The 57671-nt window shown below is 65.5% G+C and carries 49 protein-coding genes and 2 pseudogenes (1 of these 51 running past the window's edge); 29 read left to right on the forward strand and 22 right to left on the reverse strand.

Going from position 1 to position 57671, the window contains the following annotated elements:
- The 3 genes from AC5Y2L_RS09985 to eccB form a co-directional block, all read right to left on the reverse strand.
- The coding region (locus AC5Y2L_RS09985; protein WP_499935768.1) for a PPE domain-containing protein at positions 1-138 on the reverse strand (138 nt) is incomplete at its 3' end.
- Between the two features lie 555 nt (positions 139-693).
- Entirely contained in the window at positions 694-4860 is a 4167-nt protein-coding gene (gene eccCa / locus AC5Y2L_RS09990; protein WP_499935477.1) for a type VII secretion protein EccCa, read from the reverse strand.
- The gene (eccB, locus tag AC5Y2L_RS09995) at positions 4857-6371 is read right to left on the reverse strand and encodes a type VII secretion protein EccB (RefSeq protein ID WP_499935478.1); all 1515 of its coding nucleotides are present in this window, start codon (positions 6369-6371) and stop codon (positions 4857-4859) included. Before eccB ends, eccCa begins: the two co-directional genes overlap by 4 nt.
- Positions 6372-6727: 356 nt before the next feature.
- On the opposite strand from eccB, the gene malQ reads away from it, so the two are divergent.
- The 3 genes from malQ to AC5Y2L_RS10010 all read left to right on the forward strand — a co-directional run bounded on the left by malQ (position 6728) and on the right by AC5Y2L_RS10010 (position 11356).
- A complete protein-coding gene (gene malQ / locus AC5Y2L_RS10000) occupies positions 6728-8902 on the forward strand; it encodes a 4-alpha-glucanotransferase (RefSeq protein WP_499935479.1) in 2175 nt (724 codons plus the stop codon).
- Positions 8903-9231: 329 nt separating this feature from the next.
- Positions 9232-10977 carry a molybdopterin-dependent oxidoreductase gene (locus AC5Y2L_RS10005; protein ID WP_499935770.1) on the forward strand — a complete coding sequence of 582 codons (1746 nt, stop codon included), beginning with the start codon at positions 9232-9234 and terminating at the stop codon, positions 10975-10977.
- Positions 10978-11041: 64 nt separating this feature from the next.
- Positions 11042-11356: a LapA family protein gene (locus tag AC5Y2L_RS10010; protein WP_499935480.1), complete on the forward strand. Its 315-nt coding sequence runs from the start codon at positions 11042-11044 to the stop codon at positions 11354-11356.
- Here the strand turns inward: AC5Y2L_RS10010 and AC5Y2L_RS10015 are convergent.
- From AC5Y2L_RS10015 to AC5Y2L_RS10025, 3 genes are all read right to left on the reverse strand, one after another.
- Positions 11331-11696, reverse strand: a complete 366-nt coding sequence (locus tag AC5Y2L_RS10015) for a hypothetical protein (protein ID WP_499935481.1) — start codon at positions 11694-11696, stop codon at positions 11331-11333. The genes AC5Y2L_RS10010 and AC5Y2L_RS10015 overlap by 26 nt on opposite strands.
- Positions 11697-11729: 33 nt before the next feature.
- Positions 11730-12158: a type II toxin-antitoxin system Rv0910 family toxin gene (locus AC5Y2L_RS10020; RefSeq protein WP_499935482.1), complete on the reverse strand. Its 429-nt coding sequence runs from the start codon at positions 12156-12158 to the stop codon at positions 11730-11732.
- A 98-nt stretch (positions 12159-12256) separates the two neighbouring features.
- Complete coding sequence (locus AC5Y2L_RS10025; RefSeq protein WP_499935484.1) at positions 12257-12820, reverse strand: hypothetical protein; 564 nt, start codon at positions 12818-12820, stop codon at positions 12257-12259.
- A gap of 233 nt (positions 12821-13053) precedes the next feature.
- Here AC5Y2L_RS10025 and AC5Y2L_RS10030 point away from each other — a divergent pair, with 233 nt between their 5' ends.
- Complete coding sequence (locus AC5Y2L_RS10030) at positions 13054-14937, forward strand: DUF4407 domain-containing protein (protein ID WP_499935485.1); 1884 nt, start codon at positions 13054-13056, stop codon at positions 14935-14937.
- 39 nt (positions 14938-14976) lie between these two features.
- On the opposite strand, the gene AC5Y2L_RS10035 is transcribed toward AC5Y2L_RS10030, so the two are convergent.
- Positions 14977-16200, reverse strand: coding sequence for a cytochrome P450 (locus tag AC5Y2L_RS10035; protein WP_499935486.1), 1224 nt, complete (start codon positions 16198-16200; stop codon positions 14977-14979).
- Between the two features lie 184 nt (positions 16201-16384).
- On the opposite strand from AC5Y2L_RS10035, the gene AC5Y2L_RS10040 reads away from it, so the two are divergent.
- The gene (locus AC5Y2L_RS10040; protein WP_499935488.1) at positions 16385-16933 is read left to right on the forward strand and encodes a TetR/AcrR family transcriptional regulator; all 549 of its coding nucleotides are present in this window, start codon (positions 16385-16387) and stop codon (positions 16931-16933) included.
- Positions 16934-17000: 67 nt separating this feature from the next.
- On the opposite strand, the gene AC5Y2L_RS10045 is transcribed toward AC5Y2L_RS10040, so the two are convergent.
- Both AC5Y2L_RS10045 and AC5Y2L_RS10050 read right to left on the reverse strand, forming a co-directional pair.
- Positions 17001-17291: an ANTAR domain-containing protein gene (locus AC5Y2L_RS10045; RefSeq protein ID WP_499935489.1), complete on the reverse strand. Its 291-nt coding sequence runs from the start codon at positions 17289-17291 to the stop codon at positions 17001-17003.
- Between the two features lie 188 nt (positions 17292-17479).
- Positions 17480-18694: a M28 family metallopeptidase gene (locus tag AC5Y2L_RS10050; protein ID WP_499935491.1), complete on the reverse strand. Its 1215-nt coding sequence runs from the start codon at positions 18692-18694 to the stop codon at positions 17480-17482.
- A gap of 331 nt (positions 18695-19025) precedes the next feature.
- Between AC5Y2L_RS10050 and AC5Y2L_RS10055 the strand changes: the two genes are divergently transcribed.
- The 8 genes from AC5Y2L_RS10055 to AC5Y2L_RS10090 all read left to right on the forward strand — a co-directional run bounded on the left by AC5Y2L_RS10055 (position 19026) and on the right by AC5Y2L_RS10090 (position 27653).
- Positions 19026-19889, forward strand: coding sequence for a mycofactocin-coupled SDR family oxidoreductase (locus tag AC5Y2L_RS10055; RefSeq protein WP_499935492.1), 864 nt, complete (start codon positions 19026-19028; stop codon positions 19887-19889).
- A 94-nt stretch (positions 19890-19983) separates the two neighbouring features.
- Complete coding sequence (locus AC5Y2L_RS10060; protein WP_499935772.1) at positions 19984-20922, forward strand: thiamine pyrophosphate-dependent dehydrogenase E1 component subunit alpha; 939 nt, start codon at positions 19984-19986, stop codon at positions 20920-20922.
- A gap of 10 nt (positions 20923-20932) precedes the next feature.
- The gene (locus AC5Y2L_RS10065; RefSeq protein ID WP_499935493.1) at positions 20933-21931 is read left to right on the forward strand and encodes an alpha-ketoacid dehydrogenase subunit beta; all 999 of its coding nucleotides are present in this window, start codon (positions 20933-20935) and stop codon (positions 21929-21931) included.
- Entirely contained in the window at positions 21924-22160 is a 237-nt protein-coding gene (locus AC5Y2L_RS10070; RefSeq protein WP_499935494.1) for a lipoyl domain-containing protein, read from the forward strand. Before AC5Y2L_RS10065 ends, AC5Y2L_RS10070 begins: the two co-directional genes overlap by 8 nt.
- A gap of 19 nt (positions 22161-22179) precedes the next feature.
- Complete coding sequence (locus AC5Y2L_RS10075; RefSeq protein ID WP_499935496.1) at positions 22180-23052, forward strand: enoyl-CoA hydratase-related protein; 873 nt, start codon at positions 22180-22182, stop codon at positions 23050-23052.
- A 19-nt stretch (positions 23053-23071) separates the two neighbouring features.
- The gene (locus tag AC5Y2L_RS10080) at positions 23072-24607 is read left to right on the forward strand and encodes an acyl-CoA synthetase (RefSeq protein WP_499935497.1); all 1536 of its coding nucleotides are present in this window, start codon (positions 23072-23074) and stop codon (positions 24605-24607) included.
- Entirely contained in the window at positions 24604-25992 is a 1389-nt protein-coding gene (locus AC5Y2L_RS10085) for an aromatic ring-hydroxylating oxygenase subunit alpha (protein WP_499935498.1), read from the forward strand. The genes AC5Y2L_RS10080 and AC5Y2L_RS10085 overlap by 4 nt, the downstream gene beginning before the upstream one ends.
- Positions 25989-27653, forward strand: coding sequence for an FAD-binding protein (locus tag AC5Y2L_RS10090; RefSeq protein ID WP_499935500.1), 1665 nt, complete (start codon positions 25989-25991; stop codon positions 27651-27653). Before AC5Y2L_RS10085 ends, AC5Y2L_RS10090 begins: the two co-directional genes overlap by 4 nt.
- Before the next feature lie 29 nt (positions 27654-27682).
- Here AC5Y2L_RS10090 and AC5Y2L_RS10095 read toward each other — a convergent pair whose 3' ends face one another.
- Entirely contained in the window at positions 27683-28525 is an 843-nt protein-coding gene (locus AC5Y2L_RS10095) for an enoyl-CoA hydratase-related protein (RefSeq protein ID WP_499935501.1), read from the reverse strand.
- 173 nt (positions 28526-28698) lie between these two features.
- Here AC5Y2L_RS10095 and AC5Y2L_RS10100 point away from each other — a divergent pair, with 173 nt between their 5' ends.
- From AC5Y2L_RS10100 to AC5Y2L_RS10115, 4 genes are all read left to right on the forward strand, one after another.
- On the forward strand, positions 28699-29541 hold the full coding sequence (locus AC5Y2L_RS10100) for an SH3-like domain-containing protein (protein WP_499935503.1): 843 nt from the start codon (positions 28699-28701) through the stop codon (positions 29539-29541).
- Entirely contained in the window at positions 29538-30236 is a 699-nt protein-coding gene (gene scnC / locus AC5Y2L_RS10105) for a thiocyanate hydrolase subunit gamma (RefSeq protein ID WP_499935505.1), read from the forward strand. The genes AC5Y2L_RS10100 and scnC overlap by 4 nt, the downstream gene beginning before the upstream one ends.
- On the forward strand, positions 30236-30598 hold the full coding sequence (locus AC5Y2L_RS10110; RefSeq protein ID WP_499935507.1) for a thiocyanate hydrolase: 363 nt from the start codon (positions 30236-30238) through the stop codon (positions 30596-30598). The genes scnC and AC5Y2L_RS10110 overlap by 1 nt, the downstream gene beginning before the upstream one ends.
- A 293-nt stretch (positions 30599-30891) precedes the next feature.
- The gene (locus AC5Y2L_RS10115; protein ID WP_499935509.1) at positions 30892-32238 is read left to right on the forward strand and encodes a DEAD/DEAH box helicase; all 1347 of its coding nucleotides are present in this window, start codon (positions 30892-30894) and stop codon (positions 32236-32238) included.
- A 19-nt stretch (positions 32239-32257) separates the two neighbouring features.
- Here the strand turns inward: AC5Y2L_RS10115 and AC5Y2L_RS10120 are convergent, their stop codons facing one another.
- The 3 genes and pseudogenes from AC5Y2L_RS10120 to AC5Y2L_RS10130 form a co-directional block, all read right to left on the reverse strand.
- Positions 32258-32803 carry a class I SAM-dependent methyltransferase gene (locus AC5Y2L_RS10120; protein ID WP_499935511.1) on the reverse strand — a complete coding sequence of 182 codons (546 nt, stop codon included), beginning with the start codon at positions 32801-32803 and terminating at the stop codon, positions 32258-32260.
- 10 nt (positions 32804-32813) lie between these two features.
- Complete coding sequence (locus AC5Y2L_RS10125; RefSeq protein ID WP_499935513.1) at positions 32814-33908, reverse strand: NAD-dependent epimerase/dehydratase family protein; 1095 nt, start codon at positions 33906-33908, stop codon at positions 32814-32816.
- A 270-nt stretch (positions 33909-34178) separates the two neighbouring features.
- A pseudogene (locus AC5Y2L_RS10130) lies at positions 34179-34535 on the reverse strand (adenylate/guanylate cyclase domain-containing protein); the annotation flags it as partial.
- 153 nt (positions 34536-34688) lie between these two features.
- Here AC5Y2L_RS10130 and AC5Y2L_RS10135 point away from each other — a divergent pair.
- From AC5Y2L_RS10135 to AC5Y2L_RS10160, 6 genes are all read left to right on the forward strand, one after another.
- A complete protein-coding gene (locus AC5Y2L_RS10135) occupies positions 34689-35909 on the forward strand; it encodes a cytochrome P450 (protein ID WP_499935516.1) in 1221 nt (406 codons plus the stop codon).
- A 139-nt stretch (positions 35910-36048) separates the two neighbouring features.
- A complete protein-coding gene (locus AC5Y2L_RS10140; RefSeq protein ID WP_499935774.1) occupies positions 36049-36495 on the forward strand; it encodes a hypothetical protein in 447 nt (148 codons plus the stop codon).
- A gap of 71 nt (positions 36496-36566) precedes the next feature.
- Positions 36567-37748 carry a cytochrome P450 gene (locus tag AC5Y2L_RS10145; RefSeq protein WP_499935518.1) on the forward strand — a complete coding sequence of 394 codons (1182 nt, stop codon included), beginning with the start codon at positions 36567-36569 and terminating at the stop codon, positions 37746-37748.
- Positions 37745-37939 carry a ferredoxin gene (locus tag AC5Y2L_RS10150; protein WP_499935520.1) on the forward strand — a complete coding sequence of 65 codons (195 nt, stop codon included), beginning with the start codon at positions 37745-37747 and terminating at the stop codon, positions 37937-37939. Before AC5Y2L_RS10145 ends, AC5Y2L_RS10150 begins: the two co-directional genes overlap by 4 nt.
- A 148-nt stretch (positions 37940-38087) precedes the next feature.
- Positions 38088-38876, forward strand: a complete 789-nt coding sequence (locus AC5Y2L_RS10155; protein WP_499935522.1) for a heavy metal-binding domain-containing protein — start codon at positions 38088-38090, stop codon at positions 38874-38876.
- The gene (locus tag AC5Y2L_RS10160) at positions 38876-39259 is read left to right on the forward strand and encodes a DUF5073 family protein (RefSeq protein WP_499935524.1); all 384 of its coding nucleotides are present in this window, start codon (positions 38876-38878) and stop codon (positions 39257-39259) included. The genes AC5Y2L_RS10155 and AC5Y2L_RS10160 overlap by 1 nt, the downstream gene beginning before the upstream one ends.
- Here the strand turns inward: AC5Y2L_RS10160 and AC5Y2L_RS10165 are convergent.
- Positions 39247-40653 carry a WS/DGAT/MGAT family O-acyltransferase gene (locus AC5Y2L_RS10165; protein ID WP_499935526.1) on the reverse strand — a complete coding sequence of 469 codons (1407 nt, stop codon included), beginning with the start codon at positions 40651-40653 and terminating at the stop codon, positions 39247-39249. The two genes, AC5Y2L_RS10160 and AC5Y2L_RS10165, sit on opposite strands and share 13 nt — an antisense overlap.
- A gap of 474 nt (positions 40654-41127) precedes the next feature.
- Here AC5Y2L_RS10165 and AC5Y2L_RS10170 point away from each other — a divergent pair, with 474 nt between their 5' ends.
- Both AC5Y2L_RS10170 and AC5Y2L_RS10175 read left to right on the forward strand, forming a co-directional pair.
- Positions 41128-41826, forward strand: a complete 699-nt coding sequence (locus AC5Y2L_RS10170) for an ABC transporter ATP-binding protein (protein WP_499935776.1) — start codon at positions 41128-41130, stop codon at positions 41824-41826.
- Positions 41823-44327: an ABC transporter permease gene (locus AC5Y2L_RS10175; RefSeq protein WP_499935778.1), complete on the forward strand. Its 2505-nt coding sequence runs from the start codon at positions 41823-41825 to the stop codon at positions 44325-44327. The genes AC5Y2L_RS10170 and AC5Y2L_RS10175 overlap by 4 nt, the downstream gene beginning before the upstream one ends.
- Before the next feature lie 6 nt (positions 44328-44333).
- Here the strand turns inward: AC5Y2L_RS10175 and AC5Y2L_RS10180 are convergent, their stop codons facing one another.
- Positions 44334-44897 (reverse strand): DUF4389 domain-containing protein, encoded by a 564-nt coding sequence (locus AC5Y2L_RS10180; protein ID WP_499935780.1) that lies wholly within the window; start codon positions 44895-44897, stop codon positions 44334-44336.
- A 23-nt stretch (positions 44898-44920) separates the two neighbouring features.
- Positions 44921-46117: an FAD-dependent oxidoreductase gene (locus AC5Y2L_RS10185; protein WP_499935781.1), complete on the reverse strand. Its 1197-nt coding sequence runs from the start codon at positions 46115-46117 to the stop codon at positions 44921-44923.
- A 261-nt stretch (positions 46118-46378) separates the two neighbouring features.
- Here AC5Y2L_RS10185 and AC5Y2L_RS10190 point away from each other — a divergent pair, with 261 nt between their 5' ends.
- Complete coding sequence (locus tag AC5Y2L_RS10190; RefSeq protein WP_499935528.1) at positions 46379-46966, forward strand: hypothetical protein; 588 nt, start codon at positions 46379-46381, stop codon at positions 46964-46966.
- Positions 46967-46978: 12 nt separating this feature from the next.
- On the opposite strand, the gene AC5Y2L_RS10195 is transcribed toward AC5Y2L_RS10190, so the two are convergent.
- A complete protein-coding gene (locus tag AC5Y2L_RS10195) occupies positions 46979-48100 on the reverse strand; it encodes a sulfite oxidase (protein ID WP_499935530.1) in 1122 nt (373 codons plus the stop codon).
- A 127-nt stretch (positions 48101-48227) separates the two neighbouring features.
- On the opposite strand from AC5Y2L_RS10195, the gene AC5Y2L_RS10200 reads away from it, so the two are divergent.
- From AC5Y2L_RS10200 to AC5Y2L_RS10210, 3 genes are all read left to right on the forward strand, one after another.
- Positions 48228-49373 (forward strand): serine hydrolase domain-containing protein, encoded by a 1146-nt coding sequence (locus tag AC5Y2L_RS10200; RefSeq protein ID WP_499935532.1) that lies wholly within the window; start codon positions 48228-48230, stop codon positions 49371-49373.
- An 86-nt stretch (positions 49374-49459) separates the two neighbouring features.
- The gene (locus AC5Y2L_RS10205) at positions 49460-50629 is read left to right on the forward strand and encodes a M24 family metallopeptidase (protein ID WP_499935783.1); all 1170 of its coding nucleotides are present in this window, start codon (positions 49460-49462) and stop codon (positions 50627-50629) included.
- 5 nt (positions 50630-50634) lie between these two features.
- Positions 50635-51765 carry a M24 family metallopeptidase gene (locus AC5Y2L_RS10210; RefSeq protein WP_499935534.1) on the forward strand — a complete coding sequence of 377 codons (1131 nt, stop codon included), beginning with the start codon at positions 50635-50637 and terminating at the stop codon, positions 51763-51765.
- 10 nt (positions 51766-51775) lie between these two features.
- On the opposite strand, the pseudogene AC5Y2L_RS10215 reads toward AC5Y2L_RS10210, so the two are convergent.
- The 5 genes and pseudogenes from AC5Y2L_RS10215 to AC5Y2L_RS10235 form a co-directional block, all read right to left on the reverse strand.
- A pseudogene (locus tag AC5Y2L_RS10215) lies at positions 51776-53140 on the reverse strand (HNH endonuclease signature motif containing protein).
- A 153-nt stretch (positions 53141-53293) separates the two neighbouring features.
- On the reverse strand, positions 53294-54058 hold the full coding sequence (locus AC5Y2L_RS10220) for an SDR family NAD(P)-dependent oxidoreductase (RefSeq protein ID WP_499935536.1): 765 nt from the start codon (positions 54056-54058) through the stop codon (positions 53294-53296).
- Positions 54055-56388, reverse strand: coding sequence for a CaiB/BaiF CoA transferase family protein (locus AC5Y2L_RS10225; RefSeq protein ID WP_499935538.1), 2334 nt, complete (start codon positions 56386-56388; stop codon positions 54055-54057). Before AC5Y2L_RS10225 ends, AC5Y2L_RS10220 begins: the two co-directional genes overlap by 4 nt.
- A 7-nt stretch (positions 56389-56395) precedes the next feature.
- Positions 56396-57367, reverse strand: coding sequence for an enoyl-CoA hydratase/isomerase family protein (locus AC5Y2L_RS10230; RefSeq protein ID WP_499935540.1), 972 nt, complete (start codon positions 57365-57367; stop codon positions 56396-56398).
- 10 nt (positions 57368-57377) lie between these two features.
- A protein-coding gene (locus AC5Y2L_RS10235; protein WP_499935542.1) for a mycofactocin-coupled SDR family oxidoreductase crosses the window boundary here: on the reverse strand, positions 57378-57671 show its final stretch. Its footprint extends 543 nt past the window's final position; 294 of the gene's 837 nt are visible here — the last part of the coding sequence; the start codon falls outside the window, past its right edge — the gene reads right to left on this strand; the stop codon is at positions 57378-57380.

Here is a 57671-nt window from a genome sequence, read left to right on the forward strand (position 1 = left end):
ATAACCGCGGGCGGCGGTATCCCACTCTGCGGCCAGCCCGTCCCACCCGGCCGCGGCCGCCAGCATCGGCCCCGCCCCCGGACCGGCATACATCCGACCCGAATTGACCTCCGGCGGCAATAACCCGAAGTCGAACAACACCCCTCCTCAACCGGTCAAGATCACGTGGCTGCCGCTGTCGCCGCGTATGGCGCCGTCGGCTTGCTGGCGACGCGGTCACAAATGGCGGTCGACAATTCGGCGGCAACTGGAATTTTGGCGACAGCGCCACCAGCATTTCGGTATCTCACGAACGAAATGCGCATTCTGCCTCGACAACTCGCATCCACAACATCGCCGGTTGCGAGATTAGATGGCCGCAGCGCGCCACGCCGCGCGCAACGCCAACAATTCATTCGCGGCTAATTAAGGGCCAACCGCTGTTCATCCATCGGCCACTCCCGATTTACGAAGCCGGGCGTCCGGAGCGATTATGACCTGCAGAAACTTTCGATCATCGGCTGCGGCCAATTGACGACAAACGTGGCCGGAAGAAACCGACGCGTAACCATCAGTTCGCCTGAAATTCGGGCGCAATTAAGAAATAGGAATTGAAATCCATGCCGCGGGTGGCCCGCTTGCGTTATGCCGAAGATCGGCGAACGCCGGGACCCGATGGTCGGGTCCCGGCGCCGATACCGCTCAGCCCAACGGTTAGCGCCGCACCTCGGTCGCGGCGACCTGCACGAACACGCCGGTGTCCTCGGCCATCAGCAGACCGCGGCCGCGGGGCAGCGGACCGCCCTTCATCTTGCCGCGGATGAAGCCCTCGTCGGGGTCGGCGTCCATCACCAGCAACGGCGCATTCGCCTGGTGCAGGGCGCGCAGCAGCGGGTCGCTGCCCGCCGAAGACCAGCCACCGAAGGTGCGGGTGACAATCACATGCAACCCGACATCCGCGGCCCTGGTCACCCAGGGAGCGGCCTTATGCAGCGGCGAGTCGAAACCGGCCGGCAGCTGCTGGATGTCGTCGACGATCAGGAAGATCTCCGGACCGCTCCACCAAGACCGCGACAACAGCTCCGCCGCGGACAAACCGGGCGGTGGCTCACGTCCGGCCAACACCGCGGCCAGTTCGCCCATCATCGCCTGAACACCGTCGAGGTTGTAGGCGAACTTCTCCACATATTCGGAGCCCAGCGCGGTCAGCAGCTGGCGACGCGGGTCTACCAGCCAGACCTGGGCGGACGGCGTGCCCGCCGGTGGCGGCGACGCGGTGCTGGCCCCGGGGGCGTACAGCCGGCCGATTTCGGACATGATGGTGGCCAAGGTCGTGGTTCGACCACATTCGCGTCGGCCGGTGACCATCAGGTGCGCGTTCTCGGCAAAGTTGAGGTAGACCGGTTGCAAGTCCAATTCCGATATCGCCCAAGCGATTCCGCCGACGCCGACGCCTTGGCGGGTGTCCCGGGCAGCGAGCTCACGGACTTGCTCCACGCCGAACCGGGCCGGTAGCCGGCGCACCGGGGGCGCATGCCCGATCGCAAGCCGGCTGACCGCTGCCACCACGCTGTCGGATTCGAAGACGTTTTCGGCAGTGGCGCCCAACGCGGGCCGGGCCACCAGGGTGTGCAGGCCCGCTTGCGGGTCGCTGTCGAGGCGAACGTAGTTGACGGCGACCATGCCGCGCCCCGGCTTGACCGGAACCTCTTTGGCGAACCGGGACCGCACCAACTTGGCGTCTTCGACGGCGGCCAAACGCAATTCGACGCGGGAGCCGAAACCGCTACGCACCGGGGGCCGCAGCTCCGACTCGCGATCGGCGCTGACCACCACGTGCACGCCGAATGACGGGCCCTGGTTGATGATCAGGTTCACCTGCTCGATCAGCACCTCGTTCTCTTCGGCCAGCGCCCGGTAATTGTCGATCACCAGGTAAACGTCGCCGAACCCGTCGTTGGGCACCGGACCGGGCTCGCCGCCGAACTTGCGGCGCCGGAACATCTCCATCGACGCGATGCCGTATTCGAGGAAGCTGCGTTTGCGCTCGCGGACCAACGCCAACAGTTCGGCCACCGTCCGGCGCACGCCGTACGGGTCGGTCGGGCCGGCCACCTCACCGACGTGCGGCAATTGGGCGACCGTGGTCAGCGCCGTGCTGCTGTACGCCAGGCAGTAGAACTGCACCTGTTCGGGAGTGTGGGTCAGGGCGGCCGAGCAGATCAGTGTCTGCAGCGCAGTCGTCTTGCCCGACCCGCCGGCGCCCAGGATCAGCACGTTGGCACCGGGGCCGGAGGTGTCCACCGTCCACGGCGGCTGGTCGTGCTTGAACGGCCGGTCGATGATCCCGATCGGGAAGATCAGGTTTCGCGCCGAGCCGTAGTCCTTCTGCCACGGGTGGCCGAGGAACCGGTTAACCAAGTCGTCGATGGCGATGGGCGTGGTCAGCGGCGGTTGCCAGAGCCGGTACGGCTCGAACTGGATCTTGCGTAGCTGATCGATGATCACCGTGCCGACCTTCGGCGTCCGGATCCCTTCCTCGTCCTCGTCTTCCTCGACTTCCTCGGCCTCGCGCACCTCGCCATTGCCCAGGACGGGCCGCTCCACCTCGGGGCCCCCGACGCTCACTTCCAGCGGAGTGAACGAGTTGGTGAACAACTGCGGGCGAACGTAGTCGATGCTGTGGACCAGGGCCGGCGCTTCCTCGCCGTCGATGGTGACCCCGCGCGGGTAGTAGTCCCGCCACAGGAACTCGGCCTGGAACCGGATGATGTCCTCGAGACTCTTGCGGAAGTATCCCAACCCGGCCTGCGCCGGCAGGTTGACCGCGTTGGGCACGCCGGCCGCCTGCGCGGCACCGGCGGTGCGCGCTTTCAGCACCAAGCGGTAACCCATGTTCTCCATGAGCTTTTCCGCTCGGCTCTCAATGGTCTGCGACGCCATCATCAGGTGGATCCAGTAGGCGCGGCCCTGACGGCCGATCGAGTCCAGGACGTCGACCGCCGTGGGCATGATGCGGAACCATTCGTAGAACTCGTCGATGACCACCACGAGCATCGGCAGTGGGGGCATGTCCTGACCGCGTGCGCGCATCCGGGCGCGCACCGCGTTGTATTCCTTGGCGTCGTCGACGCCGGCGCTGTCGCATACCGCCTTGCGGCGGGCGATCTCACCCCACAGCGCGTCCAGGAACCGCTCCATCAGCGCCTGGTCTTCTTCGAGGTCGGTGATGATCCGCGAAACGTGCGGAACGCCGGCGAACGGCTTCACCGCGGACCCACCCTTGAGGTCGGCCAAAACGAACTGCAGTTCCTCCGGCGGGTGCCCGAGCATCATCGATTCGATCACCGTCCGCACCAGCGTCGACTTACCCGAACCCGTCGTACCCGACATGACTCCGTGCGGGCCGTCGCCGCCTTCGTCGAGGGATTTCATGTCCAAGAACAGCAGTTCGCCGTTGTCGGACCGGTTACCGAACGGCGCGCGCAACCGAGACCGGCCCATGGTGTCGGTCCGGTTACCCCACAACGCGTTGAAGTCGATGTTCGCCGGATCGTCAATTCCGTAGTAGGACAAGATGTCTCGGGCACCGATCTGGGTAACCCGCTGACCGATCTCCTCATAGGCCTCAGCCAGGCGCCAGCGTGCCAGCTTCTGCGCGAACTCTTCGGCCTCTGCCCCGCTGAGGTGGTCGGTAAGGGCGAAGAACCAAGGCTTGTCGTCGATCACCATCCAGGTGTCGCGGTCCCGGGGCAGCGTCTCGATGACGCCCCTTTCGTCGAACCGCAACGTCCGCTCCGGGACGGCAGTCCACATCGACGATCCGGTCAGGTCGAAGAAGGTGACCCCGTCCACACCCTCGGCGCTGATCACGTACTCCCACTGGGGATCGGTGACATCGGCGATGATGACGTGGTGGGGCGTCGGGGTCTGCGCCGACGAACTGGCGTGCCGCGGCGTGAAAGACCCACGGCCGGCGAACAATTCGGCTTGCTCCGCGGCGAATTCCCGCACCGAGCTGTAGACCATCCGCGCATTACCCGCCGCGTCCTGACGCTTGGGGTCACCGAAATGCGGAAGCCATTTGACCCAGTCCCATTCCTCCAGATCGGAACTGACGACGATCATCTGCACGTGGTCGGGACCGTGGGAGAACGACAACTGGCAGATGATCGAGCGCATCAACCCCAACACCTGCTCGCGTTCGCCGATCAGCGAATACCAGGGCTCGACCAGCAGCGAAACCATCTTCGGCAGGTTGTATACGACGCTTTGATAGCGGCCGAATTCCTGCAGCGCCTTACCGGTCACCGGCTCCAACTCGATGTCGGTCGGCATGTTCTGCGGCTCGCCCCAGGTCACCTCGGGACGCGTCATGCCCACCCCGACGCGGACCACACCGAAGTTGAGGTCTTTGCCGTCGGGCTTGCGCTCCCACATCCGCGACGACCCGACCGCCGCCGCCAGCGTGTTGGGCGCCGGGTGGAACCACCGGTAGTTGGCGTCCATGCTGTCGGCCGACTCGTGCGCCGTCTCGCGCAGCATGTCCAGCATCAACATGAACTGGGCCCGCATCGAGTCCAGCTTCGGCCGGCTCATCTGCTGCTGGCCGCCGAACCGGCCGCCGAACATCATCATGGCGACGCCACCGACCATGAAGATCGGGAAAATCGCGCCGGCGCCACCGAACACGCGCGAGCCGCTGCCGAAGACCATTGCGACCATGCCGATCAGCAGCCCGATCACCAGGACGCCGACGATGATCAGCCACACCGGCTTGCCCTCCGGCGGAGGAACGCTCAGCGGCGTTGGCAGGACGATGTTCTCCGGCTTGATTACCGGCGGCTTCTCCGGTGTCGGCCGGGCAAAACCACGTTTCACTTGGGTACCACCAATTCTTGAGGTGTCATGTCCATCGGTAGGGTGTCGTGTTCCACCAGCGCATCAGCGCGCGACAGCGTCGGACCCTGCGGCAGCAACCGCAGCGCCACCCACGGCGCCAGGCTCGGCTGCAAGGTCAAGCCCAACGCCTCACGTGCTTGCCTGTTGTCGTCGACCCCGAAACGCGCACCCGCATCGGTGATCCACCACAGGGATTCTTTTGTCTGCGCTCCCGGGTGGTTGCCCGTGACTACGACGAAGTTGGCGTAGTCCGGGCCGAAGTAAACCTGGTCCGCTGCCATCGCATCGGCCTTGACCAGCTTTACCACTCGCTTCGTGTTGCTCGCCGGAATCGGGATGGTGGGTCCGGACACCACCTGGACGCGGGACCGGGACTCCCCTGCGCTGCGCTCCCACCACCAACAGGTCGACGGGTTCTCCCGGATGTCCACCACTTCTAGCGGGTTGTCCGGATACGACGAGAGATCGAGCTTGTTGACCACCGGCATCTTTGCCAAATCAGCCGGTTGCACCGTCACCGGCTTGCCGTTTCCAGGGCCGCCGGCGTTCTGCAGAATTTGGGCGACCAGCGTCGGCAGCGTTTGTACGCCATCGGTCAAAACCAGCGAATACTGTTGCGGCCCACTGATTTGCGGCGTGACGAGTATGGTGCCCACGGGTCCGGGAGCTCCCGGGAACGCCGCGGGGGCATTCAGGTTGGGCACGTCCGGCACCACCAATTCGGGTCCGACCGGCAGCGCGTCGAACAACGCTCGGCTCATCGGCTTGGCCTGGCTGACCTGCTCCGGCGTCAACCCGAGCGGCAACAAGACCGCCCGGTTCGTCGGGTCAACCCGCGAACGCTTTCCCTGGCGGATCACCCACGCGTCCCCGCCGTAGCTGAGCACCGTCGCGTCCGACCCGGTCAGTACCCGTCGGTGGCCGCTGAGGTCCGGGGCGCCGTCGATCACCGTCACCGTCACCCCCTGCGATGCGCCGGCACCGGTAGACGTGGCCACGGTGTCGCAGACCAACCAGGACGACGCCGCCGGCGCCTTGGGCGCGAACGACGACGGTGCACCGGGGATGCCCACCAGCGGACCGTGCGGCAGGGTCGCTATCTGGCTGCCGCGGACCAGGTGCGGGTTGTCCGGACGCCCGGTTATCAACCGTGCCGAGGCCAAGTTCAGCGCCGGGTACAACCGGTCTCCGACCCGGACATAAAGCGCGCCGGAGTCGCGGTCGGCAATGATCGGCGATTCGCTCAGTTGCCCGGACGGGCTGATGAACGACCACAGCAGCGCCCCCAGACAAATGACGATTGCCGCCGAAACCGAGGCCACCACCGCCAATATCTGGCGTCTGCCGGGTTCGACCTCCATGCGGACTCGCCACCGGGTCAATGCCATCGCCGTGCGGCGGGCCAAAAACTGGTAACCGCTTACCTGGGTTTTAGTCGACAGCCCGAGGCCGTAGCCCGACCCACGTCGCCCGCGACTCTCATCCGCCACGTTTATTCACCGTCCGGTTTGGTATAGCGCTTGGATATTGACCTGGCATTTCGCCCGGATTTCCGTCTCGCCATTCATAGCGAGCGCAAATCACATCGATAACCGTAAGGCACCCGCACAGACCTCGCCACGCGACAGCGCACGCATCTTTGTGGGCACCGTGTTGCGACGACGAATCGGCTGCCTTTCGATTGAGAGCTCCGGCGCCAGTCTGTCCGTCCCCCGCTGGATTGTTGGCCCTTCATGGGCCCTTCATGGGGCCCTTTAAAGGCCCATGAAAGGCATGGTAGCGACTGTCGGCCGAAACGGCTCACCCACTTCGCCGCCGGTCCGGTGCGGGACGCAAGATGGGCGTCATGAGTGAGCTCGCGCCCTCGCTGGTGGAACTTGCCCGGCGATACAGCATCGCGACCGAATATGAGGACTGGGCCGGCCGGCAGGTGCGCGTCTCCGAGACCACGCTGGTGGCTGTTCTCGGTGCGCTCGGCGTGGCAGCCGGGACCGAAGAGGACCGCAACGCGGCGCTGGCCGCGCACGTGCGGTCCTACTGGGCTCGCCCGATGCCGGCGACCATCGTCGCCCGGTCGGGCGAACAGGCACGGTTCTGGGTGCATGTGGACCACGGGAGTCCCGCCGACGTGTGGCTGCAACTCGAGGACGGCTCTGTTCGCGATGACGTGCAGCAGGTCGACAACTTCACCCCCCCGTTCGACCTGGACGGCCGCTGGGTCGGTGAGGCCAGCTTCATGTTGCCCAATAACCTGCCGCTGGGCTATCACCGGGTGTGCCTGCGCTCGGGCGACTCCGAGACCAGCACCGCGCTCATCGTCACCCCCGATTGGCTGGGGCTGCCCGAGCGGCTTGGTGCTCGCCGCGCCTGGGGCCTGGCCATCCAGCTGTACAGCGTGCGGTCTCGCCAGTCGTGGGGCGTCGGCGACCTCACCGATTTGGCCGACCTCGCCGTGTGGTCCGCAGCCCGGCACGGCGCCGAGTATTTGCTGGTCAACCCGCTGCACGCGGCCACCCTGACATCGCCGATGGAGCCGTCACCGTACCTGCCGACCTCGCGACGGTTCGTCAACCCGCTTTATCTTCGCGTTGAGGCAATCCCCGAGTTCGCCGACCTGCCCAGGCGCGGGCGGGTCCGGCGGCTGCGCTCCGACGTTCAACGGCACGCCGCCGAGCTGGACGCGATCGACCGCGACAGCGCCTGGACCGCCAAGCGCACCGCACTCGAGCTGGTGTACCGGGTGCCGCGGTCGGCGGGACGTGAGCTCGCCTACGCCGCGTTCCGTGAGCGGGAGGGCCGTGCCCTCGACGACTTCGCCACCTGGTGCGTGCTGGCCGAGGAATACGGTGGCGACTGGCACCAGTGGCCGGAGTCGCTGCAGCACCCTGCGCGTCGCCGGGTCGCGGCTTTCGCCGAAAAGCACTCCGACGCCATCGATTTCCACCGCTGGCTGCAGTGGCAGCTCGACGAGCAACTCGCCGCAGCGCAGTCGCAGGCGGTCCGGGCCGGCATGGCTTTGGGCGTCATGCACGATCTGGCCGTCGGCGTGCACCCGGACGGCGCGGACGCCTGGGCGCTGCAGGACGTGCTGGCGCTGGGCGTGACCGCAGGCGCCCCTCCGGATGAGTTCAATCAGCTCGGCCAGGACTGGTCGCAGCCACCCTGGCGGCCGGATCGGCTCGACGAGCAGGAGTACGGGCCCTTTCGCGCGCTGATCCGCGCGGTGCTGCGGCACGCCGGCGGTGTCCGCATCGATCACATCATCGGGCTGTTCCGGCTGTGGTGGATTCCCGAGGGCGCACCCCCAACCCAAGGCACCTACGTGCGCTACGACCACGACGCGATGATCGGCGTCGTTGCCTTAGAGGCGCACCGGGCCGGCGCGGTCGTCGTCGGAGAGGATCTCGGCACCGTCGAGCCGTGGGTGCGGGACTACTTATTACTCAGGGGACTGCTGGGGACGTCGATTCTGTGGTTCGAGCTGGATCGGGACGGCACGGGCGGCCCACTGCCCGCCGAACGCTGGCGCGAGTACTGCCTGTCGTCGGTCACCACCCACGATCTGCCGCCTACCGCGGGATATCTGGCCGGCGATCATGTGCGGCTGCGGGATTCCCTGGGGTTGCTGACCCGGCCGGTAAACGAGGAACTGCAGTCCGATCGCGCCGAACTGGCTGCCTGGATGGCCGAGTTGCGCCGCGTCGGGCTGTTGCCGCAGGGCGCTGACGACGATCCAGCGGACGCAGAACAAGTCATCTTGGCCCTTTATCGCTACCTGGGCCGAACGCCGTCGCGGCTGTTGGGGGTGGCCTTGACCGATGCGGTCGGTGACCGGCGGACGCAGAATCAGCCCGGCACCACCGACGAATACCCGAACTGGCGGATTCCGCTGACCGGGCCGGACGGTCGTGCGGTGATGCTCGAGGATGTGTTCACCGATCGCCGGGCAGCCGAGTTGGCCGAAGCCGTTCTCGCTCAGATCGGGCCGCGACCGGCCGAATCCAGCGTCGTAGAGGCCTGACGGACATCGGCGTGGCGGCTCCTCGCAGGAGACTATGCCAAAACTCACAGCCGACCCTTAAAAACCGCATGTGCGGAAATAACTGGCGTCTGTTTATGCGGTTGCGGTTCTAGCACGCGCACCTATGGCCGTTTCTCGGCCGTCGCGGCGGAAACCGTCCCGAATGTTGCTCGCCGGTGGCGGCGACCCGGTCGTCGGGCCCAGTGGGGCCAGGTTTATCCAAGTCAATCGGTGGTATTTTTCGCCAAGTGACGAACACCGAACGTCAAGGCGCAGAAGCGTATGCCGATTCCGCCCAGGCCCCCCAAAGCTCAGTCTCGACACGAACAATAGGCACGCCGCTGGCAACCGACCCGGGTTTCCGCAGCGAGATTCACGAAGCCGAAGACACCATCGATGTGGAAAGCTACGGCGGCGGATTCGACCTCACCCGCCGGGCGACGGCGCCGCGACTGCGGGTTGGCCGCGACAAGTGGTTCAACCTGCTGTGGCTGATCCCGATCGGCTTCGCGCTGCTGGTCGCGGCGGTCGCCATCGGCCGCGGTCTGTACAACATGCCCTCGGTGCAAGCGTTCATCCAGCGTTATCCGGGCGTCGACGCGCACGCCAAGACCCCCGGTATCCCCGCCTGGCTTGGCTGGACACACTTTTTCAACCTGTTCATGATGACTTTCATCATCCGGACCGGCATCCAGATCCTGTGTGACCATCCCCGGCTCTACTTCAGCCGTAACGCCACGCCCGGAAAAGACGAGTGGTTGCGGGTCGGTCCGCCGGTGCCCGACGACGAGCTGTGGACCGCCAACGCCGACACCGTCGCGCTGCCGCCGCATTTCGGCCTGCCCGGGTTCCGGCACTCCATTGGGCTGGCGCGCTGGTGGCATCTGGGCGTCGACGTCCTGTGGCTGCTCAACGGCGCGGTGTTCTACGTTCTGCTGTTCACCACCGGACAATGGCGGCACATCGTGCCGACCAGCTGGGACGTGTTCCCCAACGCGGCGTCGGTGGCGATCCAATACCTGTCCGTGGAGCACTGGCCGACCGACAACGGGTGGGTGGCCTACAACGCCATGCAGGTGCTGGCGTACTTCACCACGGTGTTCATCGCCGCCCCTGCCGCCCTGATCACCGGACTGGGCATGTCGCCTGCGCTTTCTCAGCGGGTGCACTGGCTGAGCAAGCGGCTGAGCATTCAGCATGCGCGTTCGCTGCATTTCCTGGTCCTGGCATACTTCTTGTTCTTCATCCTGGTGCACGTCACGCTGGTGTTCTCCACCAGCGCGCTGAAGAACCTCAACCACATGTTCGCCGCCCGCGACGACAACAGCTGGATGGGTTTCTGGATCTTCGCCCTGGCGATGGTCGTCACCGCGGTCGCCTGGGTGTGGGCCACTCCGTTCACAATTCGCCATCCCCGCGTCGTCCAGCGTGTCGGGTACGCGCTCGTAGGCCCGTTCCAGCGCGTGCTCGAGCGGCTGGATCCCAAGCCCGGGGCATTCACCGAAGAGGACATTTCCCCGCACCACTGGCGCAACGGCCGTCTGCCGGAAACCGTCGAGTACAAAGAGCTGGAAAAGAACGACTTTCGCGACTGGCGGCTGAAGGTCTACGGTCTCGTCGAGCACCCCATGGAGTTCTCGCTCGAGGACTTGAAAGCGCTGCCCTACCACGACCAGATCAGCCAGCACTTCTGCATCCAGGCCTGGTCGGGAGTGGCGAAATGGGGTGGCGTGCAGATGAAAACGATCATGGATATCGTCAAGCCACTGCCGGAAGCGAAATGGGTGGTGTTCTACTCGATGGGCCTGGGCGCCACCGGCGGTATCTACTACAACGCCCACCACATCGGCCAGATGGATCACCACATGACGATGTTGGCCTACAACATGAACGACCAGCCGCTGCCCTACATGCACGGCAAGCCGCTGCGGCTGCGCAACGAGTTGCAGCATGGCTTCAAGCTGGTCAAGTGGATCAAGGGAATCGAGTTCGTCGCCGACTACCGCGACATCGGGAGCGGTTACGGCGGCTACAGCGAAGACCACAAATACTTCGGGCGGCACCAGACGCTGTAATCCGTTTGTCCAGAGGGCTTTTCGGGTAGCCGGTTGGCAACCGGCTCAACACGAGGAGGCGCTCATGGGAGACACCTCGCGCGGCCTCGGGAAACCTGCCCGTGCCGGCGGTGCCCACCGGAAAGACGACGAGTCGGTCGATGACGTGGAGCGGATCCCGAGAATCGTCGCGGTAGGCGCTGCCGTCGTGGTGTTCGTGGTGGGGCTGACCAATTTCGCGTTCGGTCAGGTTGGTCTCGGTGTCGCAGCGGTGAGCCTCGGACTGCTGGTCTTCGGGGCCGGCTTGAGCTGGGTTGCCATGGAACGCAGGCGAATTCGCCAAGCAGAGCGGGATGGTCGCCATCCGGGCAATCCTATTGCGCGGGGCAGACCTGCCTGAGCCAGTCGTCAAGCACCTTGTAGTTCTTCGGATAGTCCGGGTCATCGAAGTGGGCACCGCCGGTGCCGACGAAGTGTTGAATCGCGGCTTGCACCGCTGCCGGTGGGCCATAACTCGCAAGGGTGTTCGCGGCTCGGCGTGCGCCGTCGTTGTCCGACGCGGTCAACAGGTCCACATTCGCATCGTTGACGTCGGCACACTGACGAGAAGTCAGGGGTCCGACCGGAACCGGCCCGGCCGCGCTTGCACCCGACATCCTGCCGCCCGAGCAGCCCGCTATCAGCGTGGCGCTGACCAGGACAGCCGCCAGCAGCTGCCGCGTTGACGTGCGAACTCCCACCCCGGTGATCCTGCCGCATCGCAGCAGCGGCGCCTACTGCAGGGCGGAGAGGTTTTTGATCGACTTACGAACATCGGACCGCAGCACCCTGGCCACCAGGTTTCCGATCGGCCCGTTCAGCAGGCCGCCGCTCAGCTCGGCGACCAGATGGAAGGTGGATCCCGGATGGTCGTCGGTGACGCTCATCGACAGCGCGATGCGAATTCCGCCTCGGCCGCGACCTTGCAGCTCAATGGTTTTCGGCTCGTCGTACCGGGTGACCGTCCAATGGATGATGTTACGGAAGCCTTTGACCTTGATCAGCGAGGAAATGCAGACGCCTTCCTCGATCGTCGCCGGCACCTCGCTGCGCCACCCGCCGAAAATGGTCATCCATTCGTCGAATCGACCCAGGTCGGAGGCCAGCTTCCAGGCGGACGCCGGCTCCAGCTTCGATGACGTCGAAACGTCTACTCGTGCCATGTCTTTCCGTCTCTGATCGGTGATGCTGGTCAAACGCCGTCCGGCTCGCATACCCGCCCGCGCGGGTCCGAAAACGCGGCGTACGCCGCATTGGGAAGTCAGGGGTTGTCCCAGGTGGTCTCCAGCTGGTGTGCCACGTCGATGATTTGTGCGGCCTGCGACTGCGGCGCGTCGATTTCATCGGCGACGTAATGGGCGATGAATCGCCGGATTTCGCCGTCGACGCCTGCGAGGATGCGCAACACCTCACCGCGGATGGATTTGGACGACACGTTGACGGTGATGTCGGAGGGTCGCGGCTTCGCCACCTCGACGATCAAGATCAGCGGCTTGGCCGCCCGCGCGGTGGCGCGCAGCGCGATGTCGCCCGTGACGGTGAAGCGCTGCTTGTCCAGCCGCAGATCGAGGAGCAGATCGATGGACAAGGGGATGTGGATCACGAACGTGATGGTGTCGCCGAGGCGGCGGGTGACCTGCGGGTCCTTGACTTTGACGTTGGCGCTGACTTTGGCGATACCCCCGGGCCCCTGGGCGATGGGCTCCATGGCGAACTCGGTGCCCGCGAAATCGGCGAATGCGGCGGCCACCCGTTCCGGGGTGACGGCGGTCTCGAAAAATCTACGGCCGAACTCTTCATAGGTAACGTAGTCGTAGTTTTGCATAGGCTTATACCGTCTCACGCTACTTGCCGTAATGGCTGCTGATCCGCACGCGTGGCAGGTTTTGGGCCGGAATCGGCGCCAGATGGTGCCCGATCACGCCGGGGCGATCCCGGCCGTGTGTGATCTGTCGTGCCATTCCGGAAGTTGTGAAGAACGCCACAAGCGGTCCCGTCGATTCGGTGTGTCGGGTGGCAAGCTGCCAGGCTTGGAGAAACTGGAGGTGTTGGAATCTCATGCGCGCGCATGAATCTGTTGACTCGCGCTCCGCTGAATCCAGGGTGGCCGCATCCGGCGTGGCGGGGCTGCTGACCTGGCTCGGCGGCGGGCACTGGCGTGAGCTCGGCGAGCCTGACGAGCGGTCCACGCACGTTGTGGCCGGTGCGATTGTGCTGTGCGGGGCCGTGCTGGCCTGGCTCGTCGCGAGCGCGGCCGTTCATCAGTCGACACAGTGGCCGATCTGGGCGGTCATCGGCCTGTCGTTGGTGGTCGGCCTGCTGATCGGCACGGTGACCCGCGGCATCGCCGGCGGACCCGCGCGCGGCGTCTCGGGCGTCCTGGGACGCGGAGCGGTTGCGGTTGCCGTCGGCATCATCGTGGGCGAGCTGGCTTCACTCGTGATGTTCTCCGGTTCCATCGACCGCCGTCTCGAGCAGCGAGCCGCGATGAGTGCCGAATCCGCACCGGCGGTGGTGCAGGCGTCGGCGGCACTGGACCGCAGTCGGCACGAGCGCTCTGCGCTGGACGCCGCCGTGGATGCGGCGCGCGGCCGACTGGACAACGCCCTGGTGGTGGCCCGCTGCGAATACCACCCCACACCGGCCTGCCCGCAGACCCGAATCACCGGAGTTCCCGGTGCCGGACCCGAAACCCGAACGGCAAACGACCTTCTGGACGACGCGCGACGCGAGTTGGACGATGCCACGGCCGCTCGCGACCGTTCGGCGCCACGGCTGGACGCCCTGGTCGCGCACGACGAGCAGGCGCTGGCCGAGGCGCGCCACACCGCGATCGCCAACAGCGGTCGCAGCCTGGGTGATCGGTGGGTCGCGCTGAACGACCTCACTCTTGCCAGTGTCGGAGTTTTGCTGCTGCGGCTGCTCACCGTCGCGCTTCTTGCGCTGCTTTACCTGCTGCCGCTGATTCTGCGACGCTGGCGCGGCGAGACGACCCACGATCGCCGGTCGACCGCGCGTGCTGATCGGGAACGCGCCGAACTCGAGGCGGATACCGCCATCGCCATCAAGCGGGCCGAGGTTCGCCGCGAGGCCGAAATCATGTGGGCCGAGCATCAGCTCACCCAGGCGCGCCTCGCCATCGAGGCCCAGCTCGAAATCGACCGCGAGCAGCAACGCCGCCGAGTCGTCGAAGCGCTGGAAGGGCCGAAGCGTCCGGTCCGGGCTTTCTCTGATGTCAAGGCGCAGCACACTTTCGAACCAGTGGAGGAAGACATGTACCTGCCGATCGCTGCCGAAGCCGAGGCCGCCAGTCGCGCAGCTGCCCAATTGCCTGCTGCCGCAAGGGATATCTCGATGGACACGCCGGAGAACTTGCCGGCACCGGCCGAGTCGGTCGGCGAACCGCAGCACGAGCACGACGCGGGCGCAGCCGGAGCCCCGCTGATCCCGTCCATCCCCGACGCCACCAGGGCCGCGGCTCGCTGGATCCGTCCGCTGGTGCCGTCCTTTGTGGCGCGCGCGATCGACAACACCACCCAGCCGCTGCGCACCGCTCGGCAGGTGTTCGAAGAGGTTGAGGAGATCGCGTTTTCGCTCAAGCGCACCCGCAAGGTGACGGTGAACTCGGAAAGCTCTGACCCCGCCGGTTCCTCGCCAGACCCACCGCCGCAGCCCACCGCGAACGAAGACCCGGCTCACAGCAGGCGCATCCCGTCGTCGCGTGACCAGGCAGAGCCCTGGAACGCCGGTAGCTTCGGGGACCACCGCCGGCTTGCTGCCGACGACGGGTACCTGTCGTTGGGCCGGGCGTCGGCCGACGATCGCCGGGGCGCGCCGCTCGACGCGGCAGAACGCGACCGCCGGCGCCAATTGATCGAGCGTGAAGGGCCGACGCAACTTCGGTCACCCGAGGGTCCTCGGCAGCTCCCGCCCGCCCAGTAAGCGCTGGCGACGAAAAGTGTTGTGCTGCTCGTAAACTCGCTATCTGAGGATCAGATCGAGGCGCTCGAGTCGACGCACCAGGAGGCTGGGCAACCATTGGCCGACGTCGGCCATCTCGATCACCGACGTGCGTTCGAGTAGCGTCCGCAACACGATTCGGGCCTCCAGACGGGCCAGCGCGGCACCGACGCAGAAGTGCGCGCCCTTCCCAAAACTGATGTGGCCCTTGGTTCCATCTCGGTCCAGGCGGAATTCCCCGGGCGCTTCGAAGTGGCCGGGATCGCGGTTGGCCGCACCCCACAACAGCAGCAGGTGCGAGTCGGCGGGTAATTCGACCCCGGCCAGTGTGGTGTGCTTGCGCACGTGCCGATAGTGAGCCCGGAACGGTGCCTCATAGCGCAGCGTCTCCTCGATGAATGCTCCTAGCAATTCCGGCTTTTCCCGCACCCGCTGCGCAATGTCGGGTCGGTGCGCAAGCATCCAGGCTGCGCTGCCAAGCAGTGACGCAGTCGATTCGCCGCCGGCCGCGAACAACGTCACCATCATCACCTGTGCTGTGATCATGTCCAGCTCACCCGCCGCACAGGCGGTGGCCAGCTCGCCGAGCAGGTTGTCTTGATGGGCCCTCGCTCCCGACCTTGCCGCGCTGAAGCGCTCGGCGATGTAGCCGCCGAGCTCCAGCACGGCCGCCCGCGCGGCCGCGAGTTGCTCCTCGTTGACCAGGCCTTCGAGCAATTGGGTGGCCGCATAGCCCCACTTCACCAGTCGGTCAACGTCGGTGTCCGGCACCCCGATCAGCCGAGCCACCACCATCATCGGCAGGCGGTTGGCCACGGCGCCCATCCATTCGATGTGCCCGTCATGCAAGCCGTCAGCCAGCAGCCGGTCGGCGGTCTGCGTAGCGAACTCCTCCATCGCACGGATCCGCCGCACCGCCAGGTGGCGGACCAGCAGCTTTCGGTGCAGCGCATGGGCGGGATCGTCGGCGGTGGCCAGTACGTGGGTGGGACCGCCGAGTGGGTCCATCTGGAATGCCTTGATGGTGCCCTCGGGCGTCCAGGTCATCGTCGCAGTCAGGTTGGACGAAAAGTCCTCCGGCCGGCTGACGGCGTCGTTGACGGCATCCCAACCACACACCGCGTAGAACTGCGAGTCGCCGATGCGATGCACCGCCCCCGCGGCCCGCATCTGCTCGTAGAGCGGGTAGGGATCCTGCACAGCATCGGCGCCAAGTAATGCGACCGGATCTTCGACGACGACCATTTCCCCAGGCTGACCGGCGGATGGGCACCCGTCAACGCGGTCGCGAGAAGTTGAGAACCGGCACCGGGCGGCCGGGCGGGCCGAGTCTCACCACGGCGCCCGGACCTGCGACTTCGCTGAGAAAGAATGTCTCATGTGTCTCACTGTGAGAAGCTCGACCCGGTGTTTCCAAGGACGGTGACCGATGCCGCGTGAGGATTGGCTGGTCGGCGGCGACCGGCGAGCGCTCGCCGCTGAGCGTATCTATGCCGCGGCAACCGAACTCATCGCGAAGAAAGGGCTGGACGCGTTCGACATCGACACGCTGGCCGCCCAGGTCCACTGCTCCCGGGCCACCGTCTATCGATACGCCGGCGGGAAAGCCGAGATTCGCGACGCCGTGCTGGCCCGGGCCGCCAGTCGCATCGTCGATGCCATCCGCGCGGATGTCGAGGAGTTGACCGGGCCGGAACGGGTCGTCACCGCAATCATCTTGGCGCTCAGCAGAATTCGATCCGACCCGCTGGGCCAGTTGCTGGTTGGGTCCAGCCGTGCCGCTGACCAAATCTCCACGCTCACGTCATCGCCGCTGCTCACCCGGTTCGCCACCGACCTAGCCGGACTGACTGACGGCGACCCGCAGGCCGCCCAATGGCTGGTGCGAGTGGTGTTGTCGCTGATGTACCTGCCGGCCGACGACGGCGACGCCGAACGCCAACTGGTGCAGCGCTTCGTCGCACCCGCGTTTACCTGAATATTGCTGCGCGCCAGTACTTCCCGATGCTGCCGCCGCGGTACTTCCCCGTTACCGCGGACGTCATTCAACAGGTCGAGACAGCAGGCCGCGCGAACAGTTGGCCCCACTCGTGACGGGCCGCAGACTGCGCTTCGCTGAAGCTGGGTGTCTTCTCGCCTTCGCCGGCCAGGTGGACCAGCGCCCACGCCATCGCGAACACCGGTACCTTGTGACGTAGTGCGGCGCTGTGTAATTCGTCGAACGCGGTCTCCGCCGGGCAGCGCCGCAGACCAATGAGGATGCCGCGAGCGGTGTCCAGAATGCGGCCCGAGTTGTGGCCACTCGACATCTGGGCAGGAACCCAGTTAGCGATCATGAAGTGAATACCTCCTGTTGTGCCCTATCGACGTCGGCACAATTCGAACGACCTCGATCGACCGATAGCGCACTGTGCAATGATTTGCGTTCCAAACGTGTAGTGCCAGACCAACGCCGGAATCGATATGCGCTTGTGACGGTGCTGATATCGGCGGGTGCATCACTCGGCGGCGCGCCAAATCGGGCTCAGCGCACCAACTCCCGCATCACCGCTTCGGCAATCGTCGCGGCGTGGCTGATTGTCTCGTAGACCAGGTTCTCCGGCGTGTCCGACATCAGGTGGTAGTTCGACAGCTCCTTGTGGCGGTCGATCGAAGAGAAGCATGCGGTGGGGTATCGTGCGCGGCTCATCAGCACCGCGTCGGTGCTGTTGCGCGACCGCATCCCTCGGCGCAGCGGCGCGTCGGCCCGCTCGGCCGCGCGGACCACCAGGTCACGGAACGGGCTGTAGTAATAGTCTTCGATCACCGTCGTGCCCTCGCCCTCGAGCATGATCAGCTCCGGCGAGCCGACCGTGTCGAAATTGAGAAAGTATGTCCGGGAGCGGTCCAGCTCGGAGGCATGGCGCGTCAAGAATCCGTAGATACCGCCCTGCAGTATCTCCTCGGCGCCAAGCGAAACCAGCAGCGCCCGCACGCCTTTCACCGGCCGCGCGCGTAACCGCTCGGCAAGCGCGACGATCAGCGCGACGGCAGACAGATTGTCATTGGCTCCCGGAACCACCGGGCTGCGCGCGATGTCGGCGAACACTGCCGCCGCCGCGGCGCTCATCGTCGCGCCGGCGATCATCATTTTGCGGCTGCCGCGCAGGGCACCGGCACCGGCGAGCGCGGGCGCAACAATCGGTGGCCACCAATTGGGCAATGACGTATTCATGCGTTCGGCGATGCCGGGAAATCGCTCGACGAGGAACTGCTGAGGAGCCTGGTTGAAGAACTTGCCGGTGCGCGCCGCGTCGTGGTGTGCGCACACCACGACCGTGTAGTCGCCACCGAGATCGCCCGCTTCGGCCACCACATTCCACGTCGTCCTGGCCTTCTGCGCTCTCCTGCGGGCCACCCGCGGTCCGTTGGAACAATCGTCGGCGATCGCCAGCCCCGCCCCCAGCCCTGCCAGCGCGGCGGGCACCCGCAGGCGGCGGCTGAGCAGGCCGGTGAGTCCGGCCGCCGCCCCGATGGCCGACAGCTTCAAGTGCAGCCGCGGATACCCGTCGAAGAACTGCTCCTCCTCGATTCGGGCGTGCTGCGCGCCCGCCCTACGTAGGCGCTCGACGATCCATTCGGCGGCTTGCCGTTCACCCGGCTCACCGGCAGCGCGCTCGATGGGTGCCAGCGTCTCGACGACCTCACGCATCGTGGCCAGCTCGGTCGGCGGCGCGGTGACCCGACCAGACGGGGTCATGGCAGCTCCTTTCGCGCAGTTTGCCGTTCAGGCGCACACCATCTTCGCAGCAGAGGCCGGGGGGCGTCAGGAGCCGCCCGCCACCGGCACGGCATTCCTTGCTATTTTAGATATTCTAGCTACTGTAGGGGATACAGTAGCCCGGCTGCGGCCGCGCTGCGCCCAAGCCAAGGTCATCAGCGGGGCAGTATTCCGTGGGAGAGATGCGATGGAGCCGACCGTTGATCTGAGCCGGATCCCGATGCTCCGCACCCGTTCCCGTCGTCGAACCCTTTGGGCGCCAACCGCTGTCGTCTGTATCGAGATCGCACGTTGAGGATGGGTTGAGGCGATGGGCAGGGTCGCAGGCAAGGTAGCGGTGATCAGTGGCGCCGCCCGCGGTCAGGGCCGCTCGCACGCGCGACTGCTGGCCGCCGAGGGTGCCGACATCATCGCGGTGGATCTGTGTGAAGACATCGACACCAACGAGTATCCGCTGGCCCGCCCGGAGGACCTCGAGGAGACCGTGCGGCTCGTCGAGAAGGAAGGGCAGCGGGTGTTCAGCGCTATCGCCGACGTCCGCGACCGCCCGGCGCTATCCAAGGCAATCGACGACGGCGTCGCTGAGCTCGGACATCTGGACATCGTGGTCGCCAACGCCGGCATCTGCCCGTTGACGGCGGGCCTACCGCCAAAGGCGTTCGCCGACGCCGTCGACGTGGACCTGGTCGGCGTGCTCAACCTGGTGCACGCCAGCCTCAAACACCTGCAGGCCGGCGCGTCGATCATCGTGATCGGATCGAATGCCGCATTCATGTCGTCGATGAACACCACCGGCATCGACGGCGGCCCCGGCGGGGCGGGCTACGCCTTCGCGAAACTGGCTGCGGCGCATTACGTCAACGACTTCGCCCGGGCCCTGGCGCCGTTCTCCATCCGGATGAATGCGGTGCACCCGACCAACGTCAACACCGACATGCTGCACAGCGCGCCGATGTACCGGGCATTCCGGCCCGACCTGCCCAACCCCACCCGCGAGGATGCCGAACCGATCTTCCCGCTGGTGCAGTCGATGCCCATCCCCTACGTGGAACCCGAGGACATCAGTGAGGCGGTGCTGTTTCTGGCTTCCGACGCGGCGCGCTACATCACCGGTCAGCAGCTCCGCGTCGACGGCGGCGGCTTCCTCAAGGTGAAGCCATGGTCGGGTGGGTGACTATCTTGAAGCGAATCCCCCTGCCCCGCAACGGCACTGGAGAAGAGCAGTGACCCAGGAGCCGCCCGCGGTTCAGCGCCGGCTCTACGAGTTGATGATGCTGATGAAGGCGGCCGACGACCGGCTGTCCAAGGGCATCGGCACCGGCGAGTTCATGTGCGTGTACTGGCCGTCGCGCGGCCAGGAGGCGATCGCCGCCGCGATGGGGGTCGCGCTGCGCCCCGACGACCAGCTGGTGACGACCTACCGCGGCCTGCACGATCTGATCGGCAAGGGCGTCCCGCTCGAGGAGATCTACGGCGAGATGATGGGCCGCACCGTCGGTGCCGGCCGTGGCAAGGGCGGCACCATGCACATCGCCAACCCGGACAAAGGTGTGATGCTCTCGACCGGAATCGTCGGCGCCGGACCGCCGGTGGCGGTGGGCCTGGCGTTGGCCGGCAAACGCAAAGGCCTGGACCGGGTCACGGTGGTAAGTTTCGGCGACGGCGCCACCAACACCGGCTCATTCCACGAGGCGGCCAACATGGCCGCGCTGTGGGATCTGCCATTGGTCTTCGTGTGCCAAAACAATTTGTACGCCGAGATGACGCCGACGTCGGACACCATGAAGCTCGAGCGCGTCGCCGACCGTGCCGCCGGTTACGGCATGCCGGGCGTCCGCGTCGACGGCAACGATCCGCTGGCCGTGAAGTCGGCACTCGATCAAGCGCTGCAGCGGGCGCGTGCCGGTGACGGCCCAACCTTCCTCGAATGCGTGACATTTCGGTTCCGTGGCCACTACTTCGGCGACCGGATGCTCTACATTCCCAAGGATCAGCTGGCCGCCGCGATGGCAGCCGACCCGGTGCCGCGGTTCCGCCGCCACCTCGCGGACACCCGCATCTGCACCGAAGAGGAGTTAGACCGGATCGATGACGACGCCCTGCACACGGTCGAGACGGCGCTGAACACCGTCATGAGCGCCGACCCCGCCGATGCCGATGAACTCGAGCGCGACGTGTATGCGACGCCCATCGGGTTCCCGGTCTGAGGAGTGCCGGATGGACGAACAAGAGATGACGATGCGTGAGGCGCTGAACCTCGCGCTGGATCAGGCACTGCAGTCCGACGACAGGGTGTTTCTGCTCGGCGAAGACATCGCCGACCCGGGCGCTTCGGGCCCGACGGCCGGCCTGTCCACCAAGTACGGCCACGACCGGGTGCTGGACACACCGATCTCGGAGGCGGCGATCGTCGGTGCGGCGATCGGCGCCGCCATCGACGGAATGCTACCGGTTGCCGAGATCATGATCATGGATTTCATCGGCATCGCGGCCGATCAGCTGATCAACAATGCCGCGAAACTACGGTTCATGACCGCCGGGCGCACCACTACGCCGATCACCATTCGCACCCAGGTCTATGCCGGACTGGCCACCGGCGCAACGCATTCGCAAAGCCTGGAGGCGTGGTTCATGCACGTCCCGGGGATGAAGGTGATCGTGCCGTCCACCCCGCGCGACGGCAAAGGGCTGCTCACCGCCGCGATTTTCGACGAGGATCCGTGCCTGCTCGTCGAGACGATCCGGCTGCAAGCCAAGAAGGGGCCGGTGCCGGTTGGTCCCGGATTCTCAATTCCCTTGGGGCAGGCCGAAATCAAGCGACCGGGTACCGACCTGACCCTGATCAGCTACGGACGCGCCGTGCACGACGCGCTGGCGGCCGCGGCCATTCTGCAGGAGCAGGGGGTGAGTGCCGAGGTGGTCGATCTGCGCACGCTGGTGCCGCTTGACGTGGAGACCATCATCGAATCCGCCCGTCGCACCCGCAGAGCGGTTATCACGCACGACGCGGTCCAATTCGCCGGTCCGGGAGCCGAAATCGCGGCCATCCTGCAGTGTGAACTCTTCGGCGAACTGGCCGCACCCGTCGAACGCGTCGGCGCCCGGTTCGTCCCCAATCCGGCAGCGGCGGCATTGGAGGCCCAGGTGTATCCCTCGCCGGCGCGGATCGTCACGGCCGCGCAGCGAACCCTGCAGGGGGCGGGAGCGCGTGGCTGAGTTCATCATTCGCATTCCCCGGGTGTCGGTGGCCGTTTCAGAGGCTGAGCTCACCGACCTGCTGGTCGAGGCCGGCCAGCATGTCGAGGAGGGCACACCCATCTACGTGATCGCCACCGAGAAGGTGGAGCAGGAGATCGAAGCGGGAGCATCCGGCACGGTGCAATGGACCGGGCAGATCGGGAAAACTTACGACATCGGCGCCCAGATCGGCGTCATCAGCTCATAACGAAAGGCGAGGACAGACAATGGATCTCAACGAGACCCGGGAAAGAATCATCTACGAAAAGGAAGGTCCGATCGCGCGGGTCACGCTCAACTGGCCGGAGAAGGCCAACGCCCAGGATCAGAAGCTGGCCGAGGAAGTCGATGCCGCGCTGCTGGATGCCGACCGCGATTACGACATCAAGGTGCTCATCATGAAGGCCAACGGCAAGGGCTTCTGCTCCGGGCATGCGATCGGCAACAACGCGGTCGACTACCCGGCCTTCGTCGAAGGCGCGAAAGTCATGGGCACGCCGTGGAAGCCGCAGACGGACCTGTTCGTCAAGCCCATCTTGAACCTCTGGGAGTTCTCCAAGCCGACCATCGCGCAGGTGCACGGCTACTGCGTCGGCGGTGGCACCCACTATGGGCTGACCACCGACATCGTCATCGCCTCCGACGACGCTTACTTCTCCTATCCGCCATTGCAGGGCTTCGGCATGCCGTCCGGTGAATGCTCAATAGAGCCATGGGTTTTCATGAACTGGCGACGCGCGGCCTACTACCTTTACCTTGCCGAGGTCATCGACGCGAAGCGGGCGCTGGAAATCGGGCTGGTCAACGAGGTGGTCCCGCGGGAGGAACTGGATTCGCGCGTCAATGCGATCGCCCGCCACATCGCGCAGGCGCCGATGACGACGCTGCTGGCGACCAAGGCCAATCTCAAACGGGCCTGGGAGCTGATGGGCATGCGGGTGCACTGGCAGAGTTCCAATGACCTGGTCGCGCTTGCCTCGATCAGCAAGGATGTGCAGCAGCTGATCCAGACGGTGTTCAAGGACAAGGTGCTGCCGTCCGAACAAGCGCGCCGCCAAGCCGCCGCTGCATCGTCGGGCGACGGGGCGGCGACCACTTGAGGTTTTCGAGGTTGTCTCGGTGAACATCGCCGATCACGCGATCAGCGCCGGCCATGCGCCGGCGATCATCGTCGCGAACGGTCCCACGATCTCGTACGGCGAGTTGTATGCCCGCAGCCAACGGGTCGCCGCAGTGCTACACGATGCGGGGCTGCGCCGCGGCGACGGCGTGGCGCTGGTCTTGCCGAACCGGCCCGAGTTCCTCGAAATCACCTGGGGCTGCCAGCTTTCCGGGCTGTACTACACCGCGGTCAACACCCACTTCACGCCCGAGGAAGTCGCGTACGTCATCGACGACTGCGAAGCGCGGGCGGTGTTGGTCGACGGATCAATGCACGAGCTCGCCGCGCACATCCGCAGCGTCAACACGGGCGTCAAGGTGCACCTGGTTGTCGGCCACGACTTGCCGGGCTGGCACGGCTACCAGGACGCGCTGGCCGCGGCGGGCGCTGCGCCGCCGATGTCGGACGGCTCGGAAATGCTCTACTCGTCGGGCACTACCGGGCGGCCCAAGGCCGTGCGGCGGCCGCTGCCGACCGACGGCAACGGCTCGTGGGCGCAGTCGGTGCTGGAGCTGGCGCTGACCCATAAGTACGGGATGAGCCCGTCGAGCGTGTACCTCTCCCCCGCGCCCCTCTACCATGCCGCCGGGGTGAACTACACCATGGCGGTCCACCGTGTCGGCGCCGCGTCGATCATCATGGCGAAGTTCGACGCCGAAAACGTGCTGCGGCTCATCGAGACCCACCGCGTCACGCACGCCCAGTTCGTGCCGACCATGTTCGTGCGGATGCTCAAGCTGCCCAAGGCCGTCCGGCAAAAATACGACGTCTCGAGTTTGCGCTGCGTGATCCACGCGGCCGCCCCCTGCCCGGTGGATGTCAAGTACCGGATGATGGAGTGGTTCGGGCCGATTATTCACGAATACTACGGCGGTACAGAGGGATTCGCGGGCACGACGATAGGCCCCGACGAGTGGCTGGCGCATCCCGGCTCGGTGGGCATACCGATGTCCCGGATCCACGTCGTCGGCGATGACGGGCAGGAGCTTCCCGTCGGGCAGTCCGGTGAGCTGTATTTCGAAGGTGGCCCGAGTTTCGAGTACTTCAAGGATCCGGCCAAGACCGCGTCGGTGTACAACGAGCGTGGTTGGCGGACACTGGGAGACATGGGTTACGTCGACGAGGAAGGATACCTCTACCTCACCGACCGCTCGACGTTCATGATCGTCTCGGGTGGGGTGAACATCTATCCGCAGGAGGCGGAGAACCTTCTGATCATGCACCCCAAACTCGTCGACGCGGCGGTGTTCGGCGTCCCTAACGAGGAGTTCGGCGAGGAGGTCAAAGCCGTCGTACAACCGGCCGACGGCGTCGTCCCGGGACCCGAGCTGGCGGCCGAGCTCATCGAGTACTGCCGAGCGCACCTCGCGCGGTACAAATGCCCGCGCACAATCGAATTCGACCCGGAACTGCCCCGGGATCCGAACGGAAAGCTCTACAAGAGGCGCATCCGCGACCGCTATTGGCAGGGGCGGGTATCACGGATCGTATGAACGAGGGAATGGTCATGGATGTGAACTGGACGCCGCTTCCGGTGCCGTGGGCCGTGCAGACACCCGATCGTATTCCCAAGCAGCGCTACTACGATCCGGACTTCTACGCGCTGGAAAACGAGATGTTCTGGCCGCGCGTGTGGCAGCTCGCCTGCCGCCTGGAGGAGATACCAAAGCCCGGAGATTTCGTGGAATACGAGATCTTGGACGACTCGGTCATCGTGGTGCGGGTCGATGCCGACACGGTGCGCGCCTACCACAACGCGTGCCGGCATCGTGGGGTAAAGCTGGTGGAGGGCAATGGATCTCGGCGTACCTTTGTCTGCCCGTTCCACGGCTGGTGTTGGAGCATCGACGGACGCAACACCTTCGTCGCGCGCCCGGAGGTGTTCGCCGAGGAGAATCTGCGCCCCGACGACCTTCAACTGGTGTCGGTCCGGTGCGAGCTGTGGGGCGGATGCGCGTGGATCAACTTCGACGACCAAGCGCCCACGCTGCGCGAATGCCTCGAGCCGTTCGCGTCGATCTATGACGCCTGGCAGGTCGAGTCGCTGCGCGTCGAGTGGTGGCAGGCATGCCGTCTCCCGGTGAACTGGAAACTGGCGACGGCGGCGTTCATGGAGGGCTACCACGTGCCGCAGACGCATCCCCAGCTGCTGCCGTCCGCGCAGACGGCCGGTCCCTCTGCTGCGGGGCATCCCGTAGTGCAGAGCAGCCTGTACTTCATGCGCACCCTGGGCGACGGCATGGGCGGCATGACCCACGAGAACGACATCCGGATTGCCGAGGGCTTGCAGACCATCGAGTTGCCGTCGGATCCGGCCGAAGCGCTGACCGCCTGGCGCACGGCCCTCAACGACGCCGTCGTCAGCTGGCACCGGGCCCGGGGCAGCACCATGCCCGACCTCAACGACCTGGTCCGACGCGGCATCACCGACGCGATCGGGTTCGGGTTCCCGCACCACTTCATCCTGCCCACCTACAGCAGTGCGTCCTCGTACCGGATACGGCCGCTGGGACCCGAGGAGACGCTGTTCGAAATCTGGTCCCTCACCCGATATCCCGGTGACGTTTCCGCAGGAAGACCGAAGCCGCCCGAGCCGATGGCGCCCGACGACCCGCGTTGGCCGCCGATCCCCGCCCAGGACTTCTCCAACCTGCCCCGTCAGCAGAAAGGCCTGCACTCCAAGGGATTCGAGTACATGCGGCTGTCCAACCAGATCGAGGGACTGATCTCGAATTTTGAACGCGTGGTCGACGGCTTCCTCGCCGGCCTGCCCTACGACGCGTTGGTACCGGCGATCCAGAAGACCAACACCACGATCGACGTTCCGGTGGTGGACTTGGGATTCAGCAGCCCGGTCACTTCGGAGGCACGATCATGACGACCTGGGACCACTCCGTCGACCTGCTGATCGTCGGCAGCGGCGGCGGCGGCATGGTGGCCGCATTGGCGGCGCTCGACGCCGGGATCGAGCCGCTGGTGATCGAAAAGCAGGACCTCATCGGCGGGGCGACCGGGATGTCGGGCGGCATGATCTGGCTGCCGAACAACCCGCTGATGCGCGCCGAAGGCATCCCCGACTCGCACGAGGACGGTTTGGCGTACTTCGACGACGTCGTCGGCGACATCGGCCCGGCCTCGTCCGTCGCCCGCCGAGAGATGTTCCTCACCGCCGGCTACGAGATGATGGACTTCCTCCTGCAAAGGGGCGTCCGCCTTGTCCGGTGCCCCGGCTACAGCGACTACTATCCAAACCACAAGGGCGGCAACGCAGTCGGACGGTCGGTCGAGGGCATTCCCTACGACGCCTCAGTGTTAGGCGACTGGAGCGACAGGCTCCAAAGGATGGACAAGAACTGGAACCGAGGATTCGTGGTGAAGACCAACGAGCTGCGGTCGGTGCAATACTTCAACCGCTCGCCGCGCGCGTTCGCGGTAGCGATGCGGGTGTTCACGCGCACCTGGTTGGCTCGGCTTCGGGCCCGCACAATGTTGACCAACGGCGCGTCAATCATCGGTCAGATGCTCAAGGTGCTGATCGACCTCAGCGGGGGTGATCCACCGGTGTGGACCGGAACTGCGATGGACGATCTGATCGTCGACGAAGGTCGGGTCGTCGGTGCCCGGGTCACTCGCGGCAGCGCGTCGTTGAATGTCGAGGCGCGCAAAGGAGTGCTGCTCGCCGCGGGGGGATTTAGCCGCAACGCGGAGATGCGCCGCCGCTTCAGCGGCGACCAGCCCAACGAGGCAAAGTGGTCTCTGTCCAATACCGGCGACACCGGTGAAGTGCTGCAGACGGCGATGCGACTTGGCGCAAAGACCGACTTGCTGGATGAAGCCTGGTGGCTCCCATCGGTTTTCGTCGCAGACTCCCGCGCCCGTGCGATCGGCCAAGCGCGGCAGCGTCCCGGGGCCATCTACGTCGACGGCACCGGCAGGCGCTTCTGCAATGAGTCGAACTCCTATGTCGAAGTGGGCAAAGCTATGTACGCCAACAAAGCGGTGCCCTGTTGGCAGATCTTCGATGAAGGTTATGTCAGGCGATACGTGTCGTCCGCCAATCCGTTTCAGAAGCGTCGGCTGCCGGAAGAGGTGATCGAGTCCGGCGCGGTCGTGCGGGGTAGTACGATCGCTGACCTGGCAAGCCAGATAGGCGTCCCCGCACCAGCATTGGAGCAGACCGTCGCCCGCTTCAATGAGTTCGCGGCCCGGGGTCTCGATCCGGACTTCGGGCGCGGTCAGTCGGCGTACAACGTATGTCTGGGCGACCCCGGTTACAAACCCAACGCCGCGCTCGGGCCGCTCGACCGTGCGCCGTTCTACGCTGCGCGGGTATTTCCGGCCGACGTCGGTACCTGCGGCGGGGTGATCACCAACGAGCACGCGCAGGTCCTCGATCACGACGAACGCGTGATCCAGGGGTTATACGCAACGGGCAACATCACCGCCACTGTGATGGGCCGTAACTATCTCGGTGCCGGCGGAAGCATCGCCTGCACGATGGTGTTCGGCTACGTCGCCGCCCGCCACGCAGCCGGTTAGTTCGGCGAGACGCACGCGACACGCCGGGGTTACGGGCGCTTTTCCGTCTCGCCCTCGATGAAGTCGCGCGGCTTCATCCCCGACTGCATGAGCTCGGCCCGCCTCGCCTGAACGTCGGATGCCGCGCCGACCATATTGGTCAAGATGTGACTGACTTGCAGGTGCACCCGCATGCCCATCAGCTCCCACGCTCGCTTCACGTTGTTCTTCACCGCCATCAGCGTGGTCAACGGAATCTGCGCAATCTTGCGTGCCATCTCCTCGACGACGTCCTCGAGCTCGTCGCGCGGCACCACCCGGTTGAGCAGGCCCCAGTCGAGAGCCTGCTGGGCCGACAGGGTCGGGGCCAGCAGCAGCCAGTCCATGGTGCGATGCCAGTTCATCAACAGCCACGGCTCGATCATGGTGTGCCCGCCCGGTTCTCCCAGGCTCTGGGCAAGCGGCATCTGGAAATACGCGTCGTCGGACGCCACACAGAAATCGGTGAGCAAACCCAGGTAGATCCCGCCGCCCATGCAGTAACCGTGAATCTGCGAGATCGTCGGCTTGGGGAACTCCCACAAATACAGCGTCGGCCACAAGAACAGGTCGGCGGTGCCCTTGTACAGATCCTCAAACGTGTTGCCGAATTCGGGGTATGGATTCTCGTCCGGCCCCCAGCGGGCCACGTGCCCCCCGCAGAAACCTTTGCCGTTGGCCTTGAGGATGACGACTTTGATCTCCTTGTCCCGGTCGGCCTCATGCAGGCAATCGTCGACTTCGGTGACCAGGACGGCATCCTTGGTGTTGGCCTTGTCGACCCGGTTCAGGATGATCCGCGCAATCGGCGGTTCGCGTTCATAGATGACCGCTTCGAGCACACGCCGCTCCATGCCGGCTGACATTACCGGATACCGAGCTTGCCGAGAACGACCGTTGATTGACGGCATGATTTCGGTTGTGCCGCTGCAGATCTTGTTATTTGCCGCCCAGGGTGGTTGCGTGATGTCCAGACTTGCGGTGAGGTGACCTGAAGGCACAGTTCCTCGAAAGAATGGAGCTCCGCATGCCAACTCCGTCAGACCGGGCAGCACAGCTGGACCTGATGGCCCGGCTGAAGTCGTCCTTTCCGGAGCTGCCCGACGCACCCACACCCGATCTCCTAGACCACCAGCGAATTGCCGCATACCTCAAGACACCGCATGATGTCGGCGGTGAGCCCGATGCTCCGCAAAGATTCGAGAACAAGCAGTACGAGATGTGGGAAGAGAACACCTACGTTTTATGCGAGGTTCTCGGCTGGCGCGGGATCTGGTTGTCGGAGGAGCGACGCCGGATGGGCAATGTCGATCTCGGCCGCACCATCTATCTGGGTCTGCCCTACTACGGCCGATGGCTGCTGGCAGTCGCCCGCATCCTCGTCGAGAAACATCACATCGGCCTGAGCGAGTTGGCCGAACGCATGGCCGAGGTCAAGGCACGGTATGCCGATGGCCTGCAAGGAAAGGCCTTGCAAGCCCGGCCGAAGTTCGAAGGCGACCCGTCAAACGTCAAGCGCAACCGTCACCACATTCACGCGGTCGGCCAGGGCGACCCACAAGTGTTCGCCGGGCAGGCCGGCCAGCCCAAGTTCCGCGTCGGCGATCGAGTCGTGGTTCGGGATCTTCCGATCCTGCTGTATACCCGCACCCAGGAGTACTTGCGTGGCGCGACGGGCGAAATCTCAAGCGTCGCATACGAAAGTCCGGCGGCTGAGGACGAGACCTGGGACCGGCCGGACATGAAACCGGAGTGGTTTTACCTTGTGCGGTTCAACCTCTCGGAGCTCTGGCACGGCCATACCGGACCCGGCAACGACACCTTGCAGACCGAGATTCCGGAGCGATGGCTGGAAAGGATCTCAGCATGACAGATCATGATCACGATCGAACTGCTGCACCAATGGTGGACGAGATAACCGATTTCGAAGTACTCGAGATCGCGTTGCGCGAATTGTGCATCGAGAAAGGCATATTCACTGCGGAGGATCATCGGCGCTTCACCGAATTCGCCGAACAGATCGGCCCGGCGCCCGCGGCCCGCATGGTGGCCCGGGCCTGGCTCGATCCCGAGTACAAGGCGCTGGCGCTCACCGACGCGCTGGCGGCGAGCAAGGAAGTCGGTGTCGACTGGCTGCAGCCCACGGGTTTCGGTACGCCCAGCGACTTCACGGCCTTTCGCGTGCTCGAAGACACGCCCACACTGCACCACGTCATCGTCTGCACCTTGTGTTCCTGCTACCCGCGGCCGATCCTGGGCAATTCGCCGGAGTGGTACCGAACACCCAACTACCGGCGACGTATCGTGCGCTGGCCGCGCCAGGTGCTCGCCGAGTTCGGGCTGTACTTGCCCGAAGAGGTCGAGATCCGGGTGGAGGACTCCAATCAGAAGCACCGGTTCATGGTCATGCCCGTACGTCCGGAAGGCACCGACGGCTGGTCGGAGGACCAGCTGGTGGAGATCATCACCCGCGATTGTCTGATCGGCGTCGCGCTGCCGAAGGTCGACGTGACCACGAACGTGATCACCGAGACCCGGCCTGCCATCCACCCGGTGGAACAGTGATGGCGAATACTCGTTCGGTCAACGGCACCGCACCCACGGCGCTGGCGAAAATCATTGAACGCAACCAGGTCTGGCGCCGGATGGCAGCAAAGTACGGCGTCGACAACCCCGTACCGCCATGGAAGACCAGTCTCGACGGTATCTGCGACGCACTCGACCAAAGCGCCTGTGGCTCAGAGGTACTCAACTTCGTTGAGCGGCGTGACGAAGAGGACGCGCTCTCGGCAACCGTCTATTCCACGCTGCCCTATCCCGAGAATCGGCTGGTCGCGCTAGCGCACTCGTTGGTGGCGCGCGGCGTTATCGACGAGTCCGAGCTCGAGGAGCGTATGGCGGCAGTGCGGGCGAGGCTGGAATCCTGAGCGTCAGGCTCGGACCCAACGATTCCCGCGCCCATTTAGTCGTTCCGTGCCGCGTGCGCTAGGCTGGCAGGAACGTTGGCCGCATAACCCTGATGCCAACACCGTCGTGGAACGCTTTTCATCCCCCTCGTGTCAACCCTTGCGTTGCCCCGAGTCCAGATGATCCGTGCATCTCGCACCAGCTTGTCTCGCGGCGATCGATTTTGCCTTCCGGCAATCTCGCCACCTTGTGCAGGCCGCGCGACGATCGCGTCTTTAGGCCACGCACCACCGATGCCTGAAAGGCACCGAAAGTGACTACTGACAAAACCTTTGCCGATCTCGGCGTGCCGAGACCGCTCCTAAATGCCCTCGCCGCCCACGGTATGACACATCCATTTCCGATCCAGGTCGAGACCCTTCCCGATACACTCGCCGGCCGAGACGTACTCGGTCGCGGAAAGACCGGCAGCGGAAAGACACTTGCATTTTCGATTCCACTGATCAGCCGGCTTTCCGGACGCGCGCACCCGTCGCGACCTGCGGGTTTGGTGCTCGCGCCCACCCGTGAGTTGGCGAGCCAGATCACAGCGACACTCGAGCCATTGGCAGTCGCCTACAACCTGCGGGTCAGCACGATCTTCGGTGGCGTATCACAATCCCGGCAGGTGGCCGCGCTCAAATCCGGCGTCGACATCGTGGTGGCCTGTCCGGGCCGGCTCGAGGATCTGATGAAGCAGCGTCTGATCAGTCTCGACGCGGTCGAGATCACGGTGATCGACGAGGCCGATCACATGGCAGACCTCGGTTTCCTGCCCGGCGTCACCCGGATACTGGCAGCCACCCCGCGCGGTGGGCAGCGGCTGCTGTTTTCTGCCACCCTGGACAACGGCGTCGACAAGCTCGTCACGCGATTCCTCCGAAATGCGGTGTCGCACTCCGTCAATGAGGTCAACTCACCCGTTTCAGAAATGACCCATCACGTCTTTTATGTCGCCAGCGCAGCGGCCAAGAAAGAATTGGTGCACCGCCTCGCCTCCGGCACGGGACGCCGAATTCTGTTCCTGCGCACCAAGCATCAAGCGCGCAAGCTCGCCAAGCAGCTCACCGAGTCGGGAGTTCGGTCAGTCGATTTGCACGGAAACCTGTCTCAACCCGCACGCGAACGCAACCTTGCGATGTTCGCTGCGGGCAGCGCCCGGGTGTTGGTAGCAACCGATATCGCCGCACGCGGCGTGCACGTTGACGAAGTCGAACTAGTCGTGCACATCGACCCGCCAAGTGAGCACAAATCCTATCTGCATCGGTCCGGACGCACCGCACGGGCAGGAAGCACTGGCGACGTGGTCACCGTGGTTCTGCCCGAGCAGCGCGAACACACCCAGGCGCTGATGCGCAAGGCCGGCGTCAAGGTCGCCCCCAAGCATGTCAGCGCAGATTCGGAAGCCGTGCAGGCGCTTGTAGGTGAGACTGCGCCTTACCAGCCTGCCCCCGTCACTGTCTCGTCGCCTTCTCGGCAGCGACCTCGTCGCACTCGCACGCGATCAGCGAGGACTATTCGGGTCGACACAACACCGGGGAGGTCGGAGCGCGCCGCCACACCGACGCGGCAAGTCAGACATCGTCGCCGTTCCACCCGCCCGCAGCGAAGTGCCGGCTAGGTGGCCGCGTTCGGAAGAGCTAGGCGCGAGCCAGCAGCCACGCGTGGCCCTCGCCCTCGCCGGCCGCAATCAGGTCGAGTTCACCGAAGGCGGCGGGTAGTTCGCCGCGGGTTGCCCGATACGGCCCTGGGGCGCTGCCGATTTCGCTCAGCGAGGCAATCGCCAGCAGCCCGCCCGGCGCCAGGCGTTCGATGATCGCCTGGTCGAGCCGCCTGTCGCGAAATCTATGGCAGAGAACGACGTCGACGACGGGACCGTCGGGCAGGCCTTCGTCGAAGTCCCACGTTTCAAAGCGGCACTGGTGGCCAACACCGGTGCGCCGGGCCAGTTCTCGCGCCTGGTCAATCGCCACCGCAGAGATGTCCAGGCCCACTACCGTCAGCCCACGGCGGGCCAGCCAGACCGCGGCCAGCCCCTGGCCGCAGGCCAGATCGAGGCCGTGTCCGGTCGTCGGGAAGACGTCAGCGTAGGGCTCAAAGATGCTCGGTGGACCAACCGCGGCGACCGGTGCGGGTCCACGGCTCGCGTACTTGTCGTCCCAGCGGCGCCGGTCCTCGTCGGTCATCGGCGCCAGCTTACGGCTGCAGCACCCGTTCGTCGGAGTCCTGCGATGGACGTGGATCGCCCCAGCGTCGGCCGAGCGCCTGCATCGGGTCGGCATAGCCGCCGGGAATGCCCCGATACGGCGAGCGCCGTCCCAGATACCAGCGCATTGCCGGCGCGAGCAGTCGCAGCAGCACGCGCCGCCAGCCGACCTTCGCCCGCAATTCGGCATTCATGTCGGGAAGCGAATGATGCTGAAAGGCAAGGACATTCTGCGAGCGTTCGGTGTCCATCCAATCGGTCGCATACCAGGCCAGGTCGTCGTCCGGATCGCCGGGCCGTCCCGGGGGCAAGCCGCCCGCCAAGCCCATTGCGGCCGCCGACTCGGCGCCGAGGACGGCCTGGGTGATGCGGTGGGTTTCGTCGCCCCCGATGAGGAAGACCTCGCGGACCTGGTCGGTGACGGTCGCCGCGCAAAACGCGGCGGCGACGTCACGCACGTCGACGCTCTGAATGCGTCCGTCAGACGGCAGTACCGCCTCGAAGAAGATCAGCTCCCGGTCGATCGTCCAGCGGGGTTCGGCGCTGAGCACCGCTCCCAGCCGCAGCACCACCCACTCCAAGCCCGAGGCCATCACGTGCTGTTCGGCCAGCGCCTTGTGTTGGCCGTAGAGCTCGGTGGGCCGCACCGGAGTCGACGAGGTCAACAGGTCTTTGGTGCGGTGGGGATTACGCGCCCCGTACACCGCGACGCTCGAAGCGTGTACGAAGCGCGGTGGGTTTGGCAGCGCGGAGGCGGCCTTTACCAGCTCGGCGGTGGCGTCGACGTTGACCGACCGGGCAAGCTCGCGGCGGGCATAGCAGAACGGCGGAATGATCGCCGCCAAATGGATAATCGCCGATGGCGCAACAGCTTCCAGCAAGGCGGCGACATCGGTAGGCGACGTCAGATCGGCCCACCGCACCTCGACGCCGGGACGTGCGCTAAGCGCTTGTGCCCGGTTCCGGTTCGCGGGAATGTCCAGATCGGTTGCCACGACGCGACGGCCCCGGTCGGCCAGTGCGGCCACCACCGCGGAGCCGACCAGGCCGAACGCCCCCGTGACGAGTACGCGATCAGTGGTCACGACAGTCCTCCACGACGTCTGGACAGGTGTCTGGATTTAGTGGTCGAGGGTAGCGGCTCGGTAGCAATCAGGCAAGCGTGGGCCAGCGCATTTATGCCGGATTTCCCAGATAATACGTAGTCAAAGCATATTTGTGTGGTGAGCGTTGTCCGGCGCAGGCGCCAATTCTCTGCTGGACTGGTGTCTAGCTGCCCAACTCCGCATCGCGTACCAGCTGGACGCGCGAGGTGATGCCGAGCTTGGTGTAGATGTGCGAAAGGTGCGCTTGCACGGTCCGACATAGTTGCCCTCGTCGCGCAGCCGCACGTCGCCGGTGTGGATGCCGATGCGCAACCGGATCGGCGCCAGCGGTGCCCGCTGCAAGTCCAACGCGCAGGCCACCGCGTCGCAGGCCCGGTCGAACGCGATCACAAAGCTGTCGCCCTCACCCTGTTCGACCGGGCGCACGCCGTCATGGGCAGCGACGGCCTCGGACAGCGCCTGGTCCAGGCGTGCCACTGCGGCGGCCATCACCTCGGGCTGGGTCTCCCACAGCCGCGTGGAGCCCTCGACGTCGGCCAGCAGCAACGTCACGGTTCCGGTTGGTAGCTCATTCACACCAACGTCACTCCACTCAGTCGTGCTCATGCTAGTCAGCATGCGGTGACCTGCGCGGGAGAACATTGGCCAAATGGCCTATTAGTTTGCTGCGCGTGACGCGTACGTCAGCGTTCTTGGGCGTCGCGCAAATTGGCACGTTGGCCGATGGTCGTCGGCCGCAATCGCCGGATAGTCGAGTCCATGACCGTCGAAACCCCGACTGCCAACGTCTTCGATCTCGGCCTTCCGACCATCGCGTATCACGATTGCCGTGATCCCGACGAAGTCCACCGACTGATTCGGCACGCGCGCCACCAAGCGCCCATCGCCATCGGTCCTTTTGGACCCGAGGTGCTCACCTACGATCTGGTCCGCACCGTGCTGCGCGACTCGCGGTTCGCCATGCCGCAAGGAATCGGTCTGGTGGTGCAAGGCATCACTTCCGGCCCGGTGTGGGACAAGGTGTGCCGGCTTTTGATCAGCCTGAACGGCGCCGAGCACCTGCGCCTGCGGCGGCTGGTGTCCCGGGCGTTCACCCCACGCGCCGCCGCACGGATGCGCAGCGCGTGCACTGCCGTCATCACCGAACTGGTCGACCAACACGCCGCCGCCGGACACTGCGACATGGTCGCCGATATCGCCCAGCCGTACCCGGTTCCGATCATCTGCGCGCTACTGGGCGCGCCCCGGGAGGACTGGCACCTGTTCTCCACCTGGGCGGGCGACATCATCAAGGCGTTCGGTGTCCATGTCGCCGAACAGGAATCGACGATTCTGCGGGCTTGGGAACAGCTCGAGGCCTACATCGAAAACCTGATCGAGCGCCGGCGCCGAGCCTTGTCCGACGACCTCATCTCCGAACTCATCCGAGCAGAGGCCGACGGCGACCGGCTCACCCACGAGGAGCTGGTCAACCTCGCCGCGATTCTGCTCAATGCCGGAACCGACACCACCCGCAATCAATTGGCCGCCGCGGTGCAGGTGTTCGCTGCGCACCCCGACCAGTGGACACTGCTCTCCGAGCACCCCGAGCTAGCGCCGCAAGCCGTCGAGGAACTCATCCGCCACTCCCCGATCATCTACACGGCGCTGCGCGTCGCGACCCAGGACGTCGTGCTCGGCGATGCCCTGATCCCGGCAGGCACCTACGTCATCGCCAATACCGCGTCCGCCAACCGCGACGAGACCGTCTTCGACGACCCCGACCGTCTGGACATCACCCGTGCGGGAGCGCCGGCCATGATGACCTTCGGCGGCGGCGCTCACTACTGCCTGGGCGCGCATCTGGCCAGGGTCGAACTCGTCGAGGCGTTGCGCGTCATCACCCGTCGGATGCGCAATGTTCGTCGCACCGGCGCCGCACCATGGAAGCTGCCGACCGAACTCTCCGGTCCCACAATGCTTCCCATCGCGTTCGACTAAGGACGAGCAGACGCAAAGTTCCCCGACACGCCGGGTTTTTGGGGGACTTTGCGTCTGCTCGCGCTTCGGCAATCCTCAACGGGGGCGACATTGCGAATGATGCTAAGGAGCGGACGTGGTCGGAATTGGACAGGCGGCGATGGGTGCGGCACCGGTTTTCGGTGGTGCCATGCTGGCCTTCGCGGCTGGGCAACTCAGGGGCCCGGACTACCGGGGGATGATCAAGCAGGATATGGACCTGCTGGACCGGCTTCCGCCCGAGGCCACGGAAAGACGGGCCAACCTGCAGCGCAGCATCGATGACCGCATCGACGACCTGGTCGACGCCGCCGAACGGGGCCGTGCGCTGCGCAGGGCGGCCATGTCGTACCACGGCAATTGGCGCGACGTGGTGCTCTTTGCGTGCACTGTCTTGTTCACGATCGTCTGGTGGAACGTCAAACATGATCGAGCCAACTGGCTGCCGACCTTCATCGTGCTGATCGTGCTGTCGGTGGTGGCCGCCGGTTACGCGGTCCGAGGGGCGATCCGCTCCACGGCGGCGGTCCTGCGCCGCGAAAGCAAGCCACACCGACAACTTCCTTAAGTTAATAATTTTTGCAACAAAGGCGCCCGGAGGCATTGCCCACCGGCGGACACCGGTGTCACGCTAACTCCATGACAGACACCGAGGGTTTTGTCGACCAGGCGGTCATGGGCCTCGCCGAGCCGCAACCCATGTACAAGGCGCTGCGTGAGTCGACTCCGGTATTTCGAGCGCCGCAGTCGGTGGTGCTCAGCCGTCTTGCCGATATCGAGATGGCGCTCAAACGCACCGACCTGTTCTCGTCGAACATGGACGCCGTCGATCTCGGCAACGTGCGACCGCTGATCCCACTGCAAGTCGACCCGCCCGACCATGCCAAGTATCGCCGCATCCTGGACCCGCTGTTCACCCCCCGGGAGATGGCCCGGCGTGAACCACTCGTCACCGACCTGGTGAACCAGATGATCGACGCCTTCGCCGACCGCGGCGAATGCGATTTCCACGCCGAGTTCGCGGTTCCGCTGCCGTGCACGGTGTTCCTGCAACTACTCGGCCTGCCGCTGGCAGACCTGGACAAATTCCTGGACTGGAAGGACGGCATCATCCGGCCGGAAGGCGACTCCGGCTACGGCCGCCGCCACGAGACCTCCGCGCCCGTGGCGAACCAGATCTACGACTACTTCGAGCGCGCCATCGACGACCACATCGCCAACCCGCGCGACGACGTGCTCTCCGCCATGATCGCCGCCAATGTCGAGAGCGAGGGCCGTCGGCTGACGCGCGAGGAGCTACTCGACATTTGCTTCCTGTTTCTGATCGCCGGCCTCGACACGGTCACCGACTCGCTCGACTGCTTCTTCGTGTACCTGGCACGACACCCCGACCACCGCCACCAGATCATCGAGCAGCCCGAGATCCTGCCGCACGCGATCGAAGAGTTGTTGCGTTGGGAGACGCCGGTGCCCGGGGTGGCCCGGGTGGCCATGCAGGACGTCGAGGTGGGTGGATGCCCGATCAGCAAGGGCGAGCGGGTCAGCCCGCTGCTGGGCGCGGCCAACACCGATCCGGCGGAATTCCCCGATCCCGAGCTGGTGGACTTCACCCGGAATCCCAACCGGCACCGCGCGTTTGGCGGAGGTCCGCATCGCTGCCTCGGATCTCACCTGGCGCGCATGGAGTTACGCGTGGCATTGCGCGAATTCCACCGGCGTATACCGGATTACGAGATCAAGCCGGGCACACAGCTGACCTATACCGCTGCGCTGCGATCGGTGGAGGCGCTGCCTCTGGTGTTCGGAGCACCCCTGCGATGACCCATGTCTCGGTAGACCCGGACCGCTGCACTGGGCACGGGCGTTGCTACACGTTGGCGCCAGACATCTTCGACGCCGACGAGATCGGGCATTCCGTCGTGCTGGCCGTGGAGGTTTCCGGGGAAGCCGAGCAGCACGCCCGCACCGGCGAACAGAACTGCCCGGAGCAGGCAATCACGCTGTCGCCTTGAGCAGCGCTGTCACACAACGAGACTGGGCTGAGCTCAGCCCGGCTTGATTCCCGGCGCCACCACGTGCCGCCAAAATCGCGCGAATAAGGCAGACACCTGCGGCTCGCGGGTCGTACGCTGACGCAAGACGTTAGAAGGGACCTCGCCGATGGAACCGAACCAGCTCGATCCGGTAGCCAGTGAACGGCTGTCGCACGCCACAAAGTCATGGACGTCCGACCTGTCGATCAACGAGTTCGCACTGCTGCACGGGGCCGGATTCGAACCACTCGAGCTGGTGATGGGGGTCTCCGTGTATCACGTCGGCTTCCAGTTCAGCGGCATACGGCAGCAACAGGAATTGGGTGTGCTCACCGAGGCGACGTACCGGGCGCGGTGGAATGCGATGGCGCGCATGCAGGCCGAAGCGGACGCCCTGAAAGCGGACGGGATCGTCGGTGTCCGACTCAACTGGCGTCATCACGGCGAGGGCGGCGAACATCTCGAGTTCATGGCGGTCGGCACCGCGGTGCGCTACACCGAAAAGCCCGGCGCATTCCGGCGTCCCAACGGACAGGCGTTCTCCAGCCACTTGTCCGGCCAGGACATGGTGACCCTGCTGCGATCCGGGTTCGCTCCGGTGGCGTTCGTGATGGGCAACTGCGTGTTCCATATCGCCGTACAGGGCTTCATGCAGACGCTGCGCCAGATGGGCCGCAACATGGAGATGCCGCAGTGGACACAAGGCAACTACGAAGCCCGCGAGCTGGCGATGTCACGCATGCAAAGCGAGGCGGAACGCGACGGCGCCACGGGCGTGGTAGGAGTGCACTTCGCCATCTCCAACTACGCGTGGGGGATGCACACGGTGGAGTTCTACACGGCGGGAACCGCGGTACGGCGCACCGGCAGCGGAGAAACGATCACCCCGTCGTTCGTCCTGCCCATGGACGGCTGATGGTCGACTTCGATCACGAGCGGGTGAGCCGCACCGTCGGCGCCGCGCTGGCCGGTCCGGGCGGGGTCGGGTTGGTGGTGAAGGTCTTCGCGGGAATTCCGGGCGTGGTGCACACGCCCGCGCGACGCGGATTGCTGCGATCGCAGCCTGAGCGGATCCAGATCGGTGACTGGCGTTACGAGGTCAGCCGCGACGGCCGCCTGCTGGCGGCGCACTTGGTCAACGGCGTCGTCATCGCTGAGGACGTCCTGCTCGCGAACGACGTCGGACCGCACATCGCCCGTGCGCTCGGGCAGATCGTCGCCAGATACGGCGCCACCGTCATCCCGAACATCAACGCGGCCGTCGAGGTTCTCGGCACCAGCACCGGCTACGAATTCTGAACCGATGTCGGACTCCGTCGTTTGTCACACTCCAACAGCTCTTTGAGCGCCTCGGGAAACTCGTCCGCGATTTCCCACAGGTCGGGCAGCAGGTCCGGGCACGAAATCAGGCCGACTCCCAATATCCCGTTGAGGGACATCACGGTGATGTTGAGGCCGGCGCCGGCGAGGATAGGTCCGAGCGGATACATCGTCTCGATCCGGCAGCCCAGGAAGTGCAACTGGATCTGCGGGCCGGGCACATTGGAAAGGATCAGGTTGTAGGCGGGACTCAGCGAGATCGGAATTCGCGGCAGGATCTTCATCGCCGCGCCGAACACCGTCGGTCCGCCGAACTGTGTCCAATCGTGCAGGAGTGTCGGTCCGATGGCCGCGGTGTGGTCTTTGGCTGCGGCGTTGCGTGCGGCCGTTGTGCGGATTCGCTCGGCGGGGTCGCTGATCTGGGTCTCCAGTCGGCAGAACATCCATGTGGTGTGGTTGCGGCCGGGACGGTTCGATTTGTCATGAACCGATACCGGTACCGCGGCCACCAACGGCTCGTCGGGCAGTTCGCCACGCTTGAGCAAGAATCGGCGCAACACTCCGGCGCACAGAGTCACCACCACGTCGTTGACGGTCACCCCGAACCGGTTCTTGACCCTTTTGATATCGCGCAGGTCCAACTGCGTGTAAGCGATATTGCGCAGTCCGCTGAAGGGAGCGTTGAACGCGGTCGCCGGGGCCGCGAAGGGAGCGGCCATGGTTCGGCCCTGGCGCGCCCGAAGCGCCGTCTGGGTCAAGGTCAGGATGGTCGCCGGCACTACCCGTGCCAGCCGCAACGGCCGCAGCGCGAACTCCTTGAGGCCGCTGACGGCGATCTCGAGGGGGCTTGCGCCACCCGCCCCCTTATCAATGGGTTCCGGCGGCGGCGCATCGGGTTGCTCGCTGCAGAGATGAACCAGCAGGTTTACCCCGGCGACGCCGTCGACCAGCGAGTGGTGGACCTTGAGCATCACTATCACGACGCCGCGGCGGGCACCGCCCTCGATCACCCACATCTCCCACAGTGGGCGGTGACGATCCAGCGGCAGACCTGCGATATAGCCACAGATCTCAGCCACCTCGTGACGCCCGCCCGGCGAAGGCGCGGCCACCCGGTGCAGGTGGCGACCCAGCTGAAAGTTGTCGTCGTCGACCCAGACCGGATGGTCGAGGTTGAGCTGGGTGTCCGCAAGTTTCATCCGGAACTCCGGCACCGCCTGCACGTTCTTCGCCAGCGCCGCGCGAAAACGGGCATACGTGTAGCCGCCCGGCATCGTCGAGGTGTCCAACTCCAAGACGCAGCACACATTCAACGGCTGCGTCGGTGTCTCCAAATAGAGGAAGAAAGCGTCAAATCCGCTCAGTCGTTCCATAGCCGTACAACCTCCCACGCCAAAATGTGGGTTGATGCACGCTAATGCGCCGCGCGCCGTGACACAAGCCCCACATTCGACGGCCACCCGAACCCGAATTTGTGCCGGGCTCCCCACGGGCATCGGGATATAAACATCCCGGTCGAGCATCACGCTGAACCCCCTGGGCACCGGTTTCGTGTACTCCGCATGAGTCGCGGCCGTCATGCACTGGGTAGTGCGCGCTCGTTGATTTCCTCGATCGAGGCACTCGCTGCCGCCGATCGGCCGGATCGCGGCCTGACCGAACTGCGCGATGCGGCGCGCCAGCACCGGGTCAATGGCCATCCGGTCCCCGTGCTGGACAACATGCGGTTCGACGATGGGCAGCTCTTGTCGACGCTCGGACCGTCCGGGGCCAGTAAGAGCACACTGCTGCGTCTGCTCGGCGCGGTTATCGAAGCACTCGTTGGCCTCGATCCGCCGGATCGCGCACTGACCATCGAACTGCACGACGTGGTGCGCCAATACCCGATCGGTGATCAGCAAGTCCGTGCGCTGGACAACGTCAACCTGACGCTTGAGGGTGGGCAGTTCGTGTCCATCGTCGGGCCGTCGGGGGCGGGCAAGAGCACGTTGCTGCATCTGCTCGGCGCCTTGGACTGCCCTGACACGGGTTCAATCACCTTCGACGGCAAGGAAATCGGCCAGCTTAACGATCGGGAACAATCGGAGTTTCGACACCATCGGGTGGGATTCGTCTTCCAGTTCTTCAACCTGTTGCCGACGCTCTCGGCGTGGGAGAACGTGGCTGTGCCGAAGCTGCTCGACGGCGTTCGACTCGGTAAGGCCAAGCCGGACGCGGTTCGGCTGCTGGAGCGCGTCGGCCTTGGCAATCGCGTCGAGCATCGGCCCTCGGAGCTGTCCGGCGGGCAAATGCAGCGGGTCGCGGTGGCGCGGGCGCTGATGATGGATCCCCCGCTGATCCTCGCCGACGAGCCCACGGGAAACCTCGATACCACAACGGGCGCTTCGATTTTGAAACTACTGGCCGAAGTCGCACACGAGGAAGGCCGCGGCCGCCTGGTGGTGATGGTGACCCATAACCCAGAGGCCGCGCAGGCGACGGACCGGATTATCACGCTGCAGGACGGCAGAGTCGGTTCCGACGAGTCGTTGCTGGTCCCGTGCTGAAACCAGGCTCGGCGATCGGTGCCGCGGCCAGCCGGCTACGGGTGTTCAGCCTGCGCGAACTAACCCTCCATCGTCGCCGCACCACCGCCTCGATCGCCGTAATGGCCGTCTCCGCAATGTATCTCGTCGCCATAATTGGCATTTTCGGATCGATCACCGGGTCGGTGAACCGGCTGAGTGACGGTATCGCGGGCGTCGCGGCCCTGGAGGTGTCGGGTATCACCGACGCGGGATTCCCCGACACCATAACGGGCGACGTGGCCGCGGTTCCCGGCGTCGCGGTCGCAGCGCCGATGATCCGCACGTCGGCGACCGTCGCGTCGGGTCACGTGTTGCTGTTCGGCGCAGACCAGAGCATCGCTGCGCTGGGCGGCGCGCTCAAAGACGGGGTATCGGGTCAGCTGACAAGTTCATCGGACCCCCCCAACGGTGTCCGTGTCGGTCCCGCCGTCGGCCACCGGAAAGGCGATACGTTCCAACTTGGTTCGGAGTCGGTCACGGTCATCGAGGTGCTGGGCGGTAAGCGGCTTGCCGACCTCAACGGCGGGCACTATGTCCTGGCTCCACTTGCTTTGGCGCAGAACATCACCGGGCGGCAGGGTCAGCTCGACTCCATTCTGATCAGCGTCAAACCCGGCGCTGATCTCGCCCAGGTCCGCAAGGCCGTCGTCGCCGCCGTGAACGGCCGGGCGATTGTGGCGGATCCCAGCATGCGGGCGACCCGCGCCGGCGACGGCGTGAAGATGATGAATTACATGGCGCTGATGGGCGCGATGGTTGCGCTGATGGTCGGCGCCTTTCTCATCTACACCACGATGACCATGGCGATCACCCAGCGCCGCCCGGTCATCTCGATGCTGCGCGCGATCGGCGGGCGGCGCGTCACCATCGTTCGTGACATGCTCGCCGAAGCCGCGCTGCTCGGACTTTTCGGCGGGGCCATCGGCGCGGCCGCGGGAATAGTGCTGGGCCGCATAGCGATTGGCCGATTGCCGACGGCCATGACGCAAGGGCTGGAGGCGCGCGTCGAATACTGGCTGCCGGTCTACGCGATACCGACGGCACTGCTGGCCACCGCTCTCACCAGCGTGGCGGCGTCGGCGATGGCCACCCGCCAGGTGTACAAGGTCTCACCGATCGAAGCCTTGGCGCCCGTGGGCGTCTCGGCGGCCGATCGGGTCCCGCGATGGCTGCGGATAGCGACCGGGATCGGCGCCGTCACGGTGCTGGCAGTCTCGATGACGCTCGTCATGACCCAACGGGGCGTGGTGGCCTTTGCCGCGATGTCGGCGGTGTTCAGTGCCGAAGTGGCGCTCGGCTTCGCGCTTACCGCGGCCATCGTGAAGGCCACCGCCGCGACGGCCCGAATGTTCGGCTCGTTCGGGGCACTTGCGGCGGCGACGATCGAACGCGCACCGCGACGGGTGTGGGCCACGGTGATGACGGTGCTCATCGCGGTCGTCACCACCATCGCGATCACCGGCACCAACACCGACATGATCCGCTCGGCGCGGGGCATCTTCTCGTCGGTCGCCGAGGTTCCGGTGTGGGTGAGCGCCGATGCCCCCGACAGCTACCCCACCGACGCTCTGCCGCAAGGTCTTTCAGAAAAGGTGGCCGCGGTGCCGGGCGTGGCGCGCGTCGTCGAGGGCGCATTCGGGTTCGCCGAGGTCGGCGGCACCCGGGTGATGCTCGACGGGTTCTCCGCGGGAAGTGCCGACGCCCTTTTCCGCGCGCTCGACAACCGGGTCCGCGACGACGTGCTCGCCGGGCGTGGCGTGGTGCTCACCCAGAATCTGGGTAAGACGCTGCACGTTCGGGCCGGTGATCGGCTGCGCATGCAAACCCCGCGCGGCGTGCAGGAGACGACGGTGTTGGCCCTGGTGCCGTATTTCTCGACGGTCATCGGCACGGTCGGAATGAGCCTCGACCAAATGCGGACCTGGTTCGAACGTCCGGCGGCCACCGTCTTGCAGGTTTCCGCGGCGGCGGGCGTCGATCCCAAAAACCTGCTCACCGAGGTGCGCCGGGTGGTGCCGGCGCCGAACCACGTCTACGACGGCCACGCCGAGCTGGCCGGACTCGAGGCGCCGATGCGCCAGAGCATGTTCATCGCCAACGCCGTCTGGGTGATCGTGGTGCTGGTGGCCGCGGTGGCGCTGCTCAATACCCTGACGCTGTCGGTGCTGGAACGCCGCCGCGAAATCGGCGTGCTGCGGGCGATGGGCGCCAGCCGCCGGTTCACCTTGCGGATGGTCCTGGTCGAGGCTTTGGGCATCGGGGTGGTCGGCGGAGCGCTGGGGCTGGTGTTCGGCCTGACCGACCAGTGGCTGTTCAGCCTCGTCAGCGGCGAGATGATGAATTTTCACGTCGGCTTCCGGCCAACCGTGATGGTGCTGGTCTTCACGATCGGTGCCTTGGCGATCAGCCTGCTCGGCTCGGTGCCACCCGCGCGTCGCGCCGCGCGACTCAACATCATCGAGGCCGTCAGCGTCGAGTAGGTTAGGTTAGCCGAGATCCATTCGGAATGGCGGATATTCGTCGCGCATCAACGACACGTACACCGCAACCCGATAGCGCCACCGGACGATGCCCATGAGCAGTTCGAAGATGCCCCGGGGAATCGTGCCGGTGCACAACAACGCCACCGCGGTGATCGGAGCGAGCACCTGCAGCAGCGGTTCCATGGCCCAGCACAGCAGTATCTGCGGCAACGCCAGCAGCCACCACTTCACCAACACGGCCCCGCGCGAAAGCCGTTCGGGATAATCCACTTCCAGATCGCCTGGGTAATCCGGCTGCGAGGCCAGGGTGAACGGCGGGTACTTGTCGGTGCTGTTCATCGGGAAGCGGTAATTCATGACGCGCCACGACCAGCGCAGCACACCGACATTGAAGTCGAAGATCGGGCGCGGATACCGCCCGGTGCACAAAATGGCAACGCCGGCAACGACTGTCAGCACCGGATACACCAGGTAGAGCGCGATCAATATCGGGTAATGCGGAACGGCCAGCACACACCACTTGACGAGCCACAGCCAGCGCGAGGGAGCGTCGAATTCGCCTCGCACCCGTACCGGATAACCCGAGTCGCTCATCGCGATACCGCAGGGGCACGTATCGGATAGGTTGCGCGCGCCAGGTCTCGGCTGATTCGTTGCGACAGCCGGCGGTGGCTGGTGGCACGCAGAAACGCGGCAAGGGTCCAGGTGTGCAACCGGTCCGAGATCAACGCCGCGGGTCTCAGTACCGACTCGCCATGGGCAACCTGCAGCGACGCCACCCGCGACACCGCCGCGACCCTGCGTCGCCTGGTCTTCTCGTACCAGCGCAGCGCACTCGGAACATCACTGAACCTGATACCTTGCCGCAGATCCGAAAGCGCCTTGCACAACACCATCGAGTCGAGCAACGCCTGATTGGTGCCCTGCGCGAGGGTCGGCGGCATGGTATGTGCGGCATCGCCGAGCAACGTCAGCGCTCCTCGGCCGGGGGCCGGTATCGGATGCCGAAAATGCGGAAACGGCGACGGGGCCAGATCGTCGTCGGTGAGTTTGTCGAGTAGCAGATCGACCGAGTCGGTCCAGCCGGCGAAGCTCGACCGGATCAAATCGATCGGACGCGTCGGCCTGACGAAATCGGACGACCACGGCAGGTCGAACCACCACTGCAGCTCGCGCTCACCCGCGGGCCAGAGGCCGAGATTGCCGCGCTCGCCGATCACGATCAGGCCGACGCGCTTGTCGGCGAAATCCGGGAAATCGACCAGGCCCTGCCAGCTGCACCAGCCCGTCGGCTTCGCGTCCGGCGCACCGACCACGCCGCGGATTGTCGAGTGCAGGCCGTCGGCGCCGATCAACAGATCGCCGTCGGCCGTGCTGCCGTCTGCGAACATCACCCGCACCCCGTCGCGCCGAGTGCTGACCCGGACCGCCCTGGAGCCGCATCGGATGCGTTCTCCGGGAAAGCCTTCCAGCAGTCGTTGCAGCAGAACGCGACGAGGCACCATCCGCACCGGCGCCCCAAGCCGATCTTCCATCGCCGCCACGTCCACGGTGGCAAGCCGACGACCACCCGAGGTGATCACCCGAACGCTGGACAGCAGCTGACCGGCGCCGTCCATGTCGACGCCCAATTGCCGCAGCACCGTCTCGCCATTGGACCAGATGGTCACCGCCCCGCCACCGGCCTGCACATTGGACCGCTGGTCGAAGACGGCGACGTCATGGCCATCGCGCAGCAGGCCCCGCGCGACGGAAATTCCGGCGACCGCCGCGCCGACCACCAGCACCCGAAGCGGTTGCCGCGGCCGTGCCACCGCTTCGCCGAGGGACCCGCTCGACGTGGGTGGTGGACGACTCACATCAGCGTCGGCGCCGCAGCGATCACGGTCTGTCATCCGCCCTCCAATCCGCTGCGTTGGTCACGTTTCCGCACGCCAATCGGTTCACGCCGAGGGACAGCCGATGGGGCGGTCGAGGTGGCTTCTGACAGCGCCGACACGTCAGGTCTCGCCGAATCGGCATCACGACGCCAGGTAGTCTGCGATTCGATGAGAATCTCTCACACGATCGTCGCCGCTCTGACCGCGTTGAGTCTGGTACTGACGGTAGGCGGTTGCAGCAAAAAGCCCACGCCGTCCACGGGTAGCCGCGGCCCGGCGCCCACATCGTCGGCCGCCGGCCAGCCCTCTGACTACGCCAAGTTATTGATCCAGGCCAGCGACATCGTCGCGCCCGAACCCTTCAAGGCCGGCCCGCCTACCCAGAATCCGAACGGCCAGCCGGGTGTCGCGACGACCTTCAGCACTGAAGACGGCATTCGTGTCATCCACGACACGATCCAGGTGCTGGCGGACGGCGCGGCCGCCACCAATGCGCTGAACGCGGCCAAGGGCGCACAGGCGAACACGTTGAAACACCCGTCCACGCATCCCGCCAACATCGGCACCGGCGGCACGACGGTGATGGGTAATTCGCTAGACCACTCCAAGGGAGTGACGATACTGATGTTCACCGAGGGAAAAGCCTTTGTCACATTGCAATTCGACGGGCCGGTCGACTCGTTGGCGCCTCCGGACTTCGTCAACGACGTCGGTCAGAAACAGGACGCGGCCGTAAAGAAGGGCCTCGGGGGCTGATCGTGTGTCGCGCTATACCACGGTGAATTCGACGCGCGCCCAGGCGTTGTTGCCGTAGCCGCGCGGATTCCACAGGGACGCAGCTGATTCCGGCTGCACTGTGCCGGTGTCGTCCCAGGCTCGAGCGGTGACATGCACAGGCCCCGGTTCGACGTCGACGGTCAGCGACCACGGTCGCCATGACCACTCGCTGGGCGCCCGGTGTAAGTCGGCTTGCTGCCAGGTGAGGCCGTCGTCAAGGGATACGTCGACGCGCTCGACAGCGCGGCCGTCGCCGACGATTCCATAACCACGGATGGTCAGTGCACCCGCCGGGATCCGGTCGCCGTCGGTTGGGTACAGGACGTCGCAATTGAGTGCCAGCGATGACAGCGAAATGCCTTCGCCGGCCGGGCTCGTGTCGGCGTCGGCGTCCGGCGGCAGGATGCGGTAGTCGTGGGCCTGAAAGTAGTTTTGCGACGGCCCGGCTTGCACGATGACGGCCGTGACCCATTTGACGCTGCGAGCCCCGATATAGCCCGGCACCAGGACGCGGACCGGGCCGCCGTGTGCACGCGGCAGCGGTTGGTCGTTCATCTCGCAGGCCAGCAGGACTTCGGGTGACATCGCCTTGCTCAGCGGGATGGAACTGCCGTACGGCTGGGCGGGCCGAGCCTCCAGCGCCACATCCGGGGCGTCGAAGGCAACGTGCAGTCGCTCCCCGAGTTGCACTCCGGCGGCCGCGAGGACATCGGCCAATCGCGCCCCGCGCCAAATGCCCGTGGAAATCGCCCCGTGCGCCCACGGCTCTTTGCCCGGTATGTCCCGCACCCGCAGCATCTCCGCACGCCGATTGCCGGCGCAGGCCAGCGTGGCGACCACGGTGTGCTGCTCGAAATCGGCCTTCAGCTGGCCATATGTCAGGGTGAGCGGCCTGTCCACCAGACCGTCGACCGTCAGCTGCCACTGCTGTGGCGCGATGTCGGGGATAGCGCCGTGGTTGCGGGCATAGAACGCATCGAGCGGGGTGATGGGGTCGTCCGCCAGCAGCGCGGCGGGCGGCTCGGCGTTGTAGGGAAGTTCTGTGCGCACGATCATGTCCTGGCGCTTGCCCCACGGCTCCGGACGAGCCTGCGGGTCTGCGATCGCCTTCATGTCAGCCCCATGTCGGACATTGTCCGTCATCACCGGGGCCAGTGCAGCGCAGTGCGCATCACTCGCTCCCGGCCGGCGTGCCCGATGCCACATACTTGAGCCCGACCCACAACGAAACGGAGTCATCATGGACGACGTCGTCCACGGACATTGCGACAGCACGTTCGACAAGGTCCGCGCCGCGCTGGCGGACAACATCGTTTCCGGCGAAGAGGTCGGTGCCTGTATCGCGATCGACGTCGACGGCGAAACCGTGGTCGATATGTGGGGCGGCCGCACTGACTTCCCGCGCACGCGGGCCTGGCGCGAGGACACCATCGTCAACGTGTGGTCGTCGACCAAGACGGTCACCAGCCTGGCCGGCCTGATGCTCATCGACCGGGGTCTCGTCGAGCTGAACGCACCGGTCGCCCGGTACTGGCCGGAATTCGCGGCAAATGGCAAGCAGGACATCGAGTTTCGTCACCTGTTGTCACACACCTCCGGCGTTTCCGGTTGGAATGCGCCATTCACCACCGCAGACATGTACGACTGGGAGAAGTCGACCGCGGCGCTGGCCGCACAAGCCCCCTGGTGGGAACCGGGAACCGCATCGGGCTACCACGCGCACAACCAGGGCCACCTCATCGGCGAGGTGATGCGGCGCGTCACCGGGCGTTCACTCAAGGAGTTCGTCCGAGACGAAATCGCCGGTCCGCTGGGCGCCGACTTCCAAATCGGTGCCAGGCGTGACGATTACGACCGCATCGCCGAGATCATTCCGCCGCCGCCGCTCGATTTGCCGCTGGAGATGCTGCCCGAAGACAGCCCGATGCGCAAAACCTTCAGCGGCCCACCCCCCAACGCCGACGCCGCCAACACTCCGGCCTGGCGCGACGCCGACTTGGGCGCACTCAACGGCCACGGCAATGCGCGGTCGCTGGCGACGATCTTGTCGGCAGTGTCGTTGGGCGGCAAGGCGTGTGGAGTTCAACTGCTCAAGCCCGAGACCGTCGAGCTGATTTTCGAGGAGCAGGCCAACGGCGTCGACCTCGTGCTGCCCGCACCCGTGCGGTGGGGCATCGGTTATGCGCTGGCGAAAAACGAGGCACTGCCCTATGTTCCGGACGAGAAGATCTGCTTCTGGGGTGGATGGGGTGGCTCAATGGTGGCGATGTGCCCGGACCGCCGCACCACCATCTCCTACGTGATGAACAAGATGGGTCCAGGGATTCTGGGCTCGGACCGGATGGCGACCTACGGGTCGCTGATCTTCGATGCCCTGACGTCGTGACCGCAGACTCGTCGCGAGAACGCTCGCCTACCCTTCCTCCCCGCGGCACCGTCCTCGATATCCCTGACGAGCCCGACTGGGGGCGGATGCGTTCGGAGATCGGAGCGCGCTTGCACACGGCGATGGCCGAATACGGCGTCGACGCCCTGATCCTGTTGATGAACGGCTACGTCCAATACGCAACCGGGTTCAGTTGGCCGCTGCTGGACGCCGGTCTGTCGCATGTTGAGCGCCCGGTGGCGGTGGTGCTGGCCGAGGATGTGCATCCGCATCTGTTCCTGCCTTTCCGCAACGGGGCTTCGTCGGAGCCACCAGGTCCTGCCGACCACCTGCACGGCCCGGTCTACCTCGAATTCGACTACGGCGTAGCAAATTTCGCGCGCGTGCTGGCCCAGTTGATTCCGCCGGGTGCGACGGTTGCCGTCGACGAGATGACCGGTGCGATGCGTCGCTCGGCGGACCTCCTGTTTCCGTCGGGTGCGCCCTCCGATGCGGCGGTGGTGATAGGTGCTGCGCAGCTGGTGAAGACCCGCGACGAGATCTCGTGTATTCGCCGCGCCTCCCGGATCACCGAGCGGGCCATGGCCGATGTGCAGCGGGCGCTGGCGCCGGGCGTGCGGCAGATTGACTTGTCGGCCGCGCTGGTGCGCCGAGCGTTCGAGCTGGGCGCCACCGCTAACATGCTGGAAGCGATCTGGCAGGTGATGCCGCCCTCGCGCGAGGCCGGCGTATGGACGACGCATGGCGACCTGGCCCTACCACTGTTACCCACCGATCGTGAACTGGCAGCCGGCGATGTGCTCTGGACCGACATCAGCTTCAGCTACGCCGGATACTGCTCGGATTTCGGCCGCACCTGGCTGGTCGGCAGGCAACCGGCCGCAGCACAGCAGGACCAGTTCTGGCAGTGGCGATCCATTGTGGACGCGGTGCTGTCGGTAACTCGCGCCGGTGCCACGTCCGGGGATCTCGCCCGCGCGGCGATCGCCGCCTACGGTGGCCGCAAACCCTGGCTGCCGCACTTCTACCTGGGCCACGGCATCGGGACCTATCCCGCTGAAATGCCAATGATCGGAACCGATTTGGGCCAAGAGTTCGACGACAACTTCGTCTTTCCGCCGGGCATGGTCCTGGTTCTGGAACCGGTGGTGTGGGAAGACGGTACCGGCGGCTACCGCAGCGAGGAGATCGTGGTGATCACCGAAGACGGCTATACGCCGATCACCGACTACCCCTACTCCCCCTACGGTGACTGAGCCCGATGACAACTGACGTGGCGCCCGACGATCGGTCATTGCGGATTTGGCGTCGAGCCCGGGCACTGGACCAAATGGCGGCGCACGACCTCGACATCCTCGTGCTCGGGCGCCAATCCAACATCCGCTACGTCACCGGCGCCCCGCAGCTGTGGATCGCCGGGACGCGACCGTTCGGGCCGGTCTGTGTCGTGGTGCGCGCCACCGGCGAGATCTATCTCAATACCACCGACGACGAAGGCGTTCCCGAGGAAATCGGCCACGATCACCTTTACGGACTGGCGTGGAACCCATCGTCCTTGGTCGACGTATTGAAGAAGATTCCCGAGGCGGAAACCGCGCGTCGCGTCGGAACCGACGCGATCACACCCACTTTCGCCGTGTTGCTACCCGACGCGTTTCCCAACGCAGAGCTGGTGGACGGCGAGTTGGCCATGCGAGCGGCGCGGCGCATCAAGACACCCGACGAAATAGCGGCGATGGGGCCGGCTGTTCGCATTGCCGAAAAGGGGCTGGCCGCCGGAGTGGCTGAATTGCGGGCCGGGCTCCCCGAGCAGCACCTGGCCGGCGCGGTGCTGGAAGCCATGGCGGCCGGCGGGGTGAGCGCGCCCGCCACCCAGGACGCCGCGTGGGTGACCTCGCGCGAGCATCCATGGCGACGCGCCCAGCCGCGCGGCACAGTGCGCGACGGCGACCTTGTGGCATTCGCCGCCGGCGCGTTGGCCGGCGGTTATGTCGGCGAAGTGGGCCGGACTTGGCCGGTGGGAGAGCCCGTTCCTGGGGCGCGCCGGCTCTATCAACGCTCGAAGACGTTGTATAGCAAGCTGATTGCGGCCTGTGGCCCCGGCGGCTCCACCCGAGAGCTGCTCGCCGCCTACGAAGCGGCCGGCGAGCCGACGCCGCCGATGCCGATCGCGCATGGGCTCGGACTCGGTTTCGATCCGCCGGTGGTTTCTGAGATCCTTTCTGCCGCAGACGCTCACGAGCGACTGGAGCCCGGGATGGTGCTGGCGATCACGGCCTACGTGTGGGCGAACGGCGCCGGCGCGGTGCTCCGCCGAGACACGGTTCACATCACCGAGGATGGCGCTGACGTGCTGACCGCCAGCCCATCGTGGGATGACGCGGCAGGATAGAGCGAACTCGTCAACCGGGTTCGTCGTCGTCTTCGTCGCGCAGGAATCGTTCGGGGTGGTGAAACGAATTCGTTCTTGGCTGGCCGTGGTCTAAGTGCGGTGGCGGTATCCATTCGGTCTCGCCGTGGGCGTTGGTGCGGGTGGTCCAGCCTTTTTCGACGAGCCGGTTATCTGGGCCGCAGGCCAGGGTGAGGTCGGTGATGTCGGTGCGGTGCGTGGTGGTCCAGCCTTTTACGTGGTGGGCTTCACTGTGTTAGGCCGGCGCTGGACAGCCCGGTCGGCTACAGCCGCGGTCCTTGGCGTAGAGCATGATTCGCTGCGCGGGTGAGGCGAAGCGTTTGGTGTGATACAGGGCCAGGGGTTTGGCGCCGTCGAAGATGGCCAGGTAGTGGTGGGCGTGGCTGGCCATCCGGATCAGATCCGACATCGGCAGCAGCGACCCGCCGCCCGTGTGGGCTTTGCCGGCGGCGGCGTGCAACTCCTTGACAGTGGTCATCGCGATGATTGATACCGGCAGCCCGTTGTGCTGACCCAGGTCTCCGGAGGCGAACAGGCCGCGCAGTCCGGCGAGAAACGCGTCATGGTTGCGCTGAGCCTGAGAGCGGGTGTCGCGGCGCACCGCCTCCTCATCGGGCTGCTCGTCGACCACCGGGTTTTCGTCGTCGGGGTTGCACGCCCCCGGTGCGGCCAATTTGGCCAACAGGGTCTCGATGGCGGCGCGCAGCTCCGGGGTCACCATGCCGCTGAGGCGGGACATGCCGTCGTATTCCTGTTTGCCGAGGGTGAGGCCGCGCTTGCGGGCGCGCTCGGTGTCGTCGAGTTCGCCATCGGGGTTGAGCCAGTCCATGACTTTCTGGGCGTATTGGGCCAGCTCGTCGGGGCGGTAGTGGCTGGCCTTGTCGGCCAGGTCGGCGTCGGCGGCGTCGCGGGTGGGCAGGTCGATGTCGGTGGGCAGGTGGGAAAAGAAGCTGCGGATCACCTTGATGTGGCCGTCGCCGATCAGCCCTTGGCGTTGGGCGGCCGCGGTGGCGCTGAGCTGTGGGGCCAGCGGTTCGCCGGTCAGCGCGCGGCGCTGGCCAAGATCGTCGGCGTCGGCGATGCGCCGGGCCGCTTCGGCTTTGGTGACCCGCAGGCGGTTGGCCAATGCGGTGGATAAGCCGCCGCCCAGTTCTTGTTCGCCCGCTTGGGCTTTGACTTGGTTGATCAAGGTGTGCTGGGGGGCGCGCAGCCGGCGGGTTAGGTGTTCTAGCCGCTCCAACGCGCGCAAGCGTTCTGGGGTGGTGAACACGTCAAAGGACAACCCGCACAACCGGTCCACCTCGGCATCGAGCGCGCGAAAGACCTCCACGACCTCTTCACGACTGCTCGAACTCATGCCGCAAGCTTATGAAGACCCACCGACAACAAACCCTGAAATGTGGCCACTGAAGCCACAGTGACACAAGGGATTTAGACCCGTCGCGAGCAGACGCAAAGTCCCCCACCTTCGTACCAAATAAGGCGATTTTGCGTCTGCTCGCGCTTTACGTCACCAAGTCTGTTCGGCAGCGCGGACCAGCATCTGGTTCACCGCCACCCGACGATCACGCGTCACCATGTACAGCACCGCATCCGCGATATCGTCCGGCCGCAACTTCACCATGCCGGCGGTCCGGTGCTCGAATGCCTCACGCGCCGGGCCATTCAGGTGATCGAAAATCTCGGTGTCAACAGTTCCGGGACCCACCACTCCGACCCGCACCCGCTTTTCGATCAACTCCTGGCGGAGACTTTCACTGAAAGCATTCACCCCGAATTTGGTCAGCGAATACACCGCGGTGCCGGGCCGGGCCACCCAGGCCGCAGTCGAGCTGATGGTGACCACATCGGCCACGCCGCGCGGTGAATCGGCGGCGGCGTCGATCAGATGCGGCAACGCTGCCCGGGTGACGTAGAGGACTCCGCGAATATTGACCGCCACCATGTCATCCCAGTCTTGCACTGCGGCTTCGGCCGCGGACCCAGATTGCATGACGCCGGCGTTGTTGACCACAATGTCGAGGCGTCCCAATGCGTCGACGGCACGCTGCACCGCATCCGCCGCCTGATCGGCATCCGTGATGTCGGCAGGCACGGCAAGCGCTGTGCCACCGAATGATTCGATCTCCGACTGCAGCGCCTGCAACCGATCGTCCCGCCGGGCCAACACGGCCACCGCAGCACCGTGCTCGGCGAGCGCTTTCGCGGTGGCGGCGCCAATCCCGCTGCTGGCGCCCGTCACCAACGCGGCAGCACCAGCCAATGTGGGCGTCATGTCGTGGCGCCCGTGCCGGCACCCAGGATCTCGCGCAGGACATAATCGGTGTCCTCACCGAGGTCGGGTGCGCCGCGTTCGATGCGTGCCGGGTTTCGCGTCATCCGCCACGACGGACCGATGATCGGCCGCTGCCCTTCGCGGTGATCGGAGACGAAGCGATACAAGCCGCGGTCCCAAAGCCGTTGATCGCCAATGACATCGATGGCGGTGGCGCTCTTGTTCGCGGGCACACCCGCCATCCGCAGTCGATGCGCGAGTTCTTCAGCGTCGTGATCCCGGGTCAATACCCCCAGCCCGGCATCGAGAGCCGCCCGGTCAGCCTGGCGACGGGCCCGAGTCGAATAACGATCAGCCAACGACTCCGCATCCAGCACCTCGCATAGCCGTTGCCACTCAAGGTCATTGGCTACGGCAATGCTGACCCAGGAACCGCCGCGGCATGGGTAGCAGCCGTGCGGACACAGGTCAGGATGGTTGTTGCCGTGGGGCCCCAGCCGTTCTCCAGTCAGACTGTGTTCCACGAGGCAGTCCCCGATCATCGAGGAAAGCACCTCCACGGCAGAGACGTCGACGAATTGCCCTGCACCGCAATGCTCGCGATGCAACAACGCGACCACGGCCGCAAACGCGGCGGCCGCGCCAACCGTCGAATCACCGTAACGCATGCTCATCCCGAGGGGCGGCCCGCCAGGGTAGCCGACCAGTCCGGCGAGCCCAGCCAACGCGGCGAACGACGGCGCATAACCGGTTTGGTGGCCCAACGGCCCGTCGTTGCCCCACATCTTGATCGACACCGAGATGATGTCCGGCTTGATCTCCTTGAGCTGGTCATAGCCCAGGCCCTGGCGCTCCATCGCGCCCGGGCGGAGGTTGTTGATGACGATGTCGCTGCGGGCGATCAGCTCGCGCAGCCGCGCCATACCCTGTGCCGACTTGATATCGAGGTCGACGCTGAGGATTTCCGGGTTGATGCTCAGGAAGTACGGGGCGTGGTTGACGTCCGTGCCGCCGTAGGCGCGCATTTCCTCGGGGCTGCCAGCGGTTTCGACCTTGATCACCTCAGCGCCCAATAGCGCCAGCAGCTTTCCCGCGTACGGGCCGGCCCACACTTTGGTGAGCTCGACGACGCGCACCCCTTCCAGCGGGCCGCCCCGGGCACGCATGGGGGCCTTGAGCTGAGGCGACTTGACGGTCAGCGACGTGCGCGGTGCACCCAGCCCAGTCATGACATCCGCGGTGTGCTGGCCGAGAGCCGGTGCGGCAAAGGCGGTTTCCGCCGGCGATGCGGTCAACCGGTAGGGAACCGTGGCGTACGACGCGCGCCCCAGCACCGGGTGACGTATCTCCCGGAAAAAGCCTCGGTGCCGGTACTGTGGCGAGGCACGCAAGTCCGCAGCGTCGTTGACCGGCACCAGCGGCACGTTCAGGCGTTGGGCTGCTTCGGCAGCAGTCTCTTTGGGCAACTCCTTGACCCACGCCGCGAATCCGCGCTGAAAGGTCGCCACTTTCTCTGCCGTGACGGAGAACTCCAGCCAATCGTCGTCGAAGTCGTCGAGCCACTTTGGATGACCCATCAGCGCCTTGACCCCGAGCCAGTGCGCGCGGTTGGTCACGTACAGGTAGACAAAGCCGTCGGCGCAGGCGAAAAACGATGCCGGGCCTTGCTGGTCGTAGTCGTCACGTGTGCCGTGAGCGGGCACCTCACCGGTGATGAAGCGACCCAGTATGCAATCGGCGCGGGAGACCAGCACGGCGTGCTGCGAAATGTCGACGAACTCGCCTCCGCCGGTGTGCAGCCGCCGAAACAACGCCGATACCACGCACAGCGCCGCATCCAACCCCGCTTCGTAATCGGGCAGGAATCGGCCCGGTCCTTGCAGCGGTGGCTGGGCCGGGTCGGCATGGCTGGGCGTGTGATAGCCCCATCCGCTGGCATGAAATACGTTGATGCTCTTGACGTTGTCGAACTCGGCAGCCGCCCCATGGCCAAACGGCGTGATTGAACAGAACACCACGTCCGGATGCTGCTCGGCCCGGTCGCTCGCGCGGTCGACGATAACCGCGTCTGCCGTTCCGATGAGCCGCGTCAGTTCCTCAGCAGCCGCATCCAATTCGACAGACAGCTTGTTGGTGTTCAGGTAGGCAAACAAACCACTGCCTTCTGGTCCATCGGCGACAAGCGGTGCCAGGTAGCGAGTGGTGCTGCCCCGTCCCGGCGGCTCCACCTTGATCACTTCGGCGCCGAAGTCGGCCAGCAGCTTGCCGCAGTACTCCCCTGCGACGGACTCGGCCAGCTCGACGATCCTGATACCGGAAAGTGCCGACATGCCCGGCTTAAGGCTTGTTTCGCCCGGAGCGGCTCAGCCGCCACTCCGGCGGGAAGTTCATATCGTTGTCCTTGACAACGTTGTTGAGGCCCTTGCTGAAGGTGCCCTCGGTGAGATCGACCTCATTGTCCCGGTCGTTCGTGATCATCGGCAGCATCCCCTCGACCATGCCGGTGAGCAGACTGCCGAAGTACTCCCCTTTGTGTTGCTTGTAGAGCTCCAGGAACGTCTTCTGCACCGCGACCGTGTCGGTCGGGCGGGACCGGGAACATGCCATCGCGTATTTCAGTGTCTCGTCTTCGAGCTTGTCTCGGGGCACCACGCTGTTGACGAAGCCGCAGTCGTACATTTCCTTCGCGGTGAATGGCCGTCCGGTGAATAGCATTTCGGAGAACTTCCGCAGGCCCATGGTCTCGGCCCACCACCACAGCCGAGGGCCCCAGCCCACGTAGCGGAAGGCCGGGTGCCCGAACAGTGCGTCGTCCGAGGAGATCACCAGATCGGCGTCGCCGGCCTGGTAGAAGTGCCACCCGTAGCAGTAGCCCTTGGCCTCGATGATGCTGATCTTGCGGAGTTCCTGCAGTGGACGGTTTCCGGCGCGGGCCTTGGCGTAGAAGTCGGTGACCGTGGACAGGTAGCGATAGGATCCGCCGGGCGGGTACTTGACGTCGTCGTCGTTGATGGCGAGCTCGTGCAGCAACGGCATGCCCGGGTTCTCCAGCATCCCCCGTTGCTCGGGCAGGTCGCCGCCACTACCGAAATCCTCACCCTCGCCGCGGATTACCACGACCTTGACGTCGTCGTCCACATTGCACTTGTGGATCAGGTCGGCGTAGTTCTGCCGCATTCCCAACGTGGTCGAGTTCTGCGCGTCGGGACGGTCGAAGGTGATGTAGGCGATTCTGTTCTTGACGTCCTTCTCGAACTTGATGTATTGCTCCGCTTCCTTTTTCATCTCTTCGTAGTCGTATTCGGGCATCAGTATTCTCCTACTTCAGTAGTGCACCCGCGTCGACGGGCAGCGAAACGCCGGTGATGTAACGAGATTCGTCGGAGGCGAGGAACAGCACCGCGTTGCTGATGTCGATGGGTTCCACCCAGGGCACCGGCAGCGTGTGCGTCATCTGCGAGAACGGCGCGAAGTCCTCCGGCCCGGGATTTTCCAAGTCCGGACGGAATAGGCGAAACGTCAAGTCGTTCATGGTCATCGGTGTGTTGACCTGGCTGGGGTGCACCGAGTTCACCCGGATCCGGTGCTGGCCCAGCTCGACCGCGAAGGACCG

It is taken from the genome of Mycobacterium sp. NGS66, assembly GCF_059812225.1.

Coding starts and splice junctions, on each gene's coding strand:
- malQ (WP_499935479.1), top strand. CDS start 6,728: ATGAGTGAGCTCGCGCCCTCGCTGGTGGAACTTGCCCGGCGATACAGC.
- AC5Y2L_RS10010 (WP_499935480.1), top strand. CDS start 11,042: ATGGGAGACACCTCGCGCGGCCTCGGGAAACCTGCCCGTGCCGGCGGT.
- AC5Y2L_RS10020 (WP_499935482.1), bottom strand. CDS start 12,158: ATGGCACGAGTAGACGTTTCGACGTCATCGAAGCTGGAGCCGGCGTCC.
- AC5Y2L_RS10025 (WP_499935484.1), bottom strand. CDS start 12,820: ATGCAAAACTACGACTACGTTACCTATGAAGAGTTCGGCCGTAGATTT.
- AC5Y2L_RS10030 (WP_499935485.1), top strand. CDS start 13,054: ATGCGCGCGCATGAATCTGTTGACTCGCGCTCCGCTGAATCCAGGGTG.
- AC5Y2L_RS10035 (WP_499935486.1), bottom strand. CDS start 16,200: ATGGTCGTCGTCGAAGATCCGGTCGCATTACTTGGCGCCGATGCTGTG.
- AC5Y2L_RS10040 (WP_499935488.1), top strand. CDS start 16,385: ATGCCGCGTGAGGATTGGCTGGTCGGCGGCGACCGGCGAGCGCTCGCC.
- AC5Y2L_RS10045 (WP_499935489.1), bottom strand. CDS start 17,291: ATGATCGCTAACTGGGTTCCTGCCCAGATGTCGAGTGGCCACAACTCG.
- AC5Y2L_RS10050 (WP_499935491.1), bottom strand. CDS start 18,694: ATGACCCCGTCTGGTCGGGTCACCGCGCCGCCGACCGAGCTGGCCACG.
- AC5Y2L_RS10055 (WP_499935492.1), top strand. CDS start 19,026: ATGGGCAGGGTCGCAGGCAAGGTAGCGGTGATCAGTGGCGCCGCCCGC.
- AC5Y2L_RS10060 (WP_499935772.1), top strand. CDS start 19,984: ATGATGCTGATGAAGGCGGCCGACGACCGGCTGTCCAAGGGCATCGGC.
- AC5Y2L_RS10065 (WP_499935493.1), top strand. CDS start 20,933: ATGGACGAACAAGAGATGACGATGCGTGAGGCGCTGAACCTCGCGCTG.
- AC5Y2L_RS10075 (WP_499935496.1), top strand. CDS start 22,180: ATGGATCTCAACGAGACCCGGGAAAGAATCATCTACGAAAAGGAAGGT.
- AC5Y2L_RS10085 (WP_499935498.1), top strand. CDS start 24,604: ATGAACGAGGGAATGGTCATGGATGTGAACTGGACGCCGCTTCCGGTG.
- AC5Y2L_RS10090 (WP_499935500.1), top strand. CDS start 25,989: ATGACGACCTGGGACCACTCCGTCGACCTGCTGATCGTCGGCAGCGGC.
- AC5Y2L_RS10095 (WP_499935501.1), bottom strand. CDS start 28,525: ATGGAGCGGCGTGTGCTCGAAGCGGTCATCTATGAACGCGAACCGCCG.
- AC5Y2L_RS10100 (WP_499935503.1), top strand. CDS start 28,699: ATGCCAACTCCGTCAGACCGGGCAGCACAGCTGGACCTGATGGCCCGG.
- scnC (WP_499935505.1), top strand. CDS start 29,538: ATGACAGATCATGATCACGATCGAACTGCTGCACCAATGGTGGACGAG.
- AC5Y2L_RS10110 (WP_499935507.1), top strand. CDS start 30,236: ATGGCGAATACTCGTTCGGTCAACGGCACCGCACCCACGGCGCTGGCG.
- AC5Y2L_RS10120 (WP_499935511.1), bottom strand. CDS start 32,803: ATGACCGACGAGGACCGGCGCCGCTGGGACGACAAGTACGCGAGCCGT.
- AC5Y2L_RS10135 (WP_499935516.1), top strand. CDS start 34,689: ATGACCGTCGAAACCCCGACTGCCAACGTCTTCGATCTCGGCCTTCCG.
- AC5Y2L_RS10140 (WP_499935774.1), top strand. CDS start 36,049: ATGGGTGCGGCACCGGTTTTCGGTGGTGCCATGCTGGCCTTCGCGGCT.
- AC5Y2L_RS10145 (WP_499935518.1), top strand. CDS start 36,567: ATGACAGACACCGAGGGTTTTGTCGACCAGGCGGTCATGGGCCTCGCC.
- AC5Y2L_RS10150 (WP_499935520.1), top strand. CDS start 37,745: ATGACCCATGTCTCGGTAGACCCGGACCGCTGCACTGGGCACGGGCGT.
- AC5Y2L_RS10155 (WP_499935522.1), top strand. CDS start 38,088: ATGGAACCGAACCAGCTCGATCCGGTAGCCAGTGAACGGCTGTCGCAC.
- AC5Y2L_RS10160 (WP_499935524.1), top strand. CDS start 38,876: ATGGTCGACTTCGATCACGAGCGGGTGAGCCGCACCGTCGGCGCCGCG.
- AC5Y2L_RS10165 (WP_499935526.1), bottom strand. CDS start 40,653: ATGGAACGACTGAGCGGATTTGACGCTTTCTTCCTCTATTTGGAGACA.
- AC5Y2L_RS10190 (WP_499935528.1), top strand. CDS start 46,379: ATGAGAATCTCTCACACGATCGTCGCCGCTCTGACCGCGTTGAGTCTG.
- AC5Y2L_RS10195 (WP_499935530.1), bottom strand. CDS start 48,100: ATGAAGGCGATCGCAGACCCGCAGGCTCGTCCGGAGCCGTGGGGCAAG.
- AC5Y2L_RS10200 (WP_499935532.1), top strand. CDS start 48,228: ATGGACGACGTCGTCCACGGACATTGCGACAGCACGTTCGACAAGGTC.
- AC5Y2L_RS10205 (WP_499935783.1), top strand. CDS start 49,460: ATGCGTTCGGAGATCGGAGCGCGCTTGCACACGGCGATGGCCGAATAC.
- AC5Y2L_RS10210 (WP_499935534.1), top strand. CDS start 50,635: ATGACAACTGACGTGGCGCCCGACGATCGGTCATTGCGGATTTGGCGT.
- AC5Y2L_RS10220 (WP_499935536.1), bottom strand. CDS start 54,058: ATGACGCCCACATTGGCTGGTGCTGCCGCGTTGGTGACGGGCGCCAGC.
- AC5Y2L_RS10225 (WP_499935538.1), bottom strand. CDS start 56,388: ATGTCGGCACTTTCCGGTATCAGGATCGTCGAGCTGGCCGAGTCCGTC.
- AC5Y2L_RS10230 (WP_499935540.1), bottom strand. CDS start 57,367: ATGCCCGAATACGACTACGAAGAGATGAAAAAGGAAGCGGAGCAATAC.